The sequence below is a fragment of the Pyruvatibacter mobilis genome (assembly GCF_012848855.1).
Lineage (GTDB): Bacteria > Pseudomonadota > Alphaproteobacteria > CGMCC-115125 > CGMCC-115125 > Pyruvatibacter > Pyruvatibacter mobilis.
Genome location: NZ_CP051630.1, coordinates 169,201 through 222,500, shown reverse-complemented (window position 1 = coordinate 222,500; position 53,300 = coordinate 169,201). Strand labels below are relative to the sequence as shown.

Genomic DNA, 53,300 nt, shown 5'->3' with positions numbered 1-53,300 from the left:
CAGACCGTCGAGTACACCATCGAAAGCGGTGACACGCTCGGCCGCGTTCTGACCGAGCTGGGAGTTGCGTCTGACGACGCCCGCGCCGCCGTCAATGCGCTGGCAAAGCACTTCAAGCCGCGGGACCTCAAGATCGGCCAGACCATGTCGATCGAGCTCGAAACGCTCCCGATCGAAGTCGCAGCCGTTGATGAGCATGACATCACCCCGCCCGCCCCGTCGCTGATCGGCTTCACACTGAAGGCGGACAGCGAACGCTCCCTCAACGTCGCCTATGACGCCGAGGAAACAGCCTTCACGTCGCGGGAAGTCTTCCGTGAACTGACAAAGCGCGTTGTGCGGGCCGAAGGCACCATCGCGGGCAGCCTGTTCGGCGCCGCGGGCCGCCTGGGCGTTCCCAACGCCATCATGGTGGACTTCACCAAGCTTTATTCCTACTCGGTGGATTTCCAGCGCGAGATCCGCAAGGGCGACAGCTTCGAGGTCTATTACTCTGAATACGCTGACGAGGACGGCGAATTCGTGAAGTCCGGCGACATCCTCTACGCCTCCCTCGACACGGGCGGAAAGCCGCTGAGTCTCTGGCGTTTCGAGATTCCGGGCGAAGACACGGTGGACTATTTCGACGCCAACGGCCGCAGCACCAAGAAGTTCCTGATGCGCACGCCCATCGACGGTGCCCGCATCTCCTCGAGCTTCGGCAAGCGCCGTCACCCGATCCTGGGCTACACCAAGATGCACACGGGCACTGACTTTGCTGCCCCGACCGGCACGCCGATTTATGCCGCCGGCAACGGCACCATCGTCAAGGCGGGCTGGAATGGCGGCTACGGCAAATACGTCAAGATCCGCCACGCCAACGGCTATGAGACGGCCTATGCCCACATGCACCGCATCGGCAAGGGGATCACTCCGGGGGCCCGCGTGAAGCAGGGCCAGACCATTGGCTATGTGGGCACCACCGGCCGCTCCACCGGCCCGCACCTGCACTACGAAGTGCACGTGAAGGGCAAGAAGGTGAACCCGATGAAGATCCGCGTCCCGACCGGGCGCAAGCTGGAGGGCAAGGCCCTGACAGCCTTCAAGAAGGCCCGCGACGGCATGAAGGCCGAAATGGCTCAGGTCGAATCCTTGAAGCCGGTGACCACCGCAAGCGCGGTCACCACGGACGACGACGCTTCTGTCGAATAGCGCTTCCCGGCGTTAAACAACCCGGCAGCAAACAACAAAGGGCGGCCCCACCCGGGAGCCGCCCTTTTTCTTGCCTGCTCCCCGGCCGGTTAGTTGAGAAATACCTCGATATGCGGGTTCACCGTTTCCGGCGCCATCAGCGGTGCGAAATGATCCTGCCCCGGCACAATCACCAGCTCCGCATTGGGCAGCGCCGCTGCCATGGCCCGCGTATGAGCTTCGTCAATGGAATCAAACTCACCAGCCATCACCAGAACAGGGGACCCGACATCCGCAAGCTGCGCCATCTCAAGGGTCGGCCGGGTGGCCCACATGTCGATGATCTTGCCCAGCGCCACCGGCCAATGCGCGGGCTCAGGCGCTACGCTGTCATAGAACGACTTCACACTCGCCCAGGTTTCGCTGTCAGGGTCCCTGTCGATTAAAGCCGAGTCGACAGCGCTGTAATGCGCGTTGGAGCCATACATCACGAGGCGTCCCACCCGCTCCGGCACTGTCATGGCCATGATCAGCCCGATATTGCCGCCGTCGCTCCACCCGACAATATCCACCTCTTCAATAGCGAGGTGGTCCAGCAACGCAGTCATGTCCTCGGCCATCAGGTCATAGGTGAGCGCAACACCGTCAACGTCGCCTGATCGCCCATGCGCCCGGCTGTCCGGCGCGATGACCAACCTGTCGTCCGCCAGGAGCGTGATCTGCGCGTGCATGGTCTCAAGGAAGGCCGTCCCGCCATGCAGCACCAGAACCGGGCGGCGGGCGCTCTCCGCATCCCCAAACGTCTCCACGTGGATCGTCGTGCCATTGACGGCCACATTAGCCGCTTGCACACGCCCTCCCAGGGCACTCCACAGGTAGAACCCCGCAATCCCATTGGTGCTGGCATTGAGAAACAAAAACCCGCCTCCCAGCACCACAACAAGCACCACACCTGCAATGAGCGTCTTTTTCATCCGTACCCCCGTAATCAGTCCTGATTGACAAGCTGGCCATAGAAAACGGGCGGCCTCTAGGACCGCCCGTCTGCATTCGCGGGAGCCAATTGCTCCTTCAGTGAGACTGTCAGTGTACGACCGGTGCTTCCGGTTCATCGCCGCCCGGAACACCCGTGGGGAGCCCGGAGCCGAAACCCGACAGGTCACCGGCCACCTCGCGGCCATTGATGATCAGGCCGCCTTCACCGGCTTCCACCTTGACGGTTTCGCCATCCATGACCGCCCCCTCGAGCACCAGTTCCGCCAACGGGTCCTGCAGGGCGCGCTGGATCACGCGCTTGAGTGGGCGTGCGCCATAGGCGGGGTCATACCCCTTGTCGCCCAGCCACACCTTGGCCTCTTCGCTGAGGTCCAGGGTGATCTTGCGCCCGGCAAGCAGGCTCTGCAGGCGGGCAACCTGAATATCCACAATGCCCGACATCTGCGCCCGGCCGAGGCGATGGAACAGGATGATCTCGTCCAGCCGGTTGAGGAACTCGGGGCGGAAATGCATCCGCACCGCGCCCATCACCTGGTCCCGCACGGCATCCGAATCCTCGCCTTCCGCCTGCGCCACCAGGTATTCCGCGCCCATATTGGACGTCATGATGATCAGCGTGTTGCGGAAATCGACCGTGCGTCCCTGCCCGTCCGTCAGGCGTCCGTCATCGAGCACCTGCAGCAGCACGTTGAACACATCCGGATGCGCCTTTTCGATCTCGTCGAACAGCACAACCTGGTAAGGCCGGCGGCGGACGGATTCTGTCAGCGCACCACCTTCCTCATAGCCCACATAGCCGGGAGGCGCCCCGATGAGCCGGGCCACCGAGTGCTTCTCCATGTATTCGGACATGTCGAGGCGGCAGATGGCCGTATCGTCATCAAACAGGAAGCCGGCCAGCGCCTTGGTGAGCTCCGTCTTGCCTACGCCTGTCGGGCCCAGGAACATGAACGAGCCGATGGGCCGGTTGGGATCCTGAAGCCCCGCCCGGGCTCGCCGCACCGCACGGCTGACAGCCGCCACGGCCTCCTTCTGGCCGATCACCCGGTCCGCCAGCGCGTCTTCCATCTGCAGAAGCTTCTCGCGCTCGCCTTCCAGCATCTTGTCAACGGGAATACCCGTCCACCGCGACACAATGCCGGCCACGTCCTGGTCGGTCACTTCTTCGTCCAGCATCGCGGTTGATTCGGTGCTTTCGCTGTCAGCCAGCTTCTTTTCAAGCTCCGGGATAATGCCATAGGCAAGCTCACTGGCGCGTTCCAGATTGCCCGAGCGCTGCACCTTCTCCAGTTCGCTGCGCGCCTGGTCAAGCTCCTCCTTGAGCTTCTGCGAGCCGGCAAGCTTCTCCTTCTCGCCTTCCCAGCGCGCGGTCAGCTCCGCCGACCGCTGCTCCAGATCGGCCAGTTCCTTTTCCAGCGTTTCCAGACGGTCCTGCGATGCCGCGTCCGTTTCCTTCTTCAGCGCCTCGCGCTCGATCTTGAGCTGGATCAGCCGCCGGTCGAGTTCATCAAGTTCCTCGGGCTTGGAATCCACCTGCATGCGCAGGCGGCTGGCCGCCTCGTCCACCAGGTCGATCGCCTTGTCCGGCAGAAACCGCTCGGTGATGTACCGGTCAGACAGCTGGGCGGCGGCGACGATGGCCGAATCGGTGATCCGCACCCCGTGATGAAGTTCGTACTTTTCCTTCAGACCACGGAGAATCGAGATCGTGTCCTCGATCGTCGGCTCCTCAACCATCACCGGCTGGAAGCGGCGGGCAAGCGCTGCGTCCTTCTCCACATGCTTGCGGTACTCATCAAGCGTAGTGGCACCCACGCAGTGAAGTTCACCGCGTGCCAGGGCAGGCTTCAGCAGGTTGGAGGCATCCATCGCGCCATCCGTCTTGCCCGCGCCCACAAGCGTGTGCATCTCGTCAATGAACAGGATGATGCCGCCATTGGCCGCGGTTACCTCGTTGAGCACGCCCTTGAGCCGCTCCTCGAACTCGCCGCGGTATTTCGCGCCCGCAATCAGCGAGCCCATGTCGAGCGCCAGCAGGCTCTTGTCCTTCAGGCTCTCGGGCACATCGCCATTGACGATGCGCAAGGCGAGGCCCTCGGCGATGGCCGTCTTGCCGACGCCGGGCTCACCGATCAGGACCGGATTATTCTTGGTCCGGCGCGACAGCACCTGGATCGTCCGGCGAATTTCCTCGTCCCGGCCGATCACCGGGTCGAGCTTGCCGTCCCGCGCCACCTGCGTGAGGTCGCGGGCATATTTCTTCAGCGCGTCGTACTGATCCTCGGCCCCGGCCGTATCTGCCGTGCGCCCCTTGCGCAGATCCTGAATGGCCGCGTTAAGGCCCGCAGGCGTCACACCTGCTTCCTTCAGCACACGGCCTGATTCCGTCTGCGTCGCCATGACGAGAGCCAACAGCACGCGCTCGGCGGTGACGAAGCTGTCACCCTCCTTCTTGGAAATCTCTTCGGCTGTGTCGAACACCCGCGCCGTTTCAGGCGCCATATAAAGCTGTCCCGCCCCGGCACCTTCCACCGTCGGCAGCTTGTCGAGCGCAAGCTCGACGCCCTGCAGGGCGACATCAGGCCGCCCGCCCGCCTTGCGGATGAGATTGGCTGCAAGCCCCTCCTCGTCGTCGAGGAGGACCTTCAGGACATGTTCGGGTTTGAATTGCTGATGGCCTTCACGAACGGCCAGACCCTGCGCGGACTGCAGAAAGCCCTTCACGCGGTCGGTATAGTTCTCGAGTTTCATCGAGGTCCCTCTTTTTCAGCCCAGAATTGGCACTGTTGCAAACGTCCCTGTTCAGGCAACGTTCCGGAAAATCGAATGGTCTCGGGCCCGCCCGAACCCGGCACGAACCCGTGCTCTCTATGTGGTGTGCCATTTCAGCCACACAAGGCCCGGCGCAGCGGAATTCGGCTCTTTCTCTCCGCTGAACGGGACCCTTGTGCGGTTTGACATTGCACAGGAACAAGGTTGCCATCGGGTTCACCGCCTGCGCCTTGATCCAAAGCAGGCACCCCGGCGGAACACGCGCCGCAGGCAGAAGGAACTTTCATGGCCGAGCCGCATGTAACCGCCCTGTACCGCTATCCCGTAAAAGGCCTGTCGGCGGAAAAACTGGACAGGGTAGCCCTCAAGGCTGGCGGCACCATGCCTTGGGACCGGGCCTTTGCCGTGGAGAACGGCACGGCGGATTTCGACCCGGCGGCACCGAAATACTTCCCGAAGACCAAGTTCCTGATGCTGATGAAGGACGAGCGGCTGGCCACCCTCGACACGCAGTTTGATGATGACAGCGGCGTGCTCACCATCATGCGCGACGGCAAGCAGGTTGCCCGCGGCGACATCACCACGCGCATCGGCCGTCAGCTCATTGAGCATTTCCTGGCCAGCTACATGAAAGACGAGCTTCGCGGCCCGCCCCGCATGGTGACGGTGGCAGGCGACACCGGGCCGGGCTTTTCCTTTTCCGACGTGCCGATGCCCGTCCTGTCCCTGATCAACCTGGATAGCGTGCGTGATCTCGAGCGCGTCACCGGCCAGCCGGTCGACCCCATGCGTTTCCGCGGCAATGTCTATGTGGAAGGTCTGCCCGCCTGGTCAGAACTTGAATGGGAGAACCGGACATTCTCCCTTGGCAGTCTGAAGGTGAAGGGTGTTCTGCGCACCCAGCGCTGTGCCGCCACCAATGTGAACCCGCGCACCGCGGAGCGCGACATGAACCTGCCCCAGGCCCTCAAGCTCGGCTATGGCCACATGGATATGGGTATCTACTGCGAGATCCTCGAGGACGGCGATCTCGCGGCGGGCGACGTACTGACGCCGCCCGCCTGATCGGTATCAGGCCGTTTCAGCCAGATTATCTTCATCGCTGTCGGCCGGGGCCGCCTTTGCCGGGCGGATGACCTCGACCTCGGCGTCGCCATCACCCGATGCTGTCTTGTCACCGTCCTCGCGGTTGCCCGCATTGTCGGCGCCGGCCTCGGTCTTTTCCTTGACGGTATCGCGGCGGCGGCGCGAGCGGCGGCGGTTACCCCCCTCGCCCTTGTCGCCATCAGCCTTGGCATCCGTATCGCCATCGCCGTCCGAATCGGAAGCTGCCCGCTGGGCCTCGCGCTGCTCGCGCTGTTCCTGCGACTGCTGCTGGGCTGCCAGCACCAGCCGGTAGTAATGCTCCGCGTGCTGCAGATAATTTTCCGCCGCCACCCGGTCTCCGCTTGCCGCCGCATCCCGGGCAAGCTGCTGGTACTTTTCACTGATGTGAGACGCGTTGCCGCGAATCTTCACGTCCGGCCCGTTGCTCTCATAGGACCGGTTGGCATTGTTGCCCGGCTTGCGCCCGCGGCCGCGTGATCTCTTGGGGTTGTTTGCCACTGTCACTTCCCGTTGCGTGGTCAAAAAGGGCGCCACACCGCTACTGACGGTGCGGCAGTCAAATACCGGCCAGCCGAAGCGGCCGCTCTGGCAGCGCATCGTTCCGATGCCGCCCTGCCGGAAAATCTTCCCCGGAACATGTCAGCCGCCCCCGGCTGCCCAGCGGACAGGCATCCTGACTTGAAAATGCCTGTAGCGGGTCTCAAAGCGCATCGGACGCTGATGTCAGCGCGCCGCTTCGTATCCCGACCTGATCCGCTGCTTCCCGATTAATGCCCCTGGCTGCTTCCACCTGCCCGTTCCCGTTGCCGGAAAACCGGTTCGCTGTAATCGCATCCCCTGCGCAGCACACAGGTCTTCCGTTACCGATCGGATGCTTTCAGCGGTCTTTGGTGAGCAGGAGAGCGCCTAAAAAGGCCTCGCAGCTGTGCGTAGCGCACATATGCGCGTGTCCCCTTGAGTTCAACCTAGCCTCTCGCCCGGCCCAATCCAAGCCCTTTTTGCCCATCGCTGAAGACACCGTAAACGCCCCGTCAACGGCGTGGCGCACGCGCAACAACCACACGAGGCCGCCCTGCAAGGTCGTAGACAAGCCCCAAGCCGCGACCGGTCACATCCGCCCCGGCCTGCTTGAGAATCGACAAGACATCTTCCCCCTGCCGATAACCGATCTCCAGCGCAATCAACCCGCCCGAATGCACCAGCCCGCCAAGTTGGTTGGCGAGTATCCGGTAAGGCACCAGCCCATCCGCACCACCATCGAGTGCCCGGCGCGGATCATGATGGCGCACATCGGCCGCAAGCCCTGCAAGCTCCCCCCGGGCGATGTAAGGCGGGTTTGACACCAGCACATCAGCACGGCGTGCCGGGACCGCCCCCCAGTCCGACAGCAAGAACCCGGCCCTGCCGGACAACCCGAGGGCGTTCGCATTCAATCGTGCCTGTTTCAGTGCGCCAAAGGACAGGTCGGACCCAAGCCCGCGCGCCCGCGGCAGCTCCTTCAGAAGCGCCAGGAGGATGGCACCTGTTCCCGTTCCCATGTCGCGGATGAAAGGCCGAGACGTCCGTCCCAGCCGGGACAGCACGGCAGCCACGAGGGTCTCTGTATCGGGCCGCGGGTCCAGTGTCTCCGGCCCCAGCACCAGATCCATGCCCCAGAACTCACGCCGCCCCATCCATCGGGAGACCGGCATGCCCCGCCTGCGGGCGGCAATCGCCTCCTCAAACCGCTTGCCGGCATCATCGGGCAGCTCTTCCCCACCGCGCATGACAAGTTGCTCGGCCGTCAGGCCCGTCGCCCATTGCAGCAGGATGCGCGCATCCAGCGCGGCGGTCTCAATGCCGGATTGCCCCAGCAGGCGGCGCGCGGCAAAAAGAGCCTGATCGATGGTCAGGCGATGATCCGGTAAGGGATCATCCCGGTTCACGCCTCTTCCACCTCGTTGAGGGCGGCAAGCTGCGCGGCCTGGTCCTCGGTAATCAGCGCATCAATGACTTCGTCCAGCGCGTCACCGGCGATCACCTGGTCCAGCTTGTACAGCGTGAGATTGATCCGGTGGTCGGTGACACGGCCCTGCGGAAAATTGTAGGTGCGGATGCGCTCCGACCTGTCCCCGGACCCCACCTGCCCCTTGCGCGCCGCTGCGCGCTCCGCTTCAACCTTGGCGCGCTCTGCGTCAAAGATACGGGCACGGAGAATCTTCAGCGCTTTTGCCCGGTTCTTGTGCTGGGACTTCTCGTCCTGCTGCGAAACGACGATACCGGTGGGAATATGGGTGATCCGCACCGCACTGTCGGTGGTATTCACAGACTGGCCGCCGGGGCCCGATGCACGGAACACATCAATACGCAGATCTTTCTCCTCGATCTGCACGTCCACTTCCTCCGCCTCCGGAAGAACAGCAACCGTCGCAGCCGATGTATGGATGCGGCCCGACGTCTCCGTCTCAGGCACGCGCTGCACACGGTGGACGCCGGACTCGAATTTCATGCGGGCGAACACGCCTTCACCGCGCACACCGGCGATGATTTCCTTGTACCCCCCCACATCGCCTTCGGACATGGAGATGATCTCCATCTTCCAGCCATGAACTTCGGCATATCGCTGATACATGCGGAAGAGGTTGCCGGCAAAAAGCGCAGCTTCATCGCCGCCGGTACCGGCCCGGACTTCCAGAATGGCGTTGCGCTCATCCGCCATGTCCTTGGGCAGCAGCAGGATGGAGATCTCGTGCTCGAGTTCAGGCACGCTGTCACGCAAGGCGGCACGCTCTTCCTCCGCCATCTCGCGCATGTCGTCGTCGAGCCCCTTGTCGGCAAGCATCGTGTCGAGATCTGTGAGCTCGGTACGGGCGTCCCTGAGCTTCCGCACGGCAGCCACCACCGGCTGCAGGTCAGAGAACTCCTTCGACAGCGCCACATAGGCGTCCGGGTCGGGGTTCTCGGACATCTTGCGCTCGATCTCGGCCTGGCGGCCTAGAATCTGATCAATCTTTTGCTCGGAGAGCATGGGCGCCAACGCTTGCTTGGGGTGGTGGAGGCATCAGGGGGCCTTCTCGGCCGCCACTGGACCCCCGCTACTGCCCCGAAAGCGACGCCGGATCAAGAGGAAGATCAGCCTTCACTTCGCCCGGCTTGCCCGCCGTACCAGCCGGCTTGCCGTCCACGAAGAGCTGCAGTGCCCCCGCATTGCGGGTGGCCAGCACCATCCCCGGACGGTCCGGCGCGCGATAGCTCTCACCGGCCCGAAGGGTACGCGACAGCAGCACATTGCCGTCGGCATCCTCAACCCTCACCCAGGTCTGGGCATTGGCGCGAATGAAAATCCGGCTGTCATGGTTCTGCTGACCATAGACGAACCCCTCCCACGCCCGTTCAGGCCCTGTCTCGAGAGGCGAAATCTGATCTTCGGCATCAGCCGCCGCAGCAACGGGCTCAACTGGCTGGTCAGGCGTTTCCGCAGAGGCGTCATCTAAGGAAGCAGGCGCTTCCGCGGCTGCATCCCCGATTGCCGGGTCGGCAACACCCTCTTCAGACGGCTCCGCCGCTGGTGCAACCTCCGCAGATGAGGCGTCGCCAGGACTTGTATTATCCGCAACGGACGGCACAACAACCGGAAGATCGGAAGGCTGCGCCTGAACGCCCTGATCTGTTTCCGGTGCTGTCTCCGGCGTGGTAACCCGCGTTGACGGTACGACCGAAGGCTCTGCAGCCGTCCGCCCCTCGACCATGCGATCGACGGAAACTGTCAGCGACCAGACACCGTAAAGGGCCGCCACCACAAGCACGGCGATGACAATCATCGCACCCCGCGGCAGGCGGGATTCTTCCTCCGCGACGGGGAAGTTGAAGGCCGCAGCCTGTGTCTGTGCGGTATCGAACTCTTCCTTGAAGCGGGCGACCATTTCGACCTCATCGAGGCCGAGATATTCCGCATAGCTGCGCACGAAGCCGATTGAGTAGGCCCGGCCCGGAAGGGCGTCAAAGTCGCCGCCTTCAATGGCTTCCAGGTGCTGGCGCCGGATACGCAGCTTCTGGGCAACCGTGCCGACATCCTCGCCGACGGCCAGCCGCGCAGCGTGCATCTGAGCGCCGCTGGTGCCGCGCGGTTCCGGATTATCGTCCTGAATGTCGCGCAGGTGCAGGCGCCTTGTCGGCCGCACCGCTGCGTCTTCAAGATTGAGCTTGGTCACCTTGCTCATTGTGGCCCGTCATCCCCTGTGCCGTATTCCCTGGACGGCCACCCGGTCTGCGTCATGCGCACGGGTGAATGGCCGGAAAAGCCCGGCCAGTCTGCCATGCATCACCCTGGCGCCCCCTGGAATATGCGCCTGATGACACGACAGCCCGTCATTTCAGACCGACAAGTCTTTCAGCATATGGTTACTAAACAAAAAACCATCCGTATCCGCAATGGCTTAGAGCATGCTGCGGCACGGCAGTCCAACACCTAGAGCGGGATACCCCGCTCACGGGCGTAGTCGGTCAGCAACGGCCTCAGGGTCCGGTCAGGCCGATCGAGCTTGTCGCCCAGGAAAGCCGACAGGTCAGCCGCATCCAGTTCAAGGATCATGGCCTTGACCGGTCCGACAGCCGCAGGCGGGATCGACAGCTTGCGGAACCCCAGCGCAACCAGCGTCATGGCCTCGAGCGGGCGTCCCGCCATCTCCCCGCACAGGCTGATGGGCACATCATGCGCCCGGCACCGTGCAACCACGTGCCGGAAGAAAGACAGGACAGCCGGGCTCAGAAGGTCATAGCGATCGCCAACCCGCGTATTGCCCCGATCACTCGCAAAAAAGAACTGCAACAGGTCGTTGGACCCGATGGAAATGAAATCCACCATCGGCAGAAGCGCATCGAGCTGCCAGGCAAGGGACGGCACCTCCAGCATTGAGCCTACTTCAAGGCTCGCAGGGCGCGCCTGCCCCACCTTGTCCAGACGCGTCAGTTCACGATCCAGCATCGCCCGGGCCGCTTCAAACTCACTGACCTCTGCAACCATCGGAAACATCAGCCGCAAATGGCGCCCCGAGGCGGCCTGCAGCAATGCGCGGAACTGGTAGCGAAGCAGCGCCGGCCGATCCAGCGCGATGCGGATTGCCCGCCAGCCGAGCGCCGGGTTCTCTTCCTTGTCGTGCGCCAGATAGGGCAGCACCTTGTCACCCCCCACATCCAGCGTCCGGAAAGTCACAGGCTTGCCCTTCGCCTGATCAAGCACCTGGGAGTAAAACGCCCGCTGTTCGGAAAGGCGCGGCATGGCGGACGCTACGAGGAACTGAAGCTCGGTGCGGAACAGGCCAATGCCGTCAGCCCCCGCCTCATGCAGATGCGGCAGATCCACCATCAGCCCCGCATTGATGTTGAGCGCCACGCGCTCCCCATCCTTGGTGACAGCGGGCGTATCCCGCAATTTGCGGAACTGCGCCTGGCGGCGGGCACGGAAGCGGGCCTTCTCCGAATAGGCATCAACGATGTCCTGCGACGGCAGCGCATAGACCTCACCCGTGTCACCGTCAGCGATGACCGCGTCACCCGGCTCAAGAATATCGGTGATGCCAGCGACACGGCCGATCATGGGAATGCCCAGCGCACGCGCCACGATCGACACATGCGCTGTGGCCGAGCCCTCCTCAAGCACGAGCCCGCGCAGCTTCTGACTGTCGTAGTCCAGCAGTTCCGCCGGCCCCATGTTGCGCGCAATGACGATGGCATCTGTCGGCAGCTTGTCGCCCGCAGCCGTCATCGGCACACCGACAAGGTGACCCAGCAGCCGATTGGCCAAATCATCAAGGTCATGCAGCCGCTCGCGCATATAGGGGTCAGTCTGGCGCATCAGCCTGGCACGGGTCTCGTTCTGCACGCGTTCGACGGCAGCCTCTGCAGTCAGGCCGCTTTCCACCGCCTCGCGCAGACGGGCCAGCCAGCCGCTGTCATTGGCGAACATCCGGTAGGTCTCGAGGATTTCCCGGTGCTCGCCGGCGCGCCCGAGCGTATCCCCGGACAGCATGGCATCCACCGATGCCCGCAGCCTGCCCACCGCATCCTCGATGCGCGTCAGTTCCTCATCGCTGTCCTCGGCAATGATTCGCGTGACATGAAAGCGCGGCTGATGCAGCACCGCATGTCCCAGCGCGATGCCTTCCGAGATGGCGGTACCGTAATGGTGCATCCGCCGGTCGTCAGCCACTTCCGCCCGATGCAGCTCGACGAGATTGACCAGTTCGCCTGAGGCAACCATCTCCGCCAGCACCATGGCGACGGTTTCAAGCGCCTCCATTTCCTCCAGCTTGTAGGTGCGCGTGGTGACGTTCTGCACCGCCAGCACGCCGAGCACACGCCCGCCACGCAGCAGCGGGACACCAAGGAAGGAAAGAAACGGGTCTTCGCCCGTCTCAGGCCGGTAGGCAAAGGCCGGATGCCGCTGGGCGTGTGACAGGGCCAGGGGCCGCGCCGACTTGGCAACCGTACCCACCAGGCCTTCGCCGAGGCTCAGAAAGGTGTTGTGGACCGCCTCTGCGCGCAGGCCCTGCGTCGCATAGAGTTCCAGCCGGTTGTCCGGCTGAAGCAGATAGATCGAGCAGACTTCCGCCACCATGTTCGACGCGATAAGGCGCACGACGGTTTCCAGCCGGTCCTCGGCAGGACCCGACTGCGCCATCACCTCGCGTAGGCGTCTCAGCAATGTGCGCGGACCATGCGCGGTCTCGACCACCGGCACTCCATCCTGTCAATCTGCGGTTGTCAGATATGGGCGAACGCCCGTGCGGCGTCACCAGGCTATTGCCACGGAAAATGTGGTGCCAATGTGATCGCCGGCAGCCTTATACCATGCCGGAGCAAATGTGCGCGCTATGCACCCTTATAGGGCGACGCGGCGGCGGGCTGCGTGTTAGGCAGCCTCGCCGTCCAGCCCGTAGGCCGTGTGCAGGGCCCGCACGGCCAGCTCGGTGTATTCCGATGCGATCAGCACGCTGACCTTGATCTCCGACGTGGAGATCACGTGAATGTTGATCCCGCGATCAGCCAGCGCACGGAACATCTTCTGCGCCACGCCCGTATGGCTGCGCATCCCGACGCCGATCACGGAAATCTTCGAGACATCACCATCGGAGATCAGGTTCTGGTAGCCGATCTCGTCCTTGGCGCCCTCGATCACAGAGCGGGCCTTGTCCAGCTCCGCATTGCTAACGGTGAAGGTCAGATCGGTCATCGATCCGTCTTCGGATACGTTCTGCACGATCATGTCCACATTGATGCCCGCATCGGCCAGCGGGCCGAAGATGGCTGCGGAGACACCCGGCTTGTCCTCGACATCGACGAGAGTGATCTTGGCTTCGTCGCGCGAATAGGCGATGCCGGTTACGAGTTCCTGTTCCATAATTTCCTCCTCGTCGCAGACGAGCGTTCCTGGAAGATCAGCAGTACCGTTGGTCGCAGCAACCAGCTGCGGGTCGTCCGGGTCCGCGAAAGACGAGCGTACAAGCACGCGCACCTGATGGGTCATGGCCATGCCGACCGAGCGCGTTTGAAGCACCTTGGCACCCTGGCTGGCCATTTCCAGCATTTCTTCATAGGTGATCTTGGCAAGCTTGCGCGCCCGCGGCGTGATGCGCGGGTCGGTCGTATAGACGCCATCCACATCCGTGTAGATGTCGCAGCGGTCCGCTTTAAGCGCCGCGGCGAGGGCCACAGCGCTTGTATCGGACCCACCGCGCCCCAGCGTCGCGATGCGGTTGTTTTCACCAAGACCCTGGAAGCCGGCCACAACCGCGACACGGCCTTCCGCGAAAGCCTGCTCAAGGCCTTCGGTCTCGATGGTTTCAATCCGCGCCGCCCCATGTACGCCTGAGGTGCGCAGAGGGATCTGCCAGCCAAGCCATGACCGGGCAGGTACGCCCATATCGCTCAGCGTGATCGCCAGGAGGCCGGAAGTGATCTGCTCACCTGCCGACACCACGCTGTCATATTCCCGGGCATCGTGAAGCTTGGCCGCGCCCTTGCACCAGTCCACAAGCTGGTTGGTCGTCCCGGCCATGGCGGACACAACGACGGCAACCTCGTTGCCCGCGTCCACTTCGCGCTTCACATGGGCGGCAACCACACGGATCCGGTCGAGATCCGCGACAGAAGTTCCGCCGAATTTCAGCACCAAACGCGCCATGTGACCTCTAGGCACACCCGCAGGCAATGGCTGGACCCATCGCCCGGCTGCACCATATCCTTTATTCAATTGCTGTTACCGGCCGGTGGACACCGGCCTTGATCGCGGCGGATAAGCACATGCCCGCCGCAAACGCGGCACACACATACAGACAGCCCCGGGCCGCCGCAACTCCCGCAGCGGACACGGTCCGGTATTTAGGGGTCCCCGCCATGGCGTCGAGCGCGCAGCCAGCCGAACAACACACAAACGGCACGATTGATCCCGCCGAGATCGAAAAATTTTCGGCGATGGCCGCTGAATGGTGGGATCCGCACGGCAAGTTCCGCCCGCTGCACAAGTTCAACCCCACCCGCCTCGCCTTCATCCGTGAGACAGTCAGCGCCCATTTCGACCGTGACACCGACAGCACGAGGCCGCTGGACGGCCTGCGCCTGCTCGACATCGGCTGCGGCGGCGGCCTGCTCTCTGAACCAATGACCCGGCTTGGTGCCCAGGTGACCGGTGCGGATGCCGGCGAGAAAAACATCAAGACAGCCTCGGTCCATGCCCGGGAGCAAGGCCTCGACATCGACTACCGGCACACAACCGCCGAGGCGCTGGCCGAGGCAGGCGAGCAGTTCGACGTCATCCTCAACATGGAAGTCATCGAGCACGTCGCCGATACCAGCGCCTTCATGAAATCCTGCGGCACCTGCCTCAAGCCCGGCGGATTGATGATCACCGCAACCCTCAACCGGACCGCCCGCGCTTTCGCGCTGGCCGTAGTTGGGGCGGAATATGTGCTGGGCTGGTTGCCGCGCGGCACCCACGAGTGGAGCAAGTTCATCACGCCTGACGAGATGCGCACGCTGATGACAGATGCAGGCCTCAAGCCGGACCTGCTCACCGGTGTGAGCTACAATCCGCTTGCGGATAAATGGTCGCTGTCCCGCGACACCGCCGTCAATTACATGATGACCGCCACAAAGCCCGGTTCCACGGCCTGACCGGACGCCCGCTCAGTTACCCTTGCGCCGCGCTGCCGGAATGGGGGCGACGGCGACACCGTCCTCGATGAGTGCACGAGCCTCATCCAGTGTTGTTTCCCCGTAAATCTGGCGCATCTCCGCTTCCTTGTTGTGGATTGCGCGCGCCTCCTCGGCGAACCGGTCGCCCACATATTCAGCGTTCTTCTCCACATGGGCACGGATCTTGTCCATGAAGGCCGCCAGCTCCCGCGCGGCCTTCATCGCCTCTCCGCCATCGCCGGCCCGCGCCACAGGTGAAGTATCTTCCTGCTGATTTCCCTTGCGGCCAATCGCAGGCGCCATCAGGGATTTTTGCACCCTGGACGATCCGCATACGGCGCACGACAAATGCCCCTTTGCTTCCAGCGTGTCATAGGCATCGCTGGACGCAAACCAGGACTCGAACTCGTGGCCCTTGCTGCATATGAGGCTGTAACGGATCATCTTGGATAGAGATTTGGCGCGGTTTCAGGCGTCCGGCAAGCCAAAATCGCGATCATGCTGCAAGGCCGGGATGCGCCCGCGCGCTTCTGAAACCCGGGCCGGGTCGATATCCGCGGTTACCACGCCTGTCTGCGTGCCGCCATCGGCAAGCACATCGCCCCAGGGGCCGACAATGAGGCTGTGACCGAATGTCTTGCGGCCGTTCTCATGTGTACCGGACTGGGCGGCAGCAAAAACAAAGCACCCCGTCTCAATTGCCCGCGCCCGCAACAACACATGCCAGTGCGCCTTGCCCGTCACCTGCGTAAATGCGGAAGGCACGGTCAGGTAAGAGGCACCCGCCTTGGCCAAGGCGCGATACAGATGCGGGAACCGAAGATCATAACAAATGGTGAGACCCAGGCGGCCAAAGGGCGTATCAGCCACCACCGCCTCCCCACCGGGCCGGTAATTCCGGGATTCCTCGTAGGTCTCTCCATTGGGCAACTCCACATCAAACATGTGGATCTTGTCGTAGCGCGCATGGATCCGGCCATCCGGCCCCATGAGGAATGACCGGTTGGCAACTTTGTCTGCGGCCACCTTGATGGCCAGCGAACCGACACTGAGCCAGATACCCAGATCCTTTGCTAGCGCCGCAAGCTGCGAAACCGCGGGCGTCTCGTCTTCTGGCCTCGTGACCTCGAAGATCTGGCGGCCACCGGCCTCCATGATCAGCGTGTTCTCTGGCGTGAAGACGATCTGCGCCCCGTCCGCCGCAGCATCGCGGACGAGATCGCTGGCCGCTTCAATATTGCGGACGGGGTCGCGGCCCGAACACAGCGTGATGCACGCTGCGCGGAATGGCGCCGACGCCGGCTGCCTCTCGCTCATGTGCCCCCCGCCCAAGATACGGCCTAACCAGCCAGCATCGGGTCGAGCGCACCCTTCGCGTCCAGCGCGAACAGGTCATCGCACCCGCCCACATGGGTGTCGCCGATGAAGATCTGCGGCACGCTGGTACGGCCGGTGCGGTTGATCATCTTGTCCCGCGCGCCCGGCGTCGCCATCACGTCCACCTCGTCATAGCTCACGCCCTTTTCGCGCAGCAGCGCCTTGGCCCGGTGGCAATAGGGGCAGATCTGGGTCGTGTAGATTTGAACCTTACTCATGGCGTCACCTGTCGGGCGGTCCTGCCGCCGCTGGTCTGGAAATTGGGGAAAGTGCCTTGTTCAGCGCCAATCATATGGGCACGTCTTGCGGCGCGACAACCCGGGCAAGCGTCAGCACATCCACCCGGGCCGCACCCGCACGGCGCAAAACAGCCGCGCAGGCCTCCGCTGTCGCACCGGACGTCAGCACATCATCGACCAACACAATGTGTTTACCTGCCACTCGCCTACCGGGCGCAATACCGAACGCACCCTGAACATTGCGTCGGCGCGCGGACCGGCTCAGCCCGACCTGGCTGCGGGTGGCCTTCACCCGGTCAAGCAGCGCCACCTCAAGCGGCACCCCGGTCAGCCGGTGCAGTGCCTGTCCCAGAAGCGCCGCCTGGTTGAACCGCCGGCGTACCAGCCGCGCGGCATGGAGCGGCACGGGGGCCAGCATGTCGGCATCCGCCAGGAGGTCCCGCCCCGCATGTGCCATCCAGCGGCCAAGCATCTGCGTCAGTTCAGTACGATCCGCATATTTCAGCAGGTGAACCAGTTGGCGGGTCCTGCCCTCGAAGAGAAGCGCCGAGCGGGCATGGTCATATCTGGGCGGGCTGGCGAGCGCTGCCGGGCTGACGGTCCCATCACCGGGATCCCTCTCGAAAGGCAGGCCTGTGACCGGGCAATGGGGCCGGGTGATGAAGGTGAGTTCCGTCCAGGCCTGCGGCGACAAGGTGCCATATTCGAGCACCCTGTCGCCGGTAACCGGGCATACGGGCGGCAGCGCTAGCCTCAGAAGACCATCGCCCCCGCGCCGCACCATGCCGCCCATCCGGTCAAACGTTTTGCCCATGAGCCGATGGTAAGCTATTTGACGCAACGTGAGTGACATCAATCCACAGGCCCCGTTCGACACCGCGTTGCTGCGCAACCGCCGCACCCGTGCCGCTGCCGGGTGGCCCGGCTTCAATTTTCTCAAGACCCGCGTCGCTGACGAGTTGGCCGAGCGCCTGCTGGACGCCAACCGCGCCTTTGACATAGGCCTTGATCTCGGGGCCCACGGCGGCGAACTCCGCACACCTCTCCTCGCAACCGGCAAGCTCAGCACCCTCATTCATGCAGACAGCTGCGAGGCCATGCTGGCCCACGCCCCCCGCCCCGCCGCCGTGATGAACGAGGAGCACCTGGCGATCGGCGACGCCCGCGTAGACTTCGTGGCAAGCGCCTTGGCCCTGCATCGCCTCAATGACCTGCCTGGTGCCCTCATCCAGATAAGACGTGCGTTGCGCCCCGACGGCCTGTTCCTGGGGGCGCTGTTCGGCGGCGAAACGCTACATGAACTGCGCACATGCCTGGCCGAAGCGGAGGCGGAATGTGAGGGAGGTGTCAGCCCCAGGGTCTTTCCCTTCGCCGATGTCCGGGACATGGGCGGACTGATGCAGCGCGCAGGCTTCGCCCTGCCGGTCGTGGATGCCGACCAGCAATTGGTGACCTACGAAACCGTTTTCGGCCTTATCCGCGACCTGCGCGGCATGGGAGAGACAAACGTGCTCAATGCGCGGCGCCGCAAGCCCTTGCGCCGCTCCACACTCATGCGCATGGCCGAAATCTACACCGAGCGCTTCTCAGCGCCAGACGGCAGGATCACGGCGACCTTCCAGATCGTCTATGCCTCTGGCTGGGCACCACACGAAAGCCAGCAACAACCGCTGCGCCCGGGCACGGCAACCCAGCGCCTGGCGGATGCGCTCAATACGGATGAAATAAAGACTGGTGAAAAACCCTAACGCCGGACAGCACAAGGGTCAGCCGCCAAGGGCCGTGACCACCCGGTCATACATGCCGCTGACCGTACCCCCGAGCAGGTTGACCGACGTAACAATCACCGCGGCAATGCCCGCGGCGATGATGCTGTATTCGATGGCCGTTGCGCCCGCATCATCCGAACGGAAGCCCGTGTGCTGCATCTTGTTCATCCGTCTCAGGTCCCTCAGCCCAGAAAATCCCTGATCAGCGCCACCAGCGGGACGTCCGCGGGCGGCATGTCATAGTTGCGCATCCGGACCGGCCTCACCCATTCAACTGCCTCATGCTCGAGCGGCTGAACCGTGCCTGACCAGCGCCGGCACACATAAAGCGGCATCAGCAGATGCCAATCGTCCGGACCCGCCCCGTCTCCGGCGGCCTCACCTCCATAGGTGTGGCTGGCGAAAGTAAGCGGTGCCAGGCACGCCGCCGTAACGTCGATACCCAGCTCTTCCTTCAGCTCCCGGATCAGTGTTTCTTCAGGCGTCTCGCCGGATTCAACCTTGCCGCCGGGAAACTCCCAAAGCCCCGCCAGAGATTTTCCCGCAGGCCGCTTTGCCAGAAGAACCCGCCCGTCCGCATCAACAAGCGCACAGGCCGCAACAAGAACAATCCGCATAAGACCGCCAGCACATGACGCGCGGGAAGCACATTCTGATCAGTGTGCATCGCGCGCCGTTAAGAAGAAACGAACACAACCGCCGACACCCCGGGCGCCAACACCCCAGGTGCCTGCCTGCCCAGCCCGTAAGCCCGCATTAACCATGGCAAATTGCCACGATGTGCCCGGCTAACTGCGGTAATCGGCGTTGATGGAGATGTAGCCGTGGGTCAGATCACAGGTATAGACCGTCGCCTCGCCATTACCGACACCCACATCCACTTCGATCAGGATGTCCTGCCCCTTCAGATGCTGCGCCACCGGCGTTTCGTCGTAACCGTCAACCGCCTGGCCAGCCTTGGCAACCGTGACACCACCGAAGCTGATGGCCAGCTTGTCACGCTCGGCAGGCTCACCCGCCTTGCCAACGGCCATCACCACACGCCCCCAATTGGCGTCCTCGCCCGCGATCGCAGTCTTCACCAAGGGTGAATTGGCAATTGCCATGGCAATCCGCCGGGCGGAATTGTGGCTCTCGCCGCCTGTGACCTTCACCGTGATGAACTTGCTGGCGCCTTCACCATCACGCACCACCTGCTTGGCAAGATCCTGCATAACTTCTGCAAGCGCGGCCCGGAAGGCCCGCAGGCGGGGATCCCCCGGTCGCGTGATCTGCCCATAGGGGGCCTTGTTGCCGTCGGCATCCCGGCCTGTCGCAAACAGCAGGACCGTGTCGGATGTGGACGTATCACTATCCACCGTGATGGCATTGAAACTGTCGCGCAGGTTGAGGTCCATCAACGCAGCAAGCGCGCTCTGAGAAATCGACGCATTGGTGAAGACGTAAGACAGCATGGTCGCAAGGTCCGGCGCGATCATGCCCGAGCCTTTCGCAATACCCGTGATGACCACCCGGCTACCGTCGATTTCGACCACCCGCGACGATGCCTTCGGGAAGGTATCGGTCGTCATGATGGCGCGGGCAGCTTCTTCAAACGTGCCCTGCCCCAGCGCGTCAAACGCCTTGGGCAGCGTCTCGAGTATTTTTTCGTTGGGCATCGGCTCACCGATGACGCCGGTGGACGCGATGAAGACGTCCTTCTGGCGTACCGCCGCAAGCTTCGCCGCTGCTGCCGCAGTCAGCTTGACCGTCTCGACACCCGCCTTGCCGGTGAAGGCGTTGGAATTGCCGGAGGTCGACACCAGCACCCGCCCTTCGCCGCTCGAAAGATTGGCGCGGCACCACTCCACCGGGGCCGAGGCCGTACGGGAGCGGGTCAATGCGCCTGCCACAGTGGTGCCCGCGGGCATCGCCACCACCAGCATGTCCTCGCGCGTCTTGTATTTGATCTGCGCCCGGGCGGTTGCCATCCGCACGCCAGGCACATCGGCAACTTCCGGGAAGCGGGCCGGCGCCAGCGGTGAAACCGGCAATGCCGCTTTCGCCGATGCTGCAGGGATCCGGCCAGCAGGCTTGCGCACCGCCTTCTTGCGGGCGGGCTTGCGTGCGGCAGCCCCCTTCGAGGTTGTCTGCGCCGGACGCTTGGACCCCGCCACCTTCTTCTTTCCGGCCGGTTTCCTGACGGCGTTGGAGGCAAGATCACCCTGCAAGGTCGATTTGGCTTTCGGGGCTGTCTTCCGCACTGACTTGCCGGCTTTCACCGATTTGCCCGCAGCCCGCTTCGCTTTCGGTTTGCGTGCCTTCTTTGGCGCCGTCTTCGATGCACCTTTCGGCGACGTGGTACCCGTGGCTTCGGATGCCGGATCGGACGTGGTCATGGCTGCCTGCCCCCGCAAATGGATCTGCCGCTATCAGACATGAGTCTGTACCCGCCGCAACGGGCAATTTCTACTGCTGCGGTACTATTTGCGGACGCGCCGTCTCCTCGCCGGTGAACTTGACGTCGGCCTTGTCCCGCACGCTGGCGATGAAGGGGGCGGCCTTCTCGTCACGGAGCTGGACCTTGATGCCTTCCTTCACGTCTTCGAATGGCACCACCTGCTGCATGCGCCGCTCTTCGACCTTGATCACATGCCAGCCGAAATCGGACTTCACCGGCTTGGAAATCTCGCCAGGCTGAAGGGCGAAGGCAGCGTCAGAGAATTCCGGCACCATGCGATCTGCAACGAAGAAGCCGAGGTCACCACCGTTCGCCCCCGTGGGGCCGGTCGAAATCTCCTTGGCCAGCGCCGCGAAGTCTTCACCGGCATCAAGGCGGCCAATCACCTTCAGCGCCTCGTCTTCCGTCTCAACCAGAATATGGCGAGCCCGGACTTCCTCCTCGACGTCGATCTGCGCCACCTGCTTGTCGTAGAAGGTCCGCGCTTCCTCATCACTCACCGCATCGGCCAGCTGACGGTTGAGATAGACGTCACCGAGCACCTTCTCCCGGTAATAGGCAAACTGACGCAGCACCGCCGGGTCATCCTCGAGACCTGCCTTCAGGGCTTCGTCCGCCAATGCCTTGCGGTCAATCATCAGGCTGGCCAGATATTCAAACTTCACGTCCTCCGGCACGCCCGAGAGCTGGGCTGCCAGGTCCTGTTCCGCCAGGATGACGTCGGAATAGCGCACGGGCTCGCCGTTGACCGTCGCAATCACCGCATCGTCAGGCGCTTCGCCAGCTTCCTGGGCAAGGGCAGAACCGGCAACGAGACCCGGAAAGGAAAGCCCGGCCGCCAGCGCCAGACAGCGCCAGCGCCGGCCCGGCCGGTTGGAGCTGCGGGGCAGGCGCGCATCTGCGCGGAAGGAAATAAGGCCGGTCATCTGTCACTCCGGTTCACATGTCATTCAAGGGCCACGCCGCAGAACACGGGGGCCGCCAGGGTCCTGGCAGGACGCAGCCTGCATCTTCAGCATGAAGAAAGACCTGTCACAAGCCGCACTTATGACGGATTTTCAGGCATTTCTGGGGCGCAAAGGCCCCCTCGCGCCGCCCGCCCTGCGGCAGGCGCCCGCGTTGACAGGGTGGTTGCCCCCAACTATCTGTCAGCGGCCTGTATGCTGGCCGAAAATGCCTTGTTATATGCAGGCTTGAACGCATTTCCCGATGTCCGGACAGGCGCCCGCGCCCCGGCCTCCACATACCGCAGCTCAAGGTCATCCCATTCATGGTTTCGCTTGGAAGTTTCGCCAAACGTCTGTTCGGCTCCGCAAATGACCGGCAACTGCGCAAGTACCGCCAGCGCGTGGAGGAAATCAACGCCCTCGAGCCGGAAGTCGCGGCCCTCAGCGACGAGGCCCTGCGCGCCCGCACTGACGAATTCCGCCAGGAGCTGGAGAACGGTGCCAGCCTGGATGACCTGCTGGTCCCCGCCTTCGCCACCGTGCGCGAAGCCGCCAAGCGCACTCTCGGTCAGCGGCATTTCGACGTGCAGCTCATCGGCGGCATGGTCCTCCATGACGGCCGCATCGCCGAGATGAAGACCGGCGAAGGCAAGACCCTCGTATCCACCCTGCCCGCTTATCTCAATGCGCTGTCCGGCAAGGGCGTGCATGTGGTGACCGTCAATGATTATCTCGCCGAACGTGACGCCGGCTGGATGGGCCGGGTGCACGAATTTCTCGGCCTCAAGGTTGGCGTGATCCTGCACGGCCTGGACGATGCCGAGCGCCGCACCCAATACGCTGCCGATATCACCTACGGCACCAACAACGAGCTGGGCTTCGACTACCTGCGCGACAATATGAAATACGCGCTGAATCAGATGACCCAGCGCGGCCACAATTTCGCGATTGTCGACGAAGTGGACTCGATCCTGATCGACGAGGCCCGGACGCCGCTGATCATCTCCGGTCCCACCGAAGACAATTCAGACCTCTATCTCACAATCGACGACTTCATCCCCAAGCTCTCCGAAGAGCATTACGAGCTGGATGAAAAGGCACGCACCGCCACCCTCACCGAGGAAGGCAACGAGCATCTCGAGGAGGTGCTGCGCGAGGCTGACCTCCTGCGCGGCGACAATCTCTATGACATCGAGAACGTCTCGGTCGTGCACCACATCACCCAGGCGCTCAAGGCGCACAAGCTTTTCCAGCGCGACAAGGATTACATCGTCAAGAACGACAAGGTCGTCATCATCGATGAGTTCACCGGTCGCATGATGGAAGGCCGCCGCTTCTCAGATGGCATGCACCAGGCCCTGGAAGCCAAGGAGCGGGTCACCATCCAGCCGGAGAATGTGACGCTCGCCTCCGTCACCTTCCAGAACTACTTCCGCCTGTACAACAAGCTCGGCGGCATGACCGGTACGGCCTCGACCGAAGCCGACGAGTTCATGGACATCTACAAACTGGAAGTGCTCGAGATCCCGACCAATGTGCCTGTCGCGCGTATTGACGAGGACGACGAGGTCTACCGGACGGCGAAGGAAAAATACGACGCAATCGTGGACCTTGTCCGTGACTGCCAGGACCGCGGCCAGCCGATCCTTGTAGGCACAACCTCGATCGAGAAATCCGAGCTGCTGTCCCAACTGCTGACCAGCAAGAAGATCAAGCACAACGTCCTCAACGCCCGCTTCCACGAACAGGAAGCACAGATCGTTGCCCAGGCCGGTGTGCCGGGCGCGGTCACCATCGCCACCAACATGGCCGGCCGCGGGACCGACATTCAGCTGGGCGGCAATGCCGACATGCGGATCGCTCAGGAACTCGGCGACATGGTGGAAGGCCCGGACAGGACCAAGCGCGAGGACGCCATTCGCGCTGAGGTCGAGGCTTACAAGAAGCAGGCTCTCGAGGCCGGCGGGCTCTATGTCTGCGCCACCGAGCGCCATGAAAGCCGCCGCATCGACAACCAGCTTCGCGGTCGTTCAGGCCGTCAGGGTGATCCGGGCCACTCGAAATTCTTCCTGTCGCTCGAAGACGACCTGATGCGCATCTTCGGCACCGACCGTATGGACGGCGTTCTGCAGAAGCTTGGCCTTGAAGAGGGCGAGGCCATCGCCCACCCCTGGATCAACAAGGCGCTGGAACGCGCCCAGGGCAAGGTGGAAGCGCGCAACTTCGACATCCGCAAGAACCTGCTGAAATATGATGACGTGATGAATGACCAGCGGAAGGTCATTTTTGAACAGCGCATTGAGCTGATGGAGGAGGACGACCTGTCGGAGACCATCTCCGACATGCGCCACGAAATCATCGAGGACATGGTCCGCGCCCACATTCCCGAGAAGGCATATGCCGAACAGTGGGATGCACAGGGCCTGCGCGAGGAATCCCTCAAATATCTGAACATGAATGTTCCGGTCGAGGAGTGGGCGCAGGAAGAGGGGATCGCCAACGAAGAGATCCATGACCGTCTGCGCCGCGCTGCCGACCAGGCATACGCACTGACCGCAGCCCAGGTCGGCCCGGACATCATGCGCCAGGTCGAAAAGAGCATCCTGCTCCAGACCCTGGACGGTCACTGGCGCGAGCACCTGCAGATGCTGGATCACCTCCGCCACACCATCGGCCTGCGCGGCTATGGCCAGCGCGACCCGCTGAACGAGTACAAAACCGAAGCCTTCGAACTGTTCGAGAGCCTGCTGCACCGCCTCCGCCAGGACGTGACCGGCAAGCTGATGCACGTCGAGATCCGTCAGGCCGACGACGTGCCGCCGCCGGTTGAAGGCCAGTCATTGCCCGAGATGGAAGCCCACCACATCGACCCGACCACAGGCCGGGACGAAATGGTGGATGCGGACATCGAAGAAATCCGCGGCGGCGACACCATGGTTGCTGAACGTCCCGCAGCGACCGTGCGCAACAATCCGGGCGTGGCGATGAACCCGAATGACCCGTCCACTTGGGGCAAGGTCGCCCGGAACGCGCCCTGCCCCTGCGGCTCCGGCAAGAAATACAAGCACTGCCACGGGCGCGTGGCCTAGCGCCACGGCGCAGGTGTAGCGCCATACCTCCGTCGGATGAAATCTCGGTATGGCAGAAAGAAAAAGGGCGACCAGCTTCCCGCGGTCGCCCTTTCCTGTTTGGTGCGCCGGACCTTCAGGCGTCCTTCAGATGCTTGCCTGCCAGGTAATAGTGGTAGCCGCCCCAGATGCTGATGAAGGACAGGATGAGCAGTGCGTAGCGCAGGCTTTCCGCTCCGAACTCGGGCCGCAGCCAGTCACTCAGCAGCCCCACTGCCTGCGGGCCGAAGCCGAGGCCGATAATGTTCAGGATGAACAGCATGATCGCAGAGCAGAGAGCCCGCATCGCAACCGGAGCCCGCGTCTGGATCATCGCGAAAGACGGGCCCAGATAGAACGCGCCCAGCAGAACCGTCGGGACGTAGATCCAAAGCGCGACGGCGGTGTCCATCTCCAGGAAGAAATAGATGATGATCGGCGCTGCCAGGAACTTGGCCCAGGCAACGATCCAGAGGCGCCACCGCTTGTCCTTCTCGCCGAGGTAATCAGCAAGGCGCCCGCCAATGAGCGCACCAAGAATGCCGGCACCGCCGATAACGGCGGCCAGGTACTGGCCCACTTCGATCAGCGACAGGCCGTGGCTGCGGATGAAGAAAGCCGCGCCCCAATAGGCCCCGCCATATCCGACGAAAGACACGAGCGTGACGCCCAGCACAACGTGACGGGAAACCCGGTCGCGCCACAGATGGGCAAAGCCGGCTTTCACTTGTTTGACGGCCGCCCCCCATTCAATGGGTCCGGGGTCTTCATGCACATGTCCGTCAGCATGGCCGCGCGGCGGTTCCTTCATGGTAAAGCGCACGATCAGGGCAATGAGGATGCCCGGTGCCCCCACCACGACGAACGCCCAGCGCCAGCCGTAATCCTGGGCCACATAGGCACCCACCAGGAAGCCGAGCATGATGCCGATATAGACACCAAGGGCATAGACGGCGAGCGCACCGGACCGCTTCTTCTCTTCGTAGAGGTCCGCGATCATGGAATGGGACGGCGGGCTTGAACCGGCCTCACCAATACCGACGCCGACGCGCGCCAGGGCCAGTGTCCAGAAGCCTGTGACAAACGCACAGGCGACTGTCATCACGCTCCATACCGCCACGGCAATCGAGATGATATTGCGCCTGTTCCACCGGTCCGCCAGAAAGGCGATTGGAATACCCAGCGTGGCGTAGAAAATGCCGAAGGCGATACCGCCAAGAAAGCCCATCTGGGTGTCGGTCAGGGCAAACTCTGTACGGATTGGCTCCAGCAGCACGCCCATGATCTGGCGGTCCACATAGCTGGAAATATAGGCCAGCAGCAGCACGCCGAGCGCGTATCGCCGATAGGCTGGGGTAATATCCTCTGCGGCCGACACGCCGCCGCGCGCAGTGATTTCGGTCAATTGCGTTTCTCCCCGTAGGGCCCTCTGGCGGGACCCTCAGCTGATTTTCCGCAGTTTTGTTGCGGGTATTGGTTCTTTCTTCACGGCAACACTACCGTCAGGATCGGGCTATTCATAGCCACTTAACCTCTACCTCCCACACTCATAGAGTTCGGAATTCCCTGGCAAGGGAGGGAGTTACTGTGCAGTTCACCGTCGGCAACCAGCGCCTTCTCGAGGTGTGGCGACGCAAGCGGAGCGGCGGCAAGGCCGTACCCCGCTGCAATCCGCAGGATTTCATCAAGACCCAGTCGGTCGGTGAAAACCTGCTTCTGCAGGTGAAAGCCGAGGACACCTCGGTGCACGTGGCCTATTGCGGTGGCAATATCGAGCGCCTGATCGGCGTCGACTTGACCGGGATCGTCGTTTCCAAGGTGTTTGCCGGCCGCGAGCACGAAGAACTGCAGGACATGCAACGTGCAAAATTCCTCCGGCCGATGGGCATTCACTCTCTCAGTAAAGCCCGCAAATCCAACGGCGACGACGTCATCGCGGAAATGCTGCAACTCCCGGTGATAAACAGCGCGACGGAACGGGTTGTCTACGTGATCGGTGCCTTCGAACACCGCCACACTGATACCACCAGCAATCTGGGAGGCGGCCTGCACCATCGCGAATTGCTGATGCGCACCGTTTTCGACATTCGCAGCCTGGAGCCGGTCGATAGCCTTTTTACCCACCCACGCCCCGCTGCGCGGCCAGCGCAGGATCTGCCGGAATACGACCTCGCACCGCTCTCCCCCGTCAGCCCTCACCCCGCTGCCGATGATGTCGATCGCGAGGTCATAGAACTATAGGCCGGCCGGATAACCGGAGCGCGCCTCCCGCTCCGGTTGAGAGGTCATTAACAGATACACCCATAGACTGCACAAATCCGACCGGTTCACGATATGCGAGTGAGTTGATCCCACCATGAAGCTATCGAAGGACAACCAGCACCTCTTCACAATCTGGTGCCGGGCCCGGCAGGGAGCGGTTATCCCGACACTGCCCTCGTCCCTGATCGTGGAGAACTGGTGGATCGGCAAGCATGTTTGCCTGCAATTCCTGGCGCCGGACAAAAAGATCCGCTTCGTCTGGGCCGGTGGTGAAGTGGAAAAGGTGCTTGGGTGCGACCTGCCCGGAAAAGAAGTCACCAGCATCTTTGCCTCACAAGAGCAGGATGCCCTCGCTGACATGCAGCAGTGGAAATTCACCAACCCGGTGGTGATACAATCCCACTGCACGGTAACCACCGATGCAGGCTCAATGGTCCAGTTCGAATTTCTGCACATGCCTTTCATCAACCATCCGACCGGTGACCTGCTCTATGCTGTTGGTTGCTGTGAATGGACGGGCACGGGAACACAGGAAAGCCTCCGCAACGGCATGGCCGAGCGCCAAATGCTGACCCGCACCCTGCACCACATCAAAACGCTCGAGCCGGTTGCAACGCCCTATACCATTCCCGCCCCGGCAAGCATCCCCGACGTCGCCAAGGCTGTCGCGTACGCTTAGCCCCGAAACCGCCGGATACTCCGCATTCCCCGTGCTTGATGAGGCCCGCGGCGCTGCCATAATGCCGCCCAACGCCTCAAACCGGCACCGCGCCACGGTCGTACCATGCGTCCGCGCCTGCCTCATCCAAGGAATCCGGACACGATGACGACGCCCACGCCCTTCACCATCTCTATCCCGCAGCAAAAGCTCGACACCATTGCCGACAAGGTCCGCGGCTTCGAGTGGATCCATGTCCCCGAGAATGACGGTTGGGCCTATGGGTGCAACCAGGCCTATCTGAAGGAACTCTGCGCCTATTGGCTGGACGGCTACGACTGGCGCTCGTGGGAGGCAAAGCTCAACACACTCCCACAATTCATCGCGCCGGTGGACGGCATCGACATCCACTATGTGCATATCAAGGGATCCAACCCGGGCAATCCCCCGCTGCTCATTACCCATGGCTGGCCCGGCTCGTTTTTCGAGTTCTTCGAGGTGCTCGACAAGCTGGCCAATCCCGGCAATTACGGCGGCGACCCGGACGCAGGCCGTGACGTGGTGGCACCGTCGATTCCCGGCTACGCCTTTTCAGGCCGCCCCGCCAAGCCCATGGGCCCGCGCGCCGTGGCTGCCCTCTGGAACGCCTTCATGCGCGATGTGCTGGGCTATGACAAATACATCGCCCAGGGCGGTGACTGGGGCTCCATCATATCCGGCTGGATCGCCCATGATCATTGCAAAGACAAGCAGGGCGGCTGCCTTGCTGTCCACTTCAACATGTTCGGCATTCGCGGCGACATGACGCCGAAGACCGATGAGGACCAGGCCTGGATGCAGCATATGGCGGGCATGCAGATGCTGGAGACCGCTTACCTGCAGATCCAGGGAACAAAGCCCCTCTCTCTGGCCTTCGCCATGGCGGATTCCCCGGTCGGCCAGGCTGCATGGATTGTCGAGAAATTTCACACCTGGGGAGACGTCCGGAAAGACGACATCGAAAGTGCTTTCACGAAGGACCAGCTGCTGACCAACCTCATGCTCTATGTGGCAACGGACAGCTTCAACACCTCCACATGGATCTATCGCGGCATGTTCGAGGAAGGCGGGGTCAACCTCGCACCTGGTGAGGCCGTTTCCATTCCCACCGGTATCGCCAAGTTCGCCGGTGAGACTGTCTACCCCTTCCCCCCGCGCAGCATGATGGAAGAAGCCTTCACCAATATCATTCAGTGGACGGAGCATGACCGCGGCGGCCACTTCGCTGCCCTCGAGAATCCTGCAGCCTTCGTGGCTGACGTGTCTGACTTCCTGTCGAAAGCCCCGCAGAGCTAGGAGACCGGCCATGAACCGCACCATCGCCGCAGACCCCTTCACCATCTCCGTCTCTGACGCTGAGATTGAGGACCTGAAGCACCGTCTGGCGATGACGCGGTTTCCCAACGAACCGGATGGCAATGAGGGATGGGACTACGGCACCAACCTCTCCTACATGGAGCGGCTGGTCGAATATTGGCGAGATGACTACGACTGGCGTGCAGCCGAGACCCGCCTCAACCGTTTCGACCACTACCGCGCCACCATCTCGGGAGATGATCTGGGCCTGCCCGACGAGGACCACCAGATCCACTTCATCTATGAGCGCGGCTCGGGCAAGAACCCGCGCCCGCTCATTCTCACCCATGGTTGGCCATCCACTTTCGCGGAATTCGAACATGTGATCGAACCCCTCGCCCACCCGGAACGCTTCGGGGGCAGGGAGGAAGACGCTTTTGACGTTATCGTGCCCTCGCTGCTGGGCTTTGGATTCTCATCGAAGCCCCGCCAGCCACTCGGCCCCGCCGCCATCGCGGAACTCTGGCACTGCCTGATGACCAGGGTGCTTGGCTATGATCGGTACTGCGCCCAGGCCGGTGACTGGGGGTCCTACGTGACGTCGCGTCTTGCCTTGCAGCATGGCGATCAGATTGATGCGATCCACCTCACCATGCTCCCGTTGCGGCCCTCGGTATCAGACGGCGCCGCGCCTGTAACCGCCGAGGAGGCTGAGTGGATCTCGAACATGCGCGGATGGTGGGCGCAGGAAGAGGGGTACCGCGTCATACAGGGCACGAAGCCCATGGCCCTCGCCTTCGCGGTAACCGATAGCCCCGCAGGCCTGGCAGGCTGGCTGGCTGACAAATATTACCGTCTGGGCGACACGGAGAAGTCCCACCCTTTCCAGGGCATGGACGCGCGCTTCCCCTTCGACACCATCCTTACCCAGTTCTCGATCTACTGGTTCACCGGCACCATCAATTCCGCCAACACCCTCTACAAAGCCGGGCCGATGGAACGATCGGACAAGCTGAAACCCGGCCAGCGCGTGACCGTTCCGACCGCGTACTCGGAATATCCGATGGATGTGTTACCCAAAACGCCGGAGAGCTGGGGCAGCCGCTGCTACGACATCCGCCGCTGGCGCTACATGGACAAAGGCGGCCACTTTGCCGCGCTGGAGGAACCGGACCTCTTCACCCGCGACGTGCAGGACGCGTTCCGAGAGATGCTGGGCTAAAGCTGCCTAGGCCAGCCCTTCACGGCCCATCTTGAGGAACTTGGCCCGGCGCTGCGCCACCAGTTCCTCGCCGGAAAGGCCGTCGAGCGCCTTGAGCTCTTCTTCAATGGCCTTGCCGGTCTCACCGATCATCTGCGCGGTTTCGCGATGAGCACCACCCACCGGCTCGGGAAGGATACGGTCGATCACGCCCAGAGACAGCAGGTCCTGCGCCGTAATGCGCATGGCGGCGGCAGCGTCCTGCGCCTTGTCGGACGACCGCCACAGAATGGACGAGCAGCCTTCCGGTGAAATCACAGCGTAGATCGAGTGTTCAAGCATCAGCACGCGGTTGGCCGCGGCAATCGCCACCGCCCCGCCGGACATCCCCTCACCGATGATGACGGAGATCAGCGGAACCTTCAGTGACAGCGACCGGTCGATGGACCGCGCGATGGCTTCCGCCTGACCACGGGCCTCGGCGTCCTTGCCCGGATAGGCCCCCGACGTATCAGCAAGTGTGATGACAGGCATCTGGAACCGCTCGGCCAGCGACATCAGCCGCACCGCCTTGCGATAGCCTTCGGGATTGGCCATGCCGAAATTGTGCTTCACGCGGGACTGGGTGTCCGAGCCTTTTTCCTGGCCGATCACCACCACACGCCGGCCATTGAGGCGGCCAAGACCACCCTCCACCGCGTGATCCTCACCGAACACCCGGTCACCCGCCAGCGGCGTGAAATCACTGACGAGACGGCTCACATAATCGGTGAAATGCGGCCGGTTGGGATGGCGCGCCACCAGGGTCTTCTGCCACGGCGTGAGCTTGGAATAAGTGTCAGTCAGCAGCTGCGACGCCTTGGCTTCCAGGCGCGCGACCTCGTCGCCGATCTGCATGGTCGGGTCTTCAGCGGCCATCCGGCGAAGTTCCTGAACCTTGCCTTCCAGCTCCGCGACCGGCTTCTCAAACTCAAGATAGCTATGCATGGACGATTGTTTGCGACCCTTTGATGAAGACGCGGCAAACTGGCTTGGGCAGCCTTGCCTTGTCAACAAATCTGGGCGCGTTTTCCCCTTTTTCAGCCCCTCAGGGCCCCGTTGCCCCCGTCAAGAACAGGATTTCTGGGCTTAAATGTGTCACGCCGGCACCCGCTGCCACGTCCAGTCTGCAGGGTATTTTCGCCGAACGGCCCCAAACACGTCGCCTGGACGCAGGGGCACACGGGAGCAGGAGCCACGCCATGAGCAAGCAGACAGCACCGATTTCCTTTTTCCTTGAGCGCATCTTCCGCCGCATGGAAAAGCGCTACGATTACTCTTTCGACTACATGCGCCACATGTGGCACGTCTCCCGGCCCGCCTTCAGGCGATTCTCTTACGGGTTCATGTGGTTTGCACGAGGGCGGGACAGCGTGCCGGTGGACGCCGCGGCCGTTGCCGGCATTGTCTCGACCATGAAGGCCGATTGCGGTCCCTGTACGCAGATTTCGGTGAACATGGCGCTCGAGCAAAAAGTGCCCGAACACATTCTTCGTGCCACGGTGGCGGGCGATGTGGACGCCCTTCCCCCGGAACTCGCTCTGGTCTACCGCTTCACCAAGGCAGTGGTGAACGGTGATTTCCACGCAACTGAGATGCGTGAAGAGATTCTGGGAATCTACGGCGACAAGGGCCTCATTGATCTCTCGTCGGCCATCGCCGCCGGACAGGTCTTTCCGGTGCTCAAGCGCACCTTGGGTTTTGGCGAGACCTGCCTGAAGGTGAAGGTCGGCGACGCGGATGTGGCTGCTGCCCGGCCGGAGATAAAGGCCGCGTAGAAAAGAAAGAAGGCGGGGACAATGAACACGACAACGGACACGGACGCATTCGAGGCAGCCCGTCCGGACCTCCTCCGCCTTGCCTACCGGATGACCGGCGGCAGGGCCGAGGCCGAGGACATCGTGCAGGATGCCTGGCTGCGCTGGGCACGCTCTGAGACGGGTGACATTCAAAACCCCCGTGCGTGGCTCTCGCGCACGGTGGCGCGGCTGTCCATCGACCATCTGCGCAAGATCAAGACGCGCCGTGAAACCTATGTGGGCCCCTGGCTGCCCGAACCTGTTGTAACGGACATGCCCGTGCCCACATCTGAAGACCCCGGCCATTCCATAGAGATCGCCCAGGACGTCTCCTGGGCATTGATGACCGTCCTCGAAACACTCAAGCCGGAAGAACGCGCCGCCTTCCTCCTGCGTGAGGCCTTCGAGATGCCCTATCCCGAATTGGCCGCCGCACTTGGCAAGACCGAAGATGCGTGCCGCCAGATGGTGTCGCGCGCCAAGGCAAGACTGCGTGACAACCGCCCACGCTTCGAAGCGACCGACGAAGAGCATGAGACGTTGCTGACCGCCTTTGCTGACGCAGCGCGTGCAGGCGACGTGTCGGCTCTCACCCGCCTGCTCACACCAACCGCAACCCTCACCTCGGACGGCGGCGGCAAGGCCACAGCAGCCCTGAGGGTGATGGAAGGCGCGGAAGAAATTGCCAAGCTGACGGCACACATCGCAAAGACGGCAGACGCGTTTGAAGGCGAGACGGTCCCGCTACGGATCAACGGCCGGCCTGGATTCCTGATCCGGACACCGGAGAAAATCGAAGTCAGCTACTCGATCGACGTGGAGGACGGCAGGATCGCCGCGCTCTATATCATGCGCAACCCAGACAAGCTGGCGCGCCTGATGGACCAGCCGCTCGGCACCGCGTAACGCTCAGCGTGCTGCCAGAGCCTTCTCGCGCTTGGCGATTTCCTTCGCCTTGTTGACCACAACATCTGCCTGCTTGATCGATGCCGCATCAATGAGCTTGCCGTCGAGCGAGACCGCGCCGGCACCGGCCTTCTGGCTGGCCTTCATTTCCTTCAGGATACGCTTGGCGCGCTTCACTTCGTCGGCAGGCGGCGTGTAGAGATCGTTGGCAAGCGCCACCTGGCTTGGATGAATGGCCCATTTGCCTTCACAGCCCAGGATGGCAGACCGTCGGGCCTGGGCGCGATAACCGTCCGGGTCCGAATAATCACCAAACGGGCCATCGACTGGCCGCAGACCATTGGCGCGTGCAGCTGCGATCATCCGCACCATCGGGTAGTGCCAGAGATCCTGCCAGTGAAAGTCACGCCGACCCTGTTCATCCGCGTCCAGGAGAATGCCGTAATCCGGGTTGGGGCCCCCGATATTGGTTGTCTGCATGCCCATCGATGCAGCGAAATCCGCGGCACCGAAATGCAGCGCCTCCAGTCTCGGACTAGCTGCCGCAATCTCATCGACATTCTTGAGGCCCATGGCCGTTTCGATGATCACCTCGAGGCCCAGCTTCTTCTTGCGGCCGGTGGCCGCTTCAATCTGAGTGACCAGCATGTCGATGGCATAGACATCCGCTGCCGTGCCCACCTTGGGGATCATGATCAGATCGAGCCGTTCGCCACTCTGTTCCATGATGTCAATGACATCCCGGTAGCAGTAATGCGTATCGAGCCCGTTGATCCGCAGGGACAGGGTCTTGTCCCCGAAATCCGCTTCGTTGAGCGCCTTGACCGCATTGGCGCGGGCGGCTGGCTTGTCGTCCGGTGCGACCGCGTCCTCAAGATCGAGCGAAATCACATCCGCCGGACCCTGTGCCGCCTTTGCAAAGAAATGCGGGCTGGAGCACGGGACAAAGAGCTGCGAGCGGTTGAGACGTGAGACCGGCGTGCGGACGGGCGTGAAGCTCATGGGATGACTGCTCCGGGGCGGTGTGTTGCATCAGGTGGCGAAAGTCATGCGGCAGAGGGCAAATCCCGTCAACCGGCCTTGCAAAAGCCCTAGCTGTCCCTGCGTCTCCGGGACCTGGGTACTCCCCCTGCGGCCAGCGGATGGTGCTGCTCGACCAGCTGCGCCATCCGCTCATTGAGCACATGGGTATAAATCTGCGTGGTTGAGATGTCCGAATGTCCCAGCATCTGCTGGACCGACCTCAAATCCGCGCCATTCGCCAGAAGATGAGTTGCGAAGGCATGCCGCAAGGCATGCGGCTTGACGATGGTCACATCCACGCCCGCTTCAACGGCGAGGTCCTTCAGCATCTGGCCAAGCCGCTGACGGGTCATGTGGTGCTCAGGGTCTGTCCCCGGAAACAGCCAGCGGCTCTCCTGGCGGCGGGCGGATAGAGCCAATGCCCGCGCCGGCAGCCAGTCTTGGATTGCATCGAAAGCCGCAGGGGTAAGCGGCACAAGCCGTTCCTTGCTGCCCTTGCCGCGTACCAGCAAAACCCTGTCATTCGCCCGCGCTACGGAGAGAGGCAAGCTAACCAATTCGCTGACACGCATGCCTGACGCATAGAGTACCTCCACGAGCGCCAGCAGGCGCAGGGCCTTGCCGCGCCGCGGACCATCCTCAATCGCCGTTGCCTGTCGCGCCGTCTCCAGCAGACGCGACACGTCTTCCATGCTCAGGTCACGTGGCAAAGGACGGCCAAGCCGGGGGGCGTCCACCGCCTGCGTCGGGTCATCCGCCCGATGCCCCTCCCCCAGAAGAAAACGGTGAAACTGCTTGAGTGCCGAAAGCCGCCGCGCCTGCGTGCGTGGCGACAAGTCCCGCGCCGCGAGGGAGGCGAGATAGGCCCTTATCTGGCCTGCGTCCGCCTCATCCAATCCGGTCGGTGCAATGAACTCTGAGAACTCATTGAGATCGTGGGCATAGGCGGTCAGCGTATTGGCGGCCGCTCCCCGTTCAGCGACCAGCATCTCGAGGAAGGCGTCGGCCAGATGGCTGCCCGCGCCGCGTAACCTGCCACGCCTGCTGCCTGTTCCGGCCATCAGCGCCTGGTCTCCGCCATCAAGGTGCTCCCGCCCCATGGGCACGGGCGATGAGAGCCTCAACCGCGATGCGCCGCGCATCATCTTCAAGACCCGAGCGTGACAGCGCCGTCATGATGGCGGCGAGCGAGCCGGGTGTCAGCGCCCAGGGACCGGCCATGCCGATGTCACCGCCCTGCTCAAGCACGGACACGCTGTTGAGCGCAGCCAGGGCGGCTTCACCGGCCCGGCGGCCCTCCGCTGCCACGCGCAACGCCCGCAAGGCACTGTCTTCAAGCCGGATACCGGGCATCTCACGGTCATCGAACTGGGCCCACACGACTTGCGGCACCGGATAGCCGAGGGCAGCAAGGGTCTGGATCTCGAAGGCGGTCAGCCACTTGGCATTCGTGTCACCGCCCTGCAGGCGAACGTCGATGGACTTGAGGGCGATGTCGGGATTCCAGGGCGCAACGAAGGCGGATTGGCCGCGCGCGGCGATGCGCACCAGCGTCTCGAGCCGCGCGGTCTGCGCCGGTGCCGATGCCGCAACGATGCCGATCCAGCCATCAGCCCGTGCTGCATCCCCCAGAAGCGCCAGCGCCTCGGTCATGAACACTGCATTGTCCGCATGCGCCATATTGGGGGCAATGGCCTGAAGCGACCCGGTGAACGCCGGCAATGTCGCCGGCCAGTCACCGACCGGCGTCTCCGCATAGGCCGCAGCGATGGCCCCAAGCCGCGTCACCTGGTCCGGTGCATCCAGCGCCACGGCGAAAGCGCTGGCACGAGGATTGTTATCAGTGGCGCCCGCTACAGACGCTTGCCGATAGATATCCGCAAGATCGAGCGGGCCGATCAGCGCGCGCGCCGCCGCCATTTCGGCAATGCGCAGGCGTGAATCCCAGTCCAGAGACGCGTCAGATGCCAGCGGTGCCAGTAGCGCCGGTTCGGCGCGGTCCGCGATATCCGCCGGCAGCGGAACCGATGCTTCTTCCGACAAGGCAAGATGAAGCCCCGTGAACACTTCATCATTAGGCACATCAAGCGACGGGCCGCCGGCAGCACGCGTCGCCAGAGCAACAAAAGCGGTGTCACCGGGCGCGAATTCACGCACGAGATCAACCGACAGAAGGGCTGCCATTTCAAGTCCGGCCCGCGCCTGGCACAGCGTGCCAAGCTCAAGGGCGAACTGCGCATAGGTATCACCCGGCCCGCCTTCGGCAGGCAGGTGGGTGAGATAGCTGCAGGCGTCCTCCACCTCGCGGCGCGCAAGTGCAGCGCGCGCGGCAGGGGCCGCAGTCTCGACGGTCAAATCCCCATTGGGCAGGAGCGATGCAAGCCGGGTTGTTTCCCGCGCGAACCCAGCCGCATGCAGGGCCTCAAGCTTCAGGCCAAGTATTGACCGTCCGCCGCTTGCTCCCTGAGGCATTTCTCCGCGGGAAATGAGCAGGCGGCGATAGAGATAGCCAAGCGCAGGAGACGGGGGCGGCGGGGCAAGCGAGGCCAGCCCGTCTTCAATGGTCAGCCGGCGGCTGCCGCTCCACAGCATGGGCGAAAGGCCGCCTTCGACAGGCCCGATCAGACCCAGCCCTTCGTCTGCCACGGTGGAAAGCCGTGCAACCTCAATGCCGGTGCCTTCCTCACCAGGCCGCGCTGCCAAATCCTGCGCCGGTTCGAGTGGCGGCAGGGGAGCGGCCTGGCCGGATGGAAAAAAGACCTCAGGCTGGTCGGCATCCTCGAAGGGCGGCGGTGTCACCGATCGCTGCTGTCCACGCACAGGCGGCAGCAGTGATTTCGGCCCCGCAGATCGGGCCAGGGGCGTTTCATTCGGATCGAGGAGCTGTTCGGTCAGTCGCGGCGGGGCTGCAGGGGTTGCCGCATCCTGCGCGGCCGCAAGAGGCACCCGAGCTGCCACCAGGAGCGCCAGAAGGCAGGCCGAGCCCGATAGCCGCGCAAGCTGCCTGTTATTCAGCGAGAATGTCATTGGAGAGGGTCACTTCCACCGTCTCGACTTCCGGCGTCAGGTTTGCACCCATCACCACGAGCGCAATAAATCCTGCCCCCAGAAGAACAAGCACCACAAACAGGAGACGCAGAGCAGTCATTGGACGTTGGCATCCTTGTTGGTCGTATCGAATCGGTGAGGCGGGGCGGAGGCGCCCCACGCACTGGCGGAAGGAAACGCCACCATATACCCCATGAGCCGCCACCTCCCAATGCAAGGCGCCACTTAACGTGCCCCATTTGACGGAATTGCGGCATATCTGGCACTTGCCGCCCACAGGCCCTAGATTGGTGCCTTCGTTTTGTCAGCCTCTGGAAGATCACCCGGTTTCATGTCGTCCCACTCGCCGCACTCCGCCACCGCCACACCCACTGCTCCGGCGCCCTATGGGGGCAAGGCCATCGTGCTGGTGGGGCTGATGGGGGCAGGCAAGACCACCGTGGGCCGGCGCCTGGCCCAGCGCCTGGACCTTCCCTTCGTGGATGCGGATGCCGAGGTAGAAGCCGCCGCAGGCCTGACCATCCTGGAAATCTTCGAGCGTCATGGCGAGCCGGCCTTCCGCGATGGGGAGCGGAAAGTCATCGCCCGGCTCCTCTCCAACGGCCCGCAGGTGCTCGCAACGGGCGGCGGGGCCTTCATGGACCCGGAAACCCGTGCCCGCGTGGCCGAGGAAGGCATTTCCGTCTGGCTGAAAGCGGGTCTCGATGTTCTGATGAAGCGCGTCGGCAAGCGCCCGACGCGGCCTCTTCTAAAAGCCGACAACCCGCGCGCCATCATGGAAAAGCTGATGGCCGAACGAAATCCTGTCTATGCGGAAGCGGACATTGCCCTGGAGACCGGCGAAGGCCCCCACGAGGAAGTGGTTGACCGCCTCGTGACCCTTCTGGAGCCTTATAAGTAACCATGCGCATCTGTTTCCTCTGCCCTGCCCGACCAGCGGACTGGACGATGCCCGGAAATGGGGCCATATCCCTGCGACCATGACCCAGAACCCTTCTGCCCCTGTGCACCACGCAGTTCCCGTAAGCCTCGGCGACCGCTCCTATGATGTCGTTATCGGCAGCGGCCTGCTTGCGCGGGCCGGCGAGACAATTGCCCCGCTCCTGACACGCCCTTTCGCACCCATCGTGACCGATGAAACGGTGGCAGGGCTCCATCTGGAAACACTGACGCGCGCCCTTGAAGCGGAGGGCATCCGCACCGTGCCGATCGTGCTGCCCGCCGGCGAGGCAACCAAGAGCTTCCATCACCTGGAACAGCTCCTCGGTGCACTGATGGACGCCGGTGTCGAGCGGACGGACATGATCATCGCCCTGGGCGGCGGCGTGATCGGCGACCTTGCAGGCTTCGCCGCAGCAATCCTGCGCCGCGGTGTCGACTTCATCCAGATACCCACAACACTTCTGGCGCAGGTGGACAGTTCCGTCGGTGGCAAGACCGCAATCGACGTGCCCCAGGGCAAGAACCTTGTCGGCGCCTTCCACCAGCCGCGGCTGGTGCTCGCGGACACGGGCGCGCTGAAAACACTGTCCGACCGGGAATTGCGGGCCGGCTATGCCGAAGTCGCCAAATACGGCCTGATTGACGACGCTGACTTCTTCGCCTGGCTTGAAACCAACGGCCCCGCCCTGCTGGCCGGTGATGAAGCCCTGCGCGCGGAAGCCGTGATGCACAGCGTGGCCGCCAAGGCCCGCGTCGTGGCCGCCGACGAACGCGAGGGCGGCCAGCGTGCGCTGCTCAATCTTGGGCACACCTTTGGCCACGCGCTGGAGACTGCCGCAGGATACTCGGGCGACCTCCTGCACGGCGAAGCCGTCGCGGCGGGAATGGGTATTGCCTTCGACGTATCCGTGCGGATGGGGCTGTGCCCGGCGGAAGACGCCACCCGCGCCAAGGCACATCTGCGCGCCTGCTCTCTGCCCGCAGGGCTTGCGGATCTTGAACAGCGCAACAGCCTGACCATTCCGGACACGGACGAGATCGTTCGCCTTATGGGTCAGGACAAGAAGGTGTCCCAGGGCCGCATCACCTTCATTCTGGCGCGCGGCATCGGCAAATCCTTCATCTGCAAGGACGCCGACATTGCGGCCATCGCCGATGTGCTTTCTGAAAGGCAGGCTGCGTGATCGAAACCGCCCTGCTCATATCCATCGGCACGATCTTTATCCTGCTGATCCTCTCCGGCTTCTTCTCCGGATCCGAAACCGCGCTGACCGCCACCAGCCGCGCACGCATGCACACGCTCGAGCGCGACGGCTCCAAGCGCGCCGGCATCGTCAACACCCTGATCGAAACCCGCGAACGCCTGATCGGCGCAATCCTGCTGGGCAACAACCTGGTCAACATCCTGGCGTCCGCCATCGCCACCAGCGTTTTCCTCGAGCTGTTCGGCGAGGCCGGTGTCGTCTATGCCACGCTCGTGATGACGGCACTCGTGCTCGTCTTCGCCGAGGTGCTCCCCAAGACCTACGCCATTACCAATCCGGATCGCATGGCGCTCTTCGTGGCCCCGGTGATCCGGGTCGTGGTCTATGCTTTCGCCCCGGTCACCGCGACGGTGCAGTTCATCGTACGGCGCACGCTGAGGCTTGTGGGGGCCAATGTGGATGACAGCGCCGAAGTGTTGTCGGCCCATGAAGAGCTGCGTGGCGCCATCGATCTGCATCACAAGGAAGGCGGCGTGGACACCGATGACCGCCTCATGCTGGGCGGCATTCTCGACCTGCGCGACCTTGAGGTCGCCGAGGTGATGATCCACCGCAAGAACATGCAGACCCTGTGTCTGGATGACGGCCCCCAGAAGATCGTCGATCAGGTACTGGCCAGCCCCTACACCCGCATTCCCCTCTGGCAGGATGATCCGGACAACATCATTGGCGTCCTGCATGCCAAGGACCTTCTGCGCGCCCTTGCGGCCCGCACCGGCGACGCCTCGGGCCTCGACATCAAGGACCTGGCCAGCGAGGCCTGGTTCGTGCCGGAGACGACACCGCTGGTCGAACAGCTCAACGCCTTCCGCCAGCGCAAGTCGCACTTCGCGCTGGTGGTCGATGAGTATGGCAGCCTGATGGGCCTTGTGACCCTCGAGGACATCATCGAGGAAATCGTCGGCGACATCACCGACGAGCACGACGTCGAAGTGAAGGGCCTGCGCCCGCAACCCGATGGCAGCTTCAACGTCGACGGCACTCTGGCGGTGCGGGACCTCAATCGCGCGCTGGACTGGGACCTGCCCGAAGAAGAAGCAATCACCATCGCCGGTCTCGTGATCCACGAAGCGCAGACGATCCCCGAAGTGGGGCAGACATTCTCGTTCTACGGGTTCAAGTTTCAGGTGTTGCGCCGCCACCGCAATCAGATCACGGCCTTGAAGATCATTCCGCCGCGCAAGAGCCAGGCAGCCGAATAGGCGCTATTGCCATTCTTCCGCCGGCGTCATCGCCTTGATCTGGAGCATGTGGATGGGCCCGCGCAATTCTTCTGCGAGGGCTTCGTTCACCAACATGTGACGTTCGATCCGCGACTTGCCGTCAAACACTTCAGACACCACAACCACCTTGAAATGGCTTTCGCCACCGCCCGATGCACCTGCATGGCCCACATGCCGTGCAGAGTCGTCCGTGATGTCCAGCCGGGTCGGATCAAGCGCCGAGGTGAGCTTGGCCTTGATGGTTTCTGCAACACTCATGAAAAAATCCGTCATTTGCCCTGCGCAGGACGCAGGGGGGCCATGAGATAGGGGCCGCTTGGGTTGTTTCGTAACCTCTCGGTTTACATAATCACAGCATGAGTTCCTGGGCCAAATACCGCGAGTTCGTAAAAGTGCCGCCCCGCTCGCGCAATGCTGCCGAGGAGGCGGCGGCCCGGCGCCGTGCGCGCAAGCATGATTGCTCCTGGCCGGGCTGCAAGGCCGAAGGCACCCACAAGGCCCCCGCCAACAAGCAGACGGTGGGCGATGCTCGCCGGTATCGCTGGCTGTGTGAAGCCCATGTGCGCGAGTTCAACAAGTCGTGGAATTACTTCGACGGCATGTCCGATGATGACGTGGCGCGGTTTCAGAAAGAGGCCGCAACCGGCCACCGGCCGACATGGGGCGTCGGGTCAAACCGCGGCGCCGCGGCAGCCAGCCGGTTCGGATTCGTGGGCTCCGAGGCAGACCCCACAGTCTACGACCCCTTCGGATTTGCCACCGACGGCGGCACCACGACCGCACCGGACGGCGCCCGCCGCCGCCTGCGACCGAAGGAAGCGAAATCGCTTGAGACCCTCGGCCTTGACGGGGACGCCACTGCGGACGACATCAAGACCAACTACAAACGGCTGGTAAAGCTGCATCATCCCGACGCCAATGGCGGCGACCGTTCCTCCGAAGACCGGTTACGCAGCGTCATTGAGGCCTACAACTATCTGAAATCCACGGGTTACTGCTGACCTGCGGTTTTTGCTAGAGTGCGGCGCCGTCGGGTGCAGCTGGCACATATTGCGGATTTCCGGGTTCCTTTCCGGTTTTTTGCATGTGTCCTCGGCCCGGGCCTGCCAATATGGTGCCATCCGGCACGTCCTTGTCCCGCGCCCGGCATTACCGGCAGCCCGGGACGAAGCCCGGACAGAGATTTCACCGTCAGCACCGGCAATTGTCCGGTGCCGGCAAACATGCGTGGACCGCGCCCTGAGCGGGCATGGCCACTCTGGTTTCACGGCCCTAAGGTGCTGCCCGACCGGCACCGGGACCGGACCGGCTCAATGGCCGGTGTTTATGTTGAAGAAGAGCGTTGTCAGCCCAATGACCGAGACCAATACCGGAATGATACCGACCCACGCCCCCGACACGACCGTGTCGGTGAAGGAAGTCTTCGGGTTTGATAGCAATCTCACCGTGCCGGCCTTCAAGGAGAAGAGCGACTACGTCCCGGACTTCGACCCGGACTACCTCTTCAACAAGGAAACCACCCTCGCCATCCTCGCAGGCTTTGCTCACAACCGCCGCGTGATGGTTCAGGGCTACCACGGCACCGGCAAGTCCACCCACATTGAACAGGTGGCCGCGCGCCTCAACTGGCCGTGCATCCGCATCAATCTCGACAGCCATGTCAGCCGTATCGACCTGATCGGCAAGGACGCCATCGTCCTCAAGGACGGCAAGCAGGTGACCGAGTTCCGCGAAGGTATTCTGCCGTGGGCGCTGCAGCACCCGGTTGCCCTGGTCTTTGACGAATATGACGCCGGCCGTCCCGACGTGATGTTCGTGATCCAGCGCATTCTCGAAGTGGCCGGCAAGCTCACCCTGCTCGACCAGAACAAGGTCATTCGCCCGCACACGTCCTTCCGGCTGTTCTCGACCACCAACACCATCGGCCTGGGCGACACCAGCGGCCTTTATCACGGCACCCAGCAGATCAACCAGGGCCAGATGGACCGCTGGTCGATCGTCACCACGCTGAACTACCTGCCGCATGACCGCGAAGTGGACATCGTGCTGGCCAAGGCCAAGCATTTCCAGAACGAGGAAGGCAAGAAGACCGTGTCCGCCATGGTCCGGGTCGCCGACCTCACCCGCAATGCCTTCATCAATGGCGACATCTCCACGGTGATGAGCCCGCGCACGGTGCTTACCTGGGCGGAAAACGCGGAAATCTTCTCGGATGTTGGCTTCGGCTTCCAGGTGACCTTCCTCAACAAGTGCGATGAGCTGGAACGTGCCACCGTGGCCGAGTTCTACCAGCGCTGCTTCGGCGAGGAACTTCCCCAGTCCGCGGCAAACCTGGAACTGGCCTGAAGCGACAGGCCTGAAGGCAGGTAATCCGTGTCAAACAACAAGGAAAATCCGGTCGAACCGTTCAAGCGGGCCGTGACACAGGCATTGCGTTCCATCGCGGGGCGCGATGACCTGACTGTCAATTTCGGCACCGAACCGGCAAGCCTGCGCGGCACCACCGTGCGCCTCCCTCTGCCCTCGCGAGAGTTGCAGGCAGAAGAGGTTGCACAGTGCCGCGGCTCGGCTGATTCCATCGCCCTGCGTATCGCCCATCACGACTTGGGCACCCATACCCAGTTGATGCCCGAAGGGGGTACGGCCAAGGCCGTCTTCGAAGCAGCAGAGACAGCCCGTGTCGAGGCGCTCGGCGCCAATGCCATGAAGGGCGTAGCCAACAACCTGACTGCGGCTCTCGAAGACAAATGCGACAAGCGCGGCTTCTCCACCATCACCGATCGCATCGATGCGCCCATCGAAGAGGTTGTGAGCATGCTGGTGCGCGAGAAGCTCACCGGCGCCGAGCCGCCCTCCAGTGCCCGCGCCATGGTGGATTTGTGGCGGCCCTGGATCGAGGAAAAGGCCGGGCCGGATTTCGAGCGCCTGAACGACCTGATCCATGATCAGGAGGCCTTCGCGCACGCTACCCGCGACATCATCGCCGACCTCGAAATGGGCGATGAACTGGGCGATACCCCGGACCAGGCGGACGATCAGGAATCCGACGATCAGGACGAGGGTGATGCTCCCGGCGAGGAGAACATCGAAGGCGGCGAAGCCGAGCAGGCCGAAGGCATGTCCGCTGAAGAGCTCGAGATGGCCGACGGCGACCCCCAGGACGGCGAAGAACAGACCGTTGAGGTGGAGGCCGAAGACCAGCAGGTTGAGGGTGACCCCGAAGACAATGCCGAGGGTCAGCAGCCCTGGCGTCCTGACGGCACTGCCGACAACAACAAGGGCTCAGGCTACAAGGTCTACACGGCAGCCTTCGACGAAGTGATTGCCGCCGAAGACCTGTGCGACGCCGAGGAGCTGGGCCGGTTGCGCCAATATCTCGACCAGCAGCTGCAGCAGATGCAGGGCGTGGTCGCCAGGCTCGCCAACCGCCTGCAGCGCCGCCTGCAGGCCAAACAGAACCGCACCTGGGAGTTCGACCTCGAAGAGGGAATGCTTGATGCCGCGCGGCTGAGCCGCATCGTCATCGATCCCATGCATCCGCTGTCCTACAAGATCGAAAAGGACATGGATTTCCGCGACACGGTGGTGACGCTGCTGCTCGACAATTCGGGCTCCATGCGGGGCCGCCCGATCACCGTCGCGGCCATGTGTGCCGACATTCTGGCGCGCACCCTTGAGCGGTGCTCGGTGAAGACCGAGATCCTCGGCTTCACGACCCGCGCCTGGAAGGGCGGACAGGCCCGCGAGCAGTGGCTCACTGCAGGCAAGCCGCCGGCACCGGGCCGCCTCAACGACCTGCGCCACATCATCTACAAGGCCGCGGACGCCCCGTGGCGGCGCGCTCGGCGCAATCTCGGCCTGATGATGCGCGAAGGGCTGCTAAAGGAAAACATCGACGGTGAGGCGCTGATCTGGGGTCACAACCGGCTCCTGGGCCGGCCTGAGCAGCGCCGCATCCTGATGGTGATTTCCGACGGTGCGCCGGTGGACGACAGCACCCTGTCGGTCAATTCGGGCAATTACCTCGAACGGCATTTGCGCGAGGTCATCGAGCAGATCGAGACCAAGTCGCCGGTCGAATTGATCGCCATCGGTATTGGCCATGACGTCACCCGTTATTACAAGCGCGCGGTCACCATCGTCGATGCCGAACAGCTGGGCGGAGCGATGACCGAAAAGCTGGCGGAACTCTTCGACGACGACCCGAAGGCCATCAAGCAGGCCGCCGCCCCGCGCAAACGGGAAGGCATGCCCCAGGTGCCGCCGCAATCCGTGCCTGCCGCCAAGTAGATATCCGACGCACGAGGACACCCCATGCGTGTTTCTGCCCGCCTCGCAGCCTGTCCGCTCGCGTTGACACTGTCCCTGTGCCTCGGTGCGGGCCCCTTGGCTGCCGACAGCGCAGGCACGCCTGTCGCCATCACCTACGGCACAGTCCCGCTGGATACGGCCGATCCCGACAGCACACTTACCGCGCCTGACGGCAGCAGCCACTTTGCCTGGCGCGGCGGACTTGAACTGCGCTCTGCCGATGAGCGTTTCGGGGGTATCTCCGGCTTGCTGATAGATGCGGACGGTACGGGTCTCACAGCGGTGACCGACACAGGCTACTGGCTCACCGCGCGCCTCTCCTACGACGATGGGGCGCTTTCAGGCGTCTCGGACATGCGGATGGCCCCGATCCTTGATGAGCAGGGAGAAAGCGTGGCCGACAGCAAGAGGCGGGGCGACGCCGAAGGGCTTACGCGCCTTGACGACGGGCGCCTCGCTGTTTCCTTCGAACGCAGACACAGGGTCTGGGCTTATGATGTCGAGGCCCAGGGCTTTGCCGCCACAGCCCGGCCAGTGGACGTATCACCGGCCCTGGCACAGGCAGAGAACAACAAGGGTCTTGAAGCGCTGGCCTCTCTGCCCGGCAACAGGCTGATCGTCATCACGGAAGCGACAATGCGTGCGGGCAATGAGATTCTTGGCTGGCACGTGGCCCCAGGCGGCTCAACAGAGATCAGCCTTGTCCGCCTGCCGCCCTTCGACCTCACGGACATGGCGCTGCTGCCGGATGGGGATGTCCTGACCCTTGAGCGGCGATACAGCCCCCTCGGCGGGGTCGGAGCGCAGATCCGCCGTCTGCCCGCTCCTGCCCTCACCACGGACGCATTGCGGCAGACGCCGCTGGACGGCCCCGTGCTGTATCGCTCGAGCGCCGGTCAGAGCGTGGATAACATGGAAGGCCTAGCCGTGAGGCAGGATGCTGACGGGCGCGTCTTCGCCTACCTGGTGTCGGACGACAACTTCAACCCGCTCCAGCGCACCCTGCTCTTCATGTTCGAACTGACAAGCAACGATTGACCGCCGCCCTTACGCCGCCATCAGGCCCAGGGACCAGACGAGGGCATCAGGCAAGGCATCAGGCAAAGCGATCAGGCACCGCCATACCCGGCGGCAGGCGGGATCATGCCACGCAGCGCATGGTAGATCACCAGCATCACCAGGGTGGCGAAGGCAACAATGCCGAGATGGGCCACGAACCGCTCCCCGAAATCACCGCCAAGCGCATCGTTGGCAAGGCCATGGAACAGGGCGGCAAAGGCAATACCGCCGAACAGCGGCGCCAGAAGCGGCGCCTTCCACCAGGGGCGACCCCGCACCAGGTCGAACACCACCACATTGATCAGCAGCCCGGTCAGCACCGACAGCACCACGGCAATGCAAAGACTCGTGTCGCTGACAGCCGCCAGGACGGGTGCCGGCAGAATGACATGAGCGTCCCCATAGGTGGCATATGCCCAGAAACCGGCAATCAGCCCCGTTGCCAGGGCAAGGCTGCCGAGGGTCACGGGCAGGCCGTAGCGGCGGCCCGTCAGATTGGCGACGAGGAACAGAGCCAGGATCCACACATGTGCCATGGTGAACCAGCCACCGGGTGTCAGGTCGACCCCCGTAACGCGGGCTGCACCGATAAGGGACACCGGCACGTCACGATCAAGGAACGCCAGAACAGCGACCGCGAGAAAGGCCAGGCCGGGCAGCACAAGCTGACCCAGAAACCGGAAAACCGCCGCAAGAATGCTGGGCTTATGATCCATAGACTGATGAAACCGGCTGTCTGCCATAACCATTCCACTCTCTCCTGTCCCCTGATGCCCCAGTCGAGACCTCAATTTCGGGAGAGACCTTGCAGCCTACATGCCAGCCGGGCACATCGCGAGGCCGGCAATAGCCGGATCCCGCACGCACATTGGTAATTGGCAGACGGTCTGAAGCCCGCAGCTAGGCCACCCCGAACCCGGCACCCCCCAAGGCAGCAAAAAGGGCCCGCCCCCGCGAAAGAGGACGGACCCTAATTGGTTAACGTAACAGCCGTGTGAGGCTGTCTTAGGCAGAAGCGGCCTGTGCCTTGGCCAGCTCACGCTTCATGCGGCGCATGTTGAGAGACAGGCTCTCTTCGCGTGCGGAAGCCAGGAACGCGTCCAGGCCACCCTTGTGTTCGACGGAGCGAAGGGCAGCAGCGCTTGCGCGCACCTTCACGTTCCGGCCGAGCTTTTCGCTGGACAGCGTCACATTGCACAGATTCGGCAGAAAGCGGCGGCGGGTCTTGTTGACCGCGTGGCTCACATTGTTGCCGGTCTGGACACCCTTGCCCGTAAGTTCGCAGCGGCGGGCCATGCCCATCTCCTGAATAATCAAACTAAGCGGATTGAGAAGGCGCGGGTATAGGGGGGAAGGCCCCGGTGCGTCAAGCCCGTGGCGCCGAAAACACCGGTAATTTTGCCCTCATACACGCAACGCCTCCCGTTCAGGCAGTGTTCAGGCGCACGAACCGTTAATGGCCGCTAACACCAGAACAACAGGCCCGCGCCGGACACCGTCCGTGCGCCGATAGGGCCTCAGGAGGGCGGCATGCAGCGTAATTGGCGATTCATCGCAAGAAAACCGGTTGAAATGCGGCGGTTTCCTTTTCATCTGGCCGCCATTCTCACGGCATTCGCAACACTTGGCATAGCCGGCATCACCCTGGCAGCCCCCACCCCGCCGAATGCCACCGGAGCAGTAACCGGCACAGGCCCCCGCACCCATCTGGATATCGTCATGGACGCACGCCTTGGCGGCCTCAAATTCGGCTCGATCTCCATGACCGCGGCCTTCGAGGGAGAGGGTTACGAAGCAAAGAGCGTGGTGCGGACGGAAGGCATCACTGACCATGTTTTCCGGCAGGTCTTTGATCTCACCGCCAGCGGTGGCCGCACCGATGACCTGATGCAGACCGCCCGCTACAAGGCCCGCAACATCGACCAGGACAATATCCAGCTCATCGATGTGGCGTATGGCCCGGACGGCGCTCCGCTGGTGGCCGCAGATCCGCCCTATGACAATTCCGACCGCGTAGCGACCCATACAAGCCAGTTGCGCAACACGGTGGATCCCCTGTCGGCCATGATCATCCCCATGGCCGCCCCGACCCCTGACGCCTGCGACCGCAAGATCCCGGTCTATGACGGCCGCCGCCGCTATGATTTCGTGATGTCGTTCGAACGGATGAGCACCCTGGAGGACGCCAAGGGCTATGAAGGCCCTGTTGTTCGTTGCAATGCCGTGCTGGTGCCGATTGCAGGCTACAAGCGTGAAACCATCCGCGATATGCGCCGCGACCCCATGCCCATCAGCGTGTGGCTGGCACCTGTGACCGGCGCCAATGCACTCGTGCCTGCACGCATTGAGGTTTCAACACCCCTCGGCACGCTGGTCGCCCGCTCCACCCGCTTTGAAGTTGCCACCGGTCTGCCCGCCCGCGCCTCGGCCAAATAAACCTCGCACGGCACCTCACCAAGGCTCAGGGACTGCGCCCGGGCCGCTTTGGCTGTAAAACGGACATTAATCCGCGCTATGGAGCATGGCGGGAGCGGGGAGACTGTGTGCTCCTCACGGGTCCAAGCCTCGCGGGGCACTGAACAAGGTAGATCAATGCGCATCCTGAATGCCCCGTTACACGTCTCCGCTTTTCTGGCAGCCCTGCTGGCAGCCCCTGCGGCACAAGCCGCGGTCGCGGTGGACTATGTAATGTATGTAGGCGGCGCAAAGATCGGCACGCTTACTCTTTCAGCCACACTTGAGCGTCAGCGCTACCAGCTCGAAACCCGCATCAAGACCGAAGAAGTAGCCGGCACCACGGAGGACGCGACCCTGACCCTGTTCGCTGCAGGCGCGCAGGAAGAAAACGCAGTGAAACCGCAGATTTTCACATCCGATTATGTGACCGCTTCCGGCCTGTCGAGCCAGTTGCAGATCACCTTCAACAAAACAGGCCCCGCCAGCGTGCTTGCCCTGCCCCCGCCCAAGCGCAAGCCGGATCTCCTGTCGGACTTCCACAAGAAAGGCGCCTTGGACCCTGTAAGCGCGCTGCTGGCACTGTCACCGGAGCTCTCAGCAGCATCCAAGGGTGCCCCGTGCGGCGCACCGGTCCCGGTTTTTGACGGATGGCGTCGCTTCGACATCACCGTCGCTTATGAAGGGGAAACCAATCTCGAGGCCGACGAAGGCTATTCCGGCCCCGCCCATAAATGTGAAGGGCGCCTGACCCCGGTTGCAGGTTACAGTGCGGATGCGATGACCCGGCTGAAAGAAGACCCGCAGCGGGTGGAAGTATGGCTAGCACCGCTCAATGCCGCCGGGTTCCTCGTGCCGGTGCGCATTATCGCGCCTACGCCCTATGGCGGCGCGGTGATCCGCAGCACCGAGATCCGCGAATACTGACGCAGGGGATTTGGCCCAAGGCAAAGCCCCTTGTCCGTTGAGGAGGCTTTGACCATGCGTGCCGTGCCAGCCTGTTCGTCCAACATTTCTGCAAGAAAAGCCTGTGCACTTGCCCTAACGGCATTTGTCGGCTTCGCGGCGCTCCCGCAGTCGGCCGCAGCCATGCCTGCGCCGGTCACGGAGACGCGGGGTACGAATGAAGCGGAAAGGCCGCAACCTGACGGCCCGACCATCCGCCTGACCTACGAGTTCTATGGCGCAGGTCTGTTACTCGGGACGCTGGAGACCACCGCTGTCATCTCTGACACGGATTACAACATCACCACCCGCGCTGCGACCGCCGGGTTGGCGGACAGCATTGCGGACGCCGAATTGGAATCCAATGCGGTCGGCCGGTTGACCGAGGACGGCCCGGCGCCGGAGCGGTTCCGAACCGCGTCAGACTCCCGGTTCGGCGCACGCGCCCTCGAAATGGTCCGCAATGGCGAAGGGACTTTCGACGTCAGCGCCGAGCCGGCCCTCGAACCTCAGCAGGCCGCTGCGCTGCGCTCGGGCCTTGCCATCGGCACGGTCGACCCTCTGACCGCAAGCCTTTATTCGTCGTTGCGCCCCGCTGACCGGGCCTGCTCCGAGCGGGTCAAGGTCTTCGATGGCCGCCGCGTATTCGCACTCGATTTCAAGCGGACAGGCGCTGAAGCACTCTCCGCGAGCAATCAGGCTGTTTATGAAGGCGACACCATTACCTGTGATCTCAAATATGTGCCCCTAGCGGGCCAGAGCCGCGAATGGAAGCTGCAGGAAGCCCGCGATCCCTCCCCGCCGATTAAGCTGTGGATGGCACCGTTCAAGGGCGCAGGCGGCAAACAGGACATTCTCCTTCCGGTGCGGCTGCAGCTGCGCACCCCGTTCGGGTCAGCCCTAGTGCACCTCACAAAGGCAGATATCAGTGGTGAGCCGATGATGCAGGCCAGCATGTCCCACAACCGCTAAGCACTCCGCGCTACGCCCGCTAAATGGCTGGAAACAAATATTTTTAGCGTTAGGCGCAGATTTACAAGTTCGATGGACAATCAGCTGGACGCAACCTGCCTGTCTTATGCCTGAACAGGCTGTGCCGCAGGGCTGCGTTCAACAAGGTTTGCCTTCGAGCGGAGTTCCACGTGGCCAACGGCCCCAAGCCCCTGCAGCTAGATCGCCTGCACTCCCGTGCGGCCACGCCGACCATGCATGGCGACGCGATCCAGCGGGCGATGTTCAACCGCATCATGAGCAATCACAGGGCGCTGCCGCTCCTGTTCCCGCTTATCGGTGTGTTGGTCATTGCCACGCTGACCACGACGGTGTCGCGGCCCGTGGTGCTGATGTGGGCTGTCGCCGTGGTGGCGATCTGGGCTGAAATCGCGCTGTTCTCGATGCGCTATTTCGCAGGCCGCCTGTCATCGGACCCGCGCAAGCTGAGCACGTCACTGGCCCTGCGCTACCTCAACGCCAACGCTGTCTGGTCGGCGATGCTGGTGATGTACTGGTCGCCAAGCAGCCAGGGGCAGGACTTCTTCCTGCTGCTGCTTTTTATCTCCCACCTGTCCGTTGCCACGGCCACCACTGCCTATGAGTGGCGCATCTATTTTGCCTGCACCCTGCCCATCACATCTGCGATCGCGGCAGCCTGCATATTGTCCGGCGACGGCATCTATTACGGCGTCGCGGCCCTCATCGTGCTCGTCTATCTGTTCATGCTCACCGTAGCGAAGCAGATGATCGCCCAGGCGGAGTCCGCCATTGCCCTGCGCCTGGAGCATGATGACCTCATCCGGGATCTGGCCAAGGCCAAGGCCGGATCCGACAGCGCCCTGCGGGAAGCGGAACAGGCCAATGAGCGCCTCAAGTCCAGTGAACGCCGCTTCCGCGCACTGGTCGATAATGCTTTTGACGGCATCGCCATCATTGATCCATCCGGCAACATAAAGTTCACCACCGATGCCGTGGCCCGCATGTTCGATGCAACACCGAGCCAACTGGTGGACTACCCGGCGGCCAAGCTCGCGACCGATGAATATCTGCCGGTGATGGAAAAGACCTTCTACGAATTGCTGGAAGCCCCGGGCAACAGGTCGGAACTCGCGGTCTGGGCCCGCACTTTCTCGGGCCGGAAGATCTGGATCGAGACGTCCGCCAATAACATGGTGGATGATCCCAGTATCGGCGGCGTCGTGATGAACGTGCGCGACGCTACCGAACGCATGAACACCGACAGCGAACTCCAGATGCATCTGAGCGTGCTGGAGAAGCTTGCCACGAATGCCAGCATGGAAGACGTGTTGACCGGTCTGGCCGAAGCGATGGAAGCGCTCAAGCCGGGCATGCGAGCCACTGTTCTTCTTCTCGACGACGACAACCGCTTTCATGTGGCAGCAGCACCCTCAATGGCGCCGCTCTACCGCGAGACCTATGAGGGCATGGTGGCCGACAGCGACGCCGGTCCGTGCGGCCAGGCAGTCGTGAGAGATCAGCAATTGATCATGGCCAACGCATCCACCCATTGGGCTTTCAAGGGGCGCGAAGCCATAGCCGAGGCTTTGGACGTTGGCGCGGCATGGTCGCACCCCATTCATGCCCGCGACGGGCGTGTGTTGGGCGGGGTCACCATGATCTACCGCCGTCCCGGCAGCCCCAGCAGCGACGACGTCAATTTCCTTGAAGGTGCCGCCAAGCTCGCCGCGCTGACCATCGAGCGCCGCCGCGCCGACCAGCGTCTGTCCGAAGCCCTGCGTGCTGCCGAGATCGCCAACCATTCAAAGAGCCAGTTCCTGGCCAATATGAGCCATGAGCTGCGCACGCCGCTCAACGCAATCATCGGCTTCTCGGAAATGATCCGTGAGGAAATGTTCGGCCCTGTCGGCGCGCCGGAATACAGCAAATACATCGGTGACATCCATTCATCCGGCCGCCACCTGCTCGCGCTCATCAACGACATTCTGGACATCTCCAAGATCGAGGCCGGCCAGTTCGAGCTGGATGAGACGTGGATCGACCTGGCGACCTCGGCCGCCTGGTCAACCGATCTGGTGCGCCACCGCGCTCACGAAAACCACGTGACCCTGACGGTTGAAATCGACGATGCCCTTGAACGGGCCTTCGTGGATGAGCGGGCAATCAAGCAGATCCTGCTGAACCTCCTGTCCAATGCCACAAAGTTCACGCCCGCAGGCGGAACGGTGACGCTCTCCATGCACCCGGACCCGGCATCGGGCGATCTGCGGATTGCTGTGTGCGACACCGGCATCGGGATCGAACCCCATCTCATCAGCAAGGTTATGGAGCCCTTCGGACAGGCGGAAGGCCCCATGGCCCGCAGCTTCGGCGGCACGGGCCTTGGCCTGCCCATCACCAAGTCGCTGACCGAACTACACGGCGGCACGCTGGCGCTGGACAGCACGCCCGGAGAGGGTACCTGCGTGACCATCACCCTGCCGGAATGGCGCCTGCGCGCCACCAGCCCCGACAGCCCCGCGGATGATGATCCGCAGGGCCTCGAGGCACGCACTGCCTGAGTGCGGCGGGTTACTTGCCGATAAATCCGAACAGGTGACCGCCAACCTTGCGCATCTGGATCTCTTCCGAGCCCTCGGTGATCCGGTACCGGCGATGGTGGCGATAGATGTGCTCGAACGGCTTGTGTCGTGAATAGCCGATACCCCCATGCACCTGCATCGCTGTATCAGCAGCCTGGCACACCAGCCGGTTTGCCCGGTA

At 63.0% G+C, this 53,300-nt stretch carries 48 protein-coding genes (2 of these 48 only partly in view); 22 read left to right on the top strand and 26 right to left on the bottom strand.

Translation table 11 applies throughout. From position 1 onward, the window contains the following. Positions 1–1,191, top strand: the 3' portion of a protein-coding gene (locus HG718_RS01115) for a peptidoglycan DD-metalloendopeptidase family protein (RefSeq protein ID WP_160586682.1). The gene continues 600 nt to the left of window position 1, outside the view; only the last 1,191 of its 1,791 coding nucleotides appear in the window; its start codon lies off the left edge, out of view; its stop codon occupies positions 1,189–1,191. 89 nt (positions 1,192–1,280) lie between these two features. On the opposite strand, the gene HG718_RS01110 is transcribed toward HG718_RS01115, so the two are convergent. Together HG718_RS01110 and clpB are read right to left on the bottom strand one after the other, a co-directional pair. After that, positions 1,281–2,144 (bottom strand): alpha/beta fold hydrolase, encoded by an 864-nt coding sequence (locus tag HG718_RS01110; RefSeq protein WP_160586681.1) that lies wholly within the window; start codon positions 2,142–2,144, stop codon positions 1,281–1,283. Between the two features lie 109 nt (positions 2,145–2,253). Further along, on the bottom strand, positions 2,254–4,917 hold the full coding sequence (clpB, locus tag HG718_RS01105; protein ID WP_160586680.1) for an ATP-dependent chaperone ClpB: 2,664 nt from the start codon (positions 4,915–4,917) through the stop codon (positions 2,254–2,256). A gap of 306 nt (positions 4,918–5,223) precedes the next feature. Here clpB and HG718_RS01100 point away from each other — a divergent pair, with 306 nt between their 5' ends. Further along, positions 5,224–6,003 (top strand): MOSC domain-containing protein, encoded by a 780-nt coding sequence (locus HG718_RS01100; protein ID WP_160586679.1) that lies wholly within the window; start codon positions 5,224–5,226, stop codon positions 6,001–6,003. Positions 6,004–6,009: 6 nt separating this feature from the next. On the opposite strand, the gene HG718_RS15730 is transcribed toward HG718_RS01100, so the two are convergent. The 6 genes from HG718_RS15730 to HG718_RS01070 all read right to left on the bottom strand — a co-directional run bounded on the left by HG718_RS15730 (position 6,010) and on the right by HG718_RS01070 (position 14,206). Continuing rightward, entirely contained in the window at positions 6,010–6,543 is a 534-nt protein-coding gene (locus HG718_RS15730; RefSeq protein ID WP_373868277.1) for a DUF4167 domain-containing protein, read from the bottom strand. A gap of 533 nt (positions 6,544–7,076) precedes the next feature. Then, positions 7,077–7,970, bottom strand: coding sequence for a peptide chain release factor N(5)-glutamine methyltransferase (gene prmC / locus HG718_RS01090; protein ID WP_244624767.1), 894 nt, complete (start codon positions 7,968–7,970; stop codon positions 7,077–7,079). Next, entirely contained in the window at positions 7,967–9,052 is a 1,086-nt protein-coding gene (gene prfA, locus HG718_RS01085) for a peptide chain release factor 1 (protein ID WP_160586678.1), read from the bottom strand. Before prfA ends, prmC begins: the two co-directional genes overlap by 4 nt. 67 nt (positions 9,053–9,119) lie before the next feature. Then, positions 9,120–10,244 carry a helix-turn-helix domain-containing protein gene (locus tag HG718_RS01080; protein WP_160586677.1) on the bottom strand — a complete coding sequence of 375 codons (1,125 nt, stop codon included), beginning with the start codon at positions 10,242–10,244 and terminating at the stop codon, positions 9,120–9,122. A gap of 248 nt (positions 10,245–10,492) precedes the next feature. Beyond that, positions 10,493–12,703 (bottom strand): phosphoenolpyruvate--protein phosphotransferase, encoded by a 2,211-nt coding sequence (gene ptsP, locus HG718_RS01075; protein WP_160586791.1) that lies wholly within the window; start codon positions 12,701–12,703, stop codon positions 10,493–10,495. A 231-nt stretch (positions 12,704–12,934) separates the two neighbouring features. After that, a complete protein-coding gene (locus tag HG718_RS01070; RefSeq protein ID WP_027841761.1) occupies positions 12,935–14,206 on the bottom strand; it encodes an aspartate kinase in 1,272 nt (423 codons plus the stop codon). 212 nt (positions 14,207–14,418) lie between these two features. Between HG718_RS01070 and ubiG the strand changes: the two genes are divergently transcribed. Then, the gene (gene ubiG / locus HG718_RS01065) at positions 14,419–15,195 is read left to right on the top strand and encodes a bifunctional 2-polyprenyl-6-hydroxyphenol methylase/3-demethylubiquinol 3-O-methyltransferase UbiG (protein WP_160586676.1); all 777 of its coding nucleotides are present in this window, start codon (positions 14,419–14,421) and stop codon (positions 15,193–15,195) included. Positions 15,196–15,207: 12 nt separating this feature from the next. Here the strand turns inward: ubiG and HG718_RS01060 are convergent, their stop codons facing one another. The 4 genes from HG718_RS01060 to HG718_RS01045 form a co-directional block, all read right to left on the bottom strand. Next, positions 15,208–15,660 carry a DUF1178 family protein gene (locus HG718_RS01060; RefSeq protein WP_160586675.1) on the bottom strand — a complete coding sequence of 151 codons (453 nt, stop codon included), beginning with the start codon at positions 15,658–15,660 and terminating at the stop codon, positions 15,208–15,210. Positions 15,661–15,684: 24 nt separating this feature from the next. Beyond that, complete coding sequence (locus HG718_RS01055; RefSeq protein WP_160586674.1) at positions 15,685–16,533, bottom strand: carbon-nitrogen hydrolase family protein; 849 nt, start codon at positions 16,531–16,533, stop codon at positions 15,685–15,687. 23 nt (positions 16,534–16,556) lie between these two features. Then, the gene (grxC, locus tag HG718_RS01050; protein WP_027841765.1) at positions 16,557–16,811 is read right to left on the bottom strand and encodes a glutaredoxin 3; all 255 of its coding nucleotides are present in this window, start codon (positions 16,809–16,811) and stop codon (positions 16,557–16,559) included. 70 nt (positions 16,812–16,881) lie between these two features. After that, positions 16,882–17,646 (bottom strand): ComFC family protein, encoded by a 765-nt coding sequence (locus HG718_RS01045; RefSeq protein WP_160586673.1) that lies wholly within the window; start codon positions 17,644–17,646, stop codon positions 16,882–16,884. A gap of 37 nt (positions 17,647–17,683) precedes the next feature. Between HG718_RS01045 and HG718_RS01040 the strand changes: the two genes are divergently transcribed. Then, positions 17,684–18,580 carry a class I SAM-dependent methyltransferase gene (locus HG718_RS01040; protein WP_160586790.1) on the top strand — a complete coding sequence of 299 codons (897 nt, stop codon included), beginning with the start codon at positions 17,684–17,686 and terminating at the stop codon, positions 18,578–18,580. Positions 18,581–18,598: 18 nt separating this feature from the next. Here the strand turns inward: HG718_RS01040 and HG718_RS01035 are convergent, their stop codons facing one another. From HG718_RS01035 to HG718_RS01020, 4 genes are all read right to left on the bottom strand, one after another. After that, the gene (locus HG718_RS01035) at positions 18,599–18,769 is read right to left on the bottom strand and encodes a Flp family type IVb pilin (protein WP_244617579.1); all 171 of its coding nucleotides are present in this window, start codon (positions 18,767–18,769) and stop codon (positions 18,599–18,601) included. A gap of 14 nt (positions 18,770–18,783) precedes the next feature. Then, complete coding sequence (locus HG718_RS01030; protein ID WP_027841768.1) at positions 18,784–19,218, bottom strand: (deoxy)nucleoside triphosphate pyrophosphohydrolase; 435 nt, start codon at positions 19,216–19,218, stop codon at positions 18,784–18,786. A gap of 171 nt (positions 19,219–19,389) precedes the next feature. Then, positions 19,390–20,979 carry a bifunctional glutamate N-acetyltransferase/amino-acid acetyltransferase ArgJ gene (gene argJ / locus HG718_RS01025; protein WP_160586672.1) on the bottom strand — a complete coding sequence of 530 codons (1,590 nt, stop codon included), beginning with the start codon at positions 20,977–20,979 and terminating at the stop codon, positions 19,390–19,392. Positions 20,980–21,049: 70 nt separating this feature from the next. After that, a complete protein-coding gene (locus HG718_RS01020) occupies positions 21,050–21,967 on the bottom strand; it encodes a peptidylprolyl isomerase (RefSeq protein ID WP_160586671.1) in 918 nt (305 codons plus the stop codon). 344 nt (positions 21,968–22,311) lie between these two features. Between HG718_RS01020 and secA the strand changes: the two genes are divergently transcribed. Then, complete coding sequence (secA, locus tag HG718_RS01015) at positions 22,312–25,077, top strand: preprotein translocase subunit SecA (RefSeq protein ID WP_160586670.1); 2,766 nt, start codon at positions 22,312–22,314, stop codon at positions 25,075–25,077. 115 nt (positions 25,078–25,192) lie between these two features. Here secA and HG718_RS01010 read toward each other — a convergent pair whose 3' ends face one another. Then, positions 25,193–26,500, bottom strand: coding sequence for a spinster family MFS transporter (locus HG718_RS01010; RefSeq protein ID WP_160586669.1), 1,308 nt, complete (start codon positions 26,498–26,500; stop codon positions 25,193–25,195). A gap of 182 nt (positions 26,501–26,682) precedes the next feature. On the opposite strand from HG718_RS01010, the gene HG718_RS01005 reads away from it, so the two are divergent. The 4 genes from HG718_RS01005 to HG718_RS00990 all read left to right on the top strand — a co-directional run bounded on the left by HG718_RS01005 (position 26,683) and on the right by HG718_RS00990 (position 30,572). Further along, positions 26,683–27,336 (top strand): PAS domain-containing protein, encoded by a 654-nt coding sequence (locus tag HG718_RS01005; protein WP_160586668.1) that lies wholly within the window; start codon positions 26,683–26,685, stop codon positions 27,334–27,336. Between the two features lie 115 nt (positions 27,337–27,451). Continuing rightward, positions 27,452–28,036, top strand: coding sequence for a PAS domain-containing protein (locus HG718_RS01000; protein WP_160586667.1), 585 nt, complete (start codon positions 27,452–27,454; stop codon positions 28,034–28,036). Between the two features lie 144 nt (positions 28,037–28,180). Next, positions 28,181–29,350 (top strand): epoxide hydrolase family protein, encoded by a 1,170-nt coding sequence (locus tag HG718_RS00995; protein WP_244617578.1) that lies wholly within the window; start codon positions 28,181–28,183, stop codon positions 29,348–29,350. Between the two features lie 10 nt (positions 29,351–29,360). Continuing rightward, positions 29,361–30,572: an epoxide hydrolase family protein gene (locus tag HG718_RS00990; RefSeq protein WP_160586665.1), complete on the top strand. Its 1,212-nt coding sequence runs from the start codon at positions 29,361–29,363 to the stop codon at positions 30,570–30,572. A 6-nt stretch (positions 30,573–30,578) separates the two neighbouring features. Here HG718_RS00990 and HG718_RS00985 read toward each other — a convergent pair whose 3' ends face one another. Continuing rightward, positions 30,579–31,538 (bottom strand): acetyl-CoA carboxylase carboxyltransferase subunit alpha, encoded by a 960-nt coding sequence (locus tag HG718_RS00985; RefSeq protein WP_160586664.1) that lies wholly within the window; start codon positions 31,536–31,538, stop codon positions 30,579–30,581. 254 nt (positions 31,539–31,792) lie between these two features. Between HG718_RS00985 and HG718_RS00980 the strand changes: the two genes are divergently transcribed. Together HG718_RS00980 and sigJ are read left to right on the top strand one after the other, a co-directional pair. Beyond that, positions 31,793–32,368 carry a hypothetical protein gene (locus HG718_RS00980; protein ID WP_160586663.1) on the top strand — a complete coding sequence of 192 codons (576 nt, stop codon included), beginning with the start codon at positions 31,793–31,795 and terminating at the stop codon, positions 32,366–32,368. A 21-nt stretch (positions 32,369–32,389) separates the two neighbouring features. Then, on the top strand, positions 32,390–33,295 hold the full coding sequence (gene sigJ / locus HG718_RS00975) for an RNA polymerase sigma factor SigJ (RefSeq protein ID WP_027841778.1): 906 nt from the start codon (positions 32,390–32,392) through the stop codon (positions 33,293–33,295). Between the two features lie 3 nt (positions 33,296–33,298). Here sigJ and HG718_RS00970 read toward each other — a convergent pair whose 3' ends face one another. The 4 genes from HG718_RS00970 to HG718_RS00955 all read right to left on the bottom strand — a co-directional run bounded on the left by HG718_RS00970 (position 33,299) and on the right by HG718_RS00955 (position 37,466). Beyond that, a complete protein-coding gene (locus tag HG718_RS00970) occupies positions 33,299–34,297 on the bottom strand; it encodes an HpcH/HpaI aldolase/citrate lyase family protein (protein WP_160586662.1) in 999 nt (332 codons plus the stop codon). 89 nt (positions 34,298–34,386) lie between these two features. Next, positions 34,387–35,379, bottom strand: coding sequence for a site-specific tyrosine recombinase XerD (gene xerD / locus HG718_RS00965; protein ID WP_160586661.1), 993 nt, complete (start codon positions 35,377–35,379; stop codon positions 34,387–34,389). Between the two features lie 19 nt (positions 35,380–35,398). After that, positions 35,399–37,345, bottom strand: coding sequence for a hypothetical protein (locus HG718_RS00960; protein WP_160586660.1), 1,947 nt, complete (start codon positions 37,343–37,345; stop codon positions 35,399–35,401). Further along, entirely contained in the window at positions 37,326–37,466 is a 141-nt protein-coding gene (locus HG718_RS00955) for a hypothetical protein (protein ID WP_160586659.1), read from the bottom strand. Before HG718_RS00955 ends, HG718_RS00960 begins: the two co-directional genes overlap by 20 nt. Before the next feature lie 231 nt (positions 37,467–37,697). Here HG718_RS00955 and HG718_RS00950 point away from each other — a divergent pair, with 231 nt between their 5' ends. The 3 genes from HG718_RS00950 (at position 37,698) to HG718_RS00940 (ending at position 40,775) form a co-directional block, all read left to right on the top strand. Further along, complete coding sequence (locus tag HG718_RS00950; RefSeq protein ID WP_160586658.1) at positions 37,698–38,267, top strand: shikimate kinase; 570 nt, start codon at positions 37,698–37,700, stop codon at positions 38,265–38,267. A gap of 79 nt (positions 38,268–38,346) precedes the next feature. Continuing rightward, on the top strand, positions 38,347–39,492 hold the full coding sequence (aroB, locus tag HG718_RS00945; RefSeq protein WP_160586657.1) for a 3-dehydroquinate synthase: 1,146 nt from the start codon (positions 38,347–38,349) through the stop codon (positions 39,490–39,492). Next, a complete protein-coding gene (locus tag HG718_RS00940) occupies positions 39,489–40,775 on the top strand; it encodes an HlyC/CorC family transporter (protein WP_027839387.1) in 1,287 nt (428 codons plus the stop codon). Before aroB ends, HG718_RS00940 begins: the two co-directional genes overlap by 4 nt. A gap of 3 nt (positions 40,776–40,778) precedes the next feature. Here HG718_RS00940 and HG718_RS00935 read toward each other — a convergent pair whose 3' ends face one another. After that, entirely contained in the window at positions 40,779–41,054 is a 276-nt protein-coding gene (locus HG718_RS00935) for a BolA family protein (protein ID WP_160586656.1), read from the bottom strand. A gap of 98 nt (positions 41,055–41,152) precedes the next feature. On the opposite strand from HG718_RS00935, the gene HG718_RS00930 reads away from it, so the two are divergent. The 4 genes from HG718_RS00930 (at position 41,153) to HG718_RS00915 (ending at position 46,145) form a co-directional block, all read left to right on the top strand. Further along, positions 41,153–41,797 carry a J domain-containing protein gene (locus HG718_RS00930; protein WP_027839389.1) on the top strand — a complete coding sequence of 215 codons (645 nt, stop codon included), beginning with the start codon at positions 41,153–41,155 and terminating at the stop codon, positions 41,795–41,797. Between the two features lie 352 nt (positions 41,798–42,149). Next, entirely contained in the window at positions 42,150–43,142 is a 993-nt protein-coding gene (cobS, locus tag HG718_RS00925) for a cobaltochelatase subunit CobS (RefSeq protein ID WP_036262943.1), read from the top strand. A gap of 27 nt (positions 43,143–43,169) precedes the next feature. Further along, entirely contained in the window at positions 43,170–45,086 is a 1,917-nt protein-coding gene (gene cobT / locus HG718_RS00920) for a cobaltochelatase subunit CobT (RefSeq protein WP_160586655.1), read from the top strand. 24 nt (positions 45,087–45,110) lie between these two features. Beyond that, positions 45,111–46,145 (top strand): esterase-like activity of phytase family protein, encoded by a 1,035-nt coding sequence (locus tag HG718_RS00915; protein ID WP_160586654.1) that lies wholly within the window; start codon positions 45,111–45,113, stop codon positions 46,143–46,145. A 71-nt stretch (positions 46,146–46,216) separates the two neighbouring features. On the opposite strand, the gene HG718_RS00910 is transcribed toward HG718_RS00915, so the two are convergent. Together HG718_RS00910 and rpmB are read right to left on the bottom strand one after the other, a co-directional pair. Then, positions 46,217–46,915 (bottom strand): hypothetical protein, encoded by a 699-nt coding sequence (locus HG718_RS00910; RefSeq protein WP_160586653.1) that lies wholly within the window; start codon positions 46,913–46,915, stop codon positions 46,217–46,219. Between the two features lie 256 nt (positions 46,916–47,171). Beyond that, the gene (gene rpmB / locus HG718_RS00905; protein ID WP_027839393.1) at positions 47,172–47,462 is read right to left on the bottom strand and encodes a 50S ribosomal protein L28; all 291 of its coding nucleotides are present in this window, start codon (positions 47,460–47,462) and stop codon (positions 47,172–47,174) included. Positions 47,463–47,738: 276 nt separating this feature from the next. Between rpmB and HG718_RS00900 the strand changes: the two genes are divergently transcribed. The 4 genes from HG718_RS00900 (at position 47,739) to HG718_RS00885 (ending at position 53,098) form a co-directional block, all read left to right on the top strand. Further along, the gene (locus HG718_RS00900; RefSeq protein ID WP_160586652.1) at positions 47,739–48,602 is read left to right on the top strand and encodes a DUF3108 domain-containing protein; all 864 of its coding nucleotides are present in this window, start codon (positions 47,739–47,741) and stop codon (positions 48,600–48,602) included. 156 nt (positions 48,603–48,758) lie between these two features. Then, entirely contained in the window at positions 48,759–49,547 is a 789-nt protein-coding gene (locus HG718_RS00895; protein ID WP_160586651.1) for a DUF3108 domain-containing protein, read from the top strand. Positions 49,548–49,601: 54 nt separating this feature from the next. Continuing rightward, on the top strand, positions 49,602–50,537 hold the full coding sequence (locus tag HG718_RS00890) for a DUF3108 domain-containing protein (RefSeq protein ID WP_027839394.1): 936 nt from the start codon (positions 49,602–49,604) through the stop codon (positions 50,535–50,537). Between the two features lie 170 nt (positions 50,538–50,707). Continuing rightward, the gene (locus tag HG718_RS00885; RefSeq protein ID WP_160586650.1) at positions 50,708–53,098 is read left to right on the top strand and encodes a PAS domain-containing sensor histidine kinase; all 2,391 of its coding nucleotides are present in this window, start codon (positions 50,708–50,710) and stop codon (positions 53,096–53,098) included. Between the two features lie 10 nt (positions 53,099–53,108). On the opposite strand, the gene HG718_RS00880 is transcribed toward HG718_RS00885, so the two are convergent. Continuing rightward, a protein-coding gene (locus HG718_RS00880) for an acyl-CoA dehydrogenase family protein (protein ID WP_160586649.1) crosses the window boundary here: on the bottom strand, positions 53,109–53,300 show its end. 1,077 nt of this gene lie beyond the right edge of the window; 192 of the gene's 1,269 nt are visible here — the last part of the coding sequence; its start codon lies beyond the right edge, outside the window; its stop codon occupies positions 53,109–53,111.

Excerpts from the sequence above, each read along its gene's own strand:
- HG718_RS01045 (WP_160586673.1), bottom strand. The coding sequence starts at position 17,646 with ATGGGCAAAACGTTTGACCGGATGGGCGGCATGGTGCGGCGCGGGGGC.
- HG718_RS01100 (WP_160586679.1), top strand. The coding sequence starts at position 5,224 with ATGGCCGAGCCGCATGTAACCGCCCTGTACCGCTATCCCGTAAAAGGC.
- HG718_RS00910 (WP_160586653.1), bottom strand. The coding sequence starts at position 46,915 with ATGGTTATGGCAGACAGCCGGTTTCATCAGTCTATGGATCATAAGCCC.
- grxC (WP_027841765.1), bottom strand. The coding sequence starts at position 16,811 with ATGAGTAAGGTTCAAATCTACACGACCCAGATCTGCCCCTATTGCCAC.
- HG718_RS00970 (WP_160586662.1), bottom strand. The coding sequence starts at position 34,297 with ATGAGCTTCACGCCCGTCCGCACGCCGGTCTCACGTCTCAACCGCTCG.
- HG718_RS00990 (WP_160586665.1), top strand. The coding sequence starts at position 29,361 with ATGAACCGCACCATCGCCGCAGACCCCTTCACCATCTCCGTCTCTGAC.
- HG718_RS00995 (WP_244617578.1), top strand. The coding sequence starts at position 28,181 with ATGACGACGCCCACGCCCTTCACCATCTCTATCCCGCAGCAAAAGCTC.
- HG718_RS00985 (WP_160586664.1), bottom strand. The coding sequence starts at position 31,538 with ATGCATAGCTATCTTGAGTTTGAGAAGCCGGTCGCGGAGCTGGAAGGC.
- HG718_RS01000 (WP_160586667.1), top strand. The coding sequence starts at position 27,452 with ATGAAGCTATCGAAGGACAACCAGCACCTCTTCACAATCTGGTGCCGG.
- HG718_RS00935 (WP_160586656.1), bottom strand. The coding sequence starts at position 41,054 with ATGAGTGTTGCAGAAACCATCAAGGCCAAGCTCACCTCGGCGCTTGAT.
- rpmB (WP_027839393.1), bottom strand. The coding sequence starts at position 47,462 with ATGGCCCGCCGCTGCGAACTTACGGGCAAGGGTGTCCAGACCGGCAAC.
- ptsP (WP_160586791.1), bottom strand. The coding sequence starts at position 12,703 with ATGGCGCAGTCGGGTCCTGCCGAGGACCGGCTGGAAACCGTCGTGCGC.
- HG718_RS01055 (WP_160586674.1), bottom strand. The coding sequence starts at position 16,533 with ATGAGCGAGAGGCAGCCGGCGTCGGCGCCATTCCGCGCAGCGTGCATC.
- HG718_RS01080 (WP_160586677.1), bottom strand. The coding sequence starts at position 10,244 with ATGAGCAAGGTGACCAAGCTCAATCTTGAAGACGCAGCGGTGCGGCCG.
- HG718_RS00915 (WP_160586654.1), top strand. The coding sequence starts at position 45,111 with ATGCGTGTTTCTGCCCGCCTCGCAGCCTGTCCGCTCGCGTTGACACTG.
- HG718_RS00950 (WP_160586658.1), top strand. The coding sequence starts at position 37,698 with ATGTCGTCCCACTCGCCGCACTCCGCCACCGCCACACCCACTGCTCCG.
- HG718_RS00960 (WP_160586660.1), bottom strand. The coding sequence starts at position 37,345 with ATGACATTCTCGCTGAATAACAGGCAGCTTGCGCGGCTATCGGGCTCG.
- xerD (WP_160586661.1), bottom strand. The coding sequence starts at position 35,379 with ATGGCCGGAACAGGCAGCAGGCGTGGCAGGTTACGCGGCGCGGGCAGC.
- HG718_RS00930 (WP_027839389.1), top strand. The coding sequence starts at position 41,153 with ATGAGTTCCTGGGCCAAATACCGCGAGTTCGTAAAAGTGCCGCCCCGC.
- ubiG (WP_160586676.1), top strand. The coding sequence starts at position 14,419 with ATGGCGTCGAGCGCGCAGCCAGCCGAACAACACACAAACGGCACGATT.
- secA (WP_160586670.1), top strand. The coding sequence starts at position 22,312 with ATGGTTTCGCTTGGAAGTTTCGCCAAACGTCTGTTCGGCTCCGCAAAT.
- HG718_RS00955 (WP_160586659.1), bottom strand. The coding sequence starts at position 37,466 with ATGACTGCTCTGCGTCTCCTGTTTGTGGTGCTTGTTCTTCTGGGGGCA.
- sigJ (WP_027841778.1), top strand. The coding sequence starts at position 32,390 with ATGAACACGACAACGGACACGGACGCATTCGAGGCAGCCCGTCCGGAC.
- HG718_RS00890 (WP_027839394.1), top strand. The coding sequence starts at position 49,602 with ATGCGTGCCGTGCCAGCCTGTTCGTCCAACATTTCTGCAAGAAAAGCC.
- cobS (WP_036262943.1), top strand. The coding sequence starts at position 42,150 with ATGACCGAGACCAATACCGGAATGATACCGACCCACGCCCCCGACACG.
- HG718_RS00895 (WP_160586651.1), top strand. The coding sequence starts at position 48,759 with ATGCGCATCCTGAATGCCCCGTTACACGTCTCCGCTTTTCTGGCAGCC.
- HG718_RS00900 (WP_160586652.1), top strand. The coding sequence starts at position 47,739 with ATGCGGCGGTTTCCTTTTCATCTGGCCGCCATTCTCACGGCATTCGCA.
- prfA (WP_160586678.1), bottom strand. The coding sequence starts at position 9,052 with ATGCTCTCCGAGCAAAAGATTGATCAGATTCTAGGCCGCCAGGCCGAG.
- HG718_RS01070 (WP_027841761.1), bottom strand. The coding sequence starts at position 14,206 with ATGGCGCGTTTGGTGCTGAAATTCGGCGGAACTTCTGTCGCGGATCTC.
- argJ (WP_160586672.1), bottom strand. The coding sequence starts at position 20,979 with ATGACCACGTCCGATCCGGCATCCGAAGCCACGGGTACCACGTCGCCG.
- HG718_RS01030 (WP_027841768.1), bottom strand. The coding sequence starts at position 19,218 with ATGCGGATTGTTCTTGTTGCGGCCTGTGCGCTTGTTGATGCGGACGGG.
- HG718_RS00980 (WP_160586663.1), top strand. The coding sequence starts at position 31,793 with ATGAGCAAGCAGACAGCACCGATTTCCTTTTTCCTTGAGCGCATCTTC.
- HG718_RS01020 (WP_160586671.1), bottom strand. The coding sequence starts at position 21,967 with ATGACCGGCCTTATTTCCTTCCGCGCAGATGCGCGCCTGCCCCGCAGC.
- aroB (WP_160586657.1), top strand. The coding sequence starts at position 38,347 with ATGACCCAGAACCCTTCTGCCCCTGTGCACCACGCAGTTCCCGTAAGC.
- clpB (WP_160586680.1), bottom strand. The coding sequence starts at position 4,917 with ATGAAACTCGAGAACTATACCGACCGCGTGAAGGGCTTTCTGCAGTCC.
- HG718_RS01110 (WP_160586681.1), bottom strand. The coding sequence starts at position 2,144 with ATGAAAAAGACGCTCATTGCAGGTGTGGTGCTTGTTGTGGTGCTGGGA.
- HG718_RS01060 (WP_160586675.1), bottom strand. The coding sequence starts at position 15,660 with ATGATCCGTTACAGCCTCATATGCAGCAAGGGCCACGAGTTCGAGTCC.
- HG718_RS01035 (WP_244617579.1), bottom strand. The coding sequence starts at position 18,769 with ATGAACAAGATGCAGCACACGGGCTTCCGTTCGGATGATGCGGGCGCA.